At 60.1% G+C, this 56,898-nt stretch carries 50 protein-coding genes and 2 pseudogenes (1 of these 52 cut by a window edge); 23 read left to right on the plus strand and 29 right to left on the minus strand.

Annotated elements, in window-relative coordinates; translation table 11 throughout:
• Positions 1 to 137: 137 nt before the first annotated feature.
• The 3 genes from BVK86_RS29850 (at position 138) to BVK86_RS20910 (ending at position 2,656) form a co-directional block, all read left to right on the plus strand.
• Positions 138 to 488, plus strand: a complete 351-nt coding sequence (locus tag BVK86_RS29850; RefSeq protein ID WP_075948221.1) for a hypothetical protein — start codon at positions 138 to 140, stop codon at positions 486 to 488.
• Between the two features lie 191 nt (positions 489 to 679).
• Positions 680 to 1,099: a PAS domain-containing protein gene (locus tag BVK86_RS20905; RefSeq protein WP_075948222.1), complete on the plus strand. Its 420-nt coding sequence runs from the start codon at positions 680 to 682 to the stop codon at positions 1,097 to 1,099.
• Positions 1,100 to 1,105: 6 nt separating this feature from the next.
• On the plus strand, positions 1,106 to 2,656 hold the full coding sequence (locus tag BVK86_RS20910) for a flavodoxin domain-containing protein (protein WP_075948223.1): 1,551 nt from the start codon (positions 1,106 to 1,108) through the stop codon (positions 2,654 to 2,656).
• A gap of 198 nt (positions 2,657 to 2,854) precedes the next feature.
• Here BVK86_RS20910 and BVK86_RS20915 read toward each other — a convergent pair whose 3' ends face one another.
• Complete coding sequence (locus BVK86_RS20915; protein ID WP_075948224.1) at positions 2,855 to 4,036, minus strand: acetyl-CoA C-acyltransferase family protein; 1,182 nt, start codon at positions 4,034 to 4,036, stop codon at positions 2,855 to 2,857.
• On the minus strand, positions 4,033 to 4,815 hold the full coding sequence (locus BVK86_RS20920) for an enoyl-CoA hydratase-related protein (RefSeq protein ID WP_075948306.1): 783 nt from the start codon (positions 4,813 to 4,815) through the stop codon (positions 4,033 to 4,035). Before BVK86_RS20920 ends, BVK86_RS20915 begins: the two co-directional genes overlap by 4 nt.
• 217 nt (positions 4,816 to 5,032) lie before the next feature.
• Here BVK86_RS20920 and BVK86_RS20925 point away from each other — a divergent pair, with 217 nt between their 5' ends.
• From BVK86_RS20925 to BVK86_RS20935, 3 genes are read left to right on the plus strand one after another with little or no spacing between them, the layout of a single operon-like run.
• The gene (locus tag BVK86_RS20925) at positions 5,033 to 6,139 is read left to right on the plus strand and encodes a polyamine ABC transporter substrate-binding protein (protein WP_075948225.1); all 1,107 of its coding nucleotides are present in this window, start codon (positions 5,033 to 5,035) and stop codon (positions 6,137 to 6,139) included.
• Positions 6,140 to 6,178: 39 nt separating this feature from the next.
• Positions 6,179 to 7,597, plus strand: a complete 1,419-nt coding sequence (locus tag BVK86_RS20930) for an aminotransferase (protein WP_075948226.1) — start codon at positions 6,179 to 6,181, stop codon at positions 7,595 to 7,597.
• Positions 7,594 to 8,502, plus strand: coding sequence for a helix-turn-helix domain-containing protein (locus BVK86_RS20935; RefSeq protein ID WP_075948227.1), 909 nt, complete (start codon positions 7,594 to 7,596; stop codon positions 8,500 to 8,502). Before BVK86_RS20930 ends, BVK86_RS20935 begins: the two co-directional genes overlap by 4 nt.
• A gap of 53 nt (positions 8,503 to 8,555) precedes the next feature.
• Here the strand turns inward: BVK86_RS20935 and BVK86_RS20940 are convergent, their stop codons facing one another.
• From BVK86_RS20940 to paaF, 17 genes are all read right to left on the minus strand, one after another.
• A complete protein-coding gene (locus tag BVK86_RS20940) occupies positions 8,556 to 8,864 on the minus strand; it encodes an addiction module antidote protein (protein ID WP_075948228.1) in 309 nt (102 codons plus the stop codon).
• A gap of 329 nt (positions 8,865 to 9,193) precedes the next feature.
• Positions 9,194 to 11,263 (minus strand): phenylacetic acid degradation bifunctional protein PaaZ, encoded by a 2,070-nt coding sequence (gene paaZ, locus BVK86_RS20950; protein ID WP_075948229.1) that lies wholly within the window; start codon positions 11,261 to 11,263, stop codon positions 9,194 to 9,196.
• 58 nt (positions 11,264 to 11,321) lie between these two features.
• Positions 11,322 to 12,575, minus strand: a complete 1,254-nt coding sequence (locus tag BVK86_RS20955) for an OprD family porin (RefSeq protein WP_075948230.1) — start codon at positions 12,573 to 12,575, stop codon at positions 11,322 to 11,324.
• Between the two features lie 34 nt (positions 12,576 to 12,609).
• Entirely contained in the window at positions 12,610 to 14,256 is a 1,647-nt protein-coding gene (locus BVK86_RS20960) for a cation acetate symporter (RefSeq protein WP_075948231.1), read from the minus strand.
• Entirely contained in the window at positions 14,253 to 14,561 is a 309-nt protein-coding gene (locus tag BVK86_RS20965) for a DUF485 domain-containing protein (protein WP_075948232.1), read from the minus strand. The genes BVK86_RS20960 and BVK86_RS20965 overlap by 4 nt, the downstream gene beginning before the upstream one ends.
• A gap of 172 nt (positions 14,562 to 14,733) precedes the next feature.
• Positions 14,734 to 15,810, minus strand: a complete 1,077-nt coding sequence (gene paaE / locus BVK86_RS20970; RefSeq protein ID WP_075948233.1) for a 1,2-phenylacetyl-CoA epoxidase subunit PaaE — start codon at positions 15,808 to 15,810, stop codon at positions 14,734 to 14,736.
• 34 nt (positions 15,811 to 15,844) lie between these two features.
• The gene (gene paaD / locus BVK86_RS20975; RefSeq protein ID WP_075948234.1) at positions 15,845 to 16,378 is read right to left on the minus strand and encodes a 1,2-phenylacetyl-CoA epoxidase subunit PaaD; all 534 of its coding nucleotides are present in this window, start codon (positions 16,376 to 16,378) and stop codon (positions 15,845 to 15,847) included.
• Positions 16,365 to 17,126 (minus strand): 1,2-phenylacetyl-CoA epoxidase subunit PaaC, encoded by a 762-nt coding sequence (paaC, locus tag BVK86_RS20980; protein WP_075948235.1) that lies wholly within the window; start codon positions 17,124 to 17,126, stop codon positions 16,365 to 16,367. Before paaC ends, paaD begins: the two co-directional genes overlap by 14 nt.
• 8 nt (positions 17,127 to 17,134) lie before the next feature.
• A complete protein-coding gene (paaB, locus tag BVK86_RS20985) occupies positions 17,135 to 17,416 on the minus strand; it encodes a 1,2-phenylacetyl-CoA epoxidase subunit PaaB (RefSeq protein ID WP_007943393.1) in 282 nt (93 codons plus the stop codon).
• A 28-nt stretch (positions 17,417 to 17,444) separates the two neighbouring features.
• The gene (paaA, locus tag BVK86_RS20990) at positions 17,445 to 18,434 is read right to left on the minus strand and encodes a 1,2-phenylacetyl-CoA epoxidase subunit PaaA (protein WP_075948236.1); all 990 of its coding nucleotides are present in this window, start codon (positions 18,432 to 18,434) and stop codon (positions 17,445 to 17,447) included.
• A 3-nt stretch (positions 18,435 to 18,437) separates the two neighbouring features.
• Positions 18,438 to 18,734 (minus strand): hypothetical protein, encoded by a 297-nt coding sequence (locus BVK86_RS30000; RefSeq protein WP_175581352.1) that lies wholly within the window; start codon positions 18,732 to 18,734, stop codon positions 18,438 to 18,440.
• A 453-nt stretch (positions 18,735 to 19,187) separates the two neighbouring features.
• On the minus strand, positions 19,188 to 20,513 hold the full coding sequence (gene paaK / locus BVK86_RS20995; protein WP_075948237.1) for a phenylacetate--CoA ligase PaaK: 1,326 nt from the start codon (positions 20,511 to 20,513) through the stop codon (positions 19,188 to 19,190).
• Between the two features lie 99 nt (positions 20,514 to 20,612).
• The gene (gene pcaF / locus BVK86_RS21000) at positions 20,613 to 21,824 is read right to left on the minus strand and encodes a 3-oxoadipyl-CoA thiolase (protein ID WP_075948238.1); all 1,212 of its coding nucleotides are present in this window, start codon (positions 21,822 to 21,824) and stop codon (positions 20,613 to 20,615) included.
• A complete protein-coding gene (gene paaI, locus BVK86_RS21005; RefSeq protein ID WP_075948239.1) occupies positions 21,817 to 22,266 on the minus strand; it encodes a hydroxyphenylacetyl-CoA thioesterase PaaI in 450 nt (149 codons plus the stop codon). Before paaI ends, pcaF begins: the two co-directional genes overlap by 8 nt.
• Positions 22,259 to 23,776: a 3-hydroxyacyl-CoA dehydrogenase PaaH gene (gene paaH / locus BVK86_RS21010; RefSeq protein WP_075948240.1), complete on the minus strand. Its 1,518-nt coding sequence runs from the start codon at positions 23,774 to 23,776 to the stop codon at positions 22,259 to 22,261. The genes paaI and paaH overlap by 8 nt, the downstream gene beginning before the upstream one ends.
• A gap of 3 nt (positions 23,777 to 23,779) precedes the next feature.
• Positions 23,780 to 24,571 carry a 2-(1,2-epoxy-1,2-dihydrophenyl)acetyl-CoA isomerase PaaG gene (gene paaG / locus BVK86_RS21015; RefSeq protein WP_075948241.1) on the minus strand — a complete coding sequence of 264 codons (792 nt, stop codon included), beginning with the start codon at positions 24,569 to 24,571 and terminating at the stop codon, positions 23,780 to 23,782.
• A gap of 37 nt (positions 24,572 to 24,608) precedes the next feature.
• Positions 24,609 to 25,382: a 2,3-dehydroadipyl-CoA hydratase PaaF gene (paaF, locus tag BVK86_RS21020; protein WP_075948242.1), complete on the minus strand. Its 774-nt coding sequence runs from the start codon at positions 25,380 to 25,382 to the stop codon at positions 24,609 to 24,611.
• Between paaF and BVK86_RS21025 the strand changes: the two genes are divergently transcribed.
• The 4 genes from BVK86_RS21025 to feaR all read left to right on the plus strand — a co-directional run bounded on the left by BVK86_RS21025 (position 25,381) and on the right by feaR (position 28,409).
• Positions 25,381 to 25,647: a hypothetical protein gene (locus tag BVK86_RS21025; protein ID WP_075948243.1), complete on the plus strand. Its 267-nt coding sequence runs from the start codon at positions 25,381 to 25,383 to the stop codon at positions 25,645 to 25,647. The two genes, paaF and BVK86_RS21025, sit on opposite strands and share 2 nt — an antisense overlap.
• Before the next feature lie 83 nt (positions 25,648 to 25,730).
• Positions 25,731 to 26,327, plus strand: coding sequence for a phenylacetic acid degradation protein PaaY (gene paaY, locus BVK86_RS21030; protein WP_075948307.1), 597 nt, complete (start codon positions 25,731 to 25,733; stop codon positions 26,325 to 26,327).
• A 142-nt stretch (positions 26,328 to 26,469) separates the two neighbouring features.
• Positions 26,470 to 27,393, plus strand: a complete 924-nt coding sequence (gene paaX / locus BVK86_RS21035; RefSeq protein WP_075948244.1) for a phenylacetic acid degradation operon negative regulatory protein PaaX — start codon at positions 26,470 to 26,472, stop codon at positions 27,391 to 27,393.
• A gap of 101 nt (positions 27,394 to 27,494) precedes the next feature.
• A complete protein-coding gene (gene feaR / locus BVK86_RS21040; RefSeq protein WP_075948245.1) occupies positions 27,495 to 28,409 on the plus strand; it encodes a transcriptional regulator FeaR in 915 nt (304 codons plus the stop codon).
• A 70-nt stretch (positions 28,410 to 28,479) separates the two neighbouring features.
• Here feaR and tynA read toward each other — a convergent pair whose 3' ends face one another.
• Positions 28,480 to 30,768 (minus strand): primary-amine oxidase, encoded by a 2,289-nt coding sequence (tynA, locus tag BVK86_RS21045; RefSeq protein WP_075948246.1) that lies wholly within the window; start codon positions 30,766 to 30,768, stop codon positions 28,480 to 28,482.
• Between the two features lie 188 nt (positions 30,769 to 30,956).
• Here tynA and BVK86_RS21050 point away from each other — a divergent pair, with 188 nt between their 5' ends.
• From BVK86_RS21050 to BVK86_RS21060, 3 genes are all read left to right on the plus strand, one after another.
• Positions 30,957 to 31,457, plus strand: coding sequence for a sigma-70 family RNA polymerase sigma factor (locus BVK86_RS21050; protein ID WP_075948247.1), 501 nt, complete (start codon positions 30,957 to 30,959; stop codon positions 31,455 to 31,457).
• Between the two features lie 64 nt (positions 31,458 to 31,521).
• A complete protein-coding gene (locus BVK86_RS21055; protein ID WP_075948248.1) occupies positions 31,522 to 32,505 on the plus strand; it encodes a FecR family protein in 984 nt (327 codons plus the stop codon).
• A gap of 97 nt (positions 32,506 to 32,602) precedes the next feature.
• Positions 32,603 to 35,029, plus strand: a complete 2,427-nt coding sequence (locus BVK86_RS21060) for a TonB-dependent siderophore receptor (RefSeq protein ID WP_075948249.1) — start codon at positions 32,603 to 32,605, stop codon at positions 35,027 to 35,029.
• 110 nt (positions 35,030 to 35,139) lie between these two features.
• Here BVK86_RS21060 and BVK86_RS21065 read toward each other — a convergent pair whose 3' ends face one another.
• Both BVK86_RS21065 and BVK86_RS21070 read right to left on the minus strand, forming a co-directional pair.
• On the minus strand, positions 35,140 to 36,291 hold the full coding sequence (locus BVK86_RS21065; protein WP_075948250.1) for an MFS transporter: 1,152 nt from the start codon (positions 36,289 to 36,291) through the stop codon (positions 35,140 to 35,142).
• A gap of 105 nt (positions 36,292 to 36,396) precedes the next feature.
• Positions 36,397 to 37,959 (minus strand): glucan 1,4-alpha-maltotetraohydrolase domain-containing protein, encoded by a 1,563-nt coding sequence (locus tag BVK86_RS21070; RefSeq protein WP_075948251.1) that lies wholly within the window; start codon positions 37,957 to 37,959, stop codon positions 36,397 to 36,399.
• A gap of 205 nt (positions 37,960 to 38,164) precedes the next feature.
• On the opposite strand from BVK86_RS21070, the gene BVK86_RS21075 reads away from it, so the two are divergent.
• The 3 genes from BVK86_RS21075 to BVK86_RS21085 all read left to right on the plus strand — a co-directional run bounded on the left by BVK86_RS21075 (position 38,165) and on the right by BVK86_RS21085 (position 40,834).
• Positions 38,165 to 39,157, plus strand: coding sequence for a diaminopimelate epimerase (locus BVK86_RS21075; RefSeq protein ID WP_075948252.1), 993 nt, complete (start codon positions 38,165 to 38,167; stop codon positions 39,155 to 39,157).
• Positions 39,158 to 39,360: 203 nt separating this feature from the next.
• Complete coding sequence (locus tag BVK86_RS21080; protein ID WP_075948253.1) at positions 39,361 to 39,849, plus strand: Hcp family type VI secretion system effector; 489 nt, start codon at positions 39,361 to 39,363, stop codon at positions 39,847 to 39,849.
• Between the two features lie 10 nt (positions 39,850 to 39,859).
• Positions 39,860 to 40,834: a hypothetical protein gene (locus BVK86_RS21085; protein WP_075948254.1), complete on the plus strand. Its 975-nt coding sequence runs from the start codon at positions 39,860 to 39,862 to the stop codon at positions 40,832 to 40,834.
• 1,886 nt (positions 40,835 to 42,720) lie between these two features.
• Here the strand turns inward: BVK86_RS21085 and codA are convergent.
• The 4 genes from codA to BVK86_RS21120 all read right to left on the minus strand — a co-directional run bounded on the left by codA (position 42,721) and on the right by BVK86_RS21120 (position 46,528).
• Positions 42,721 to 43,965: a cytosine deaminase gene (codA, locus tag BVK86_RS21105; RefSeq protein WP_075948258.1), complete on the minus strand. Its 1,245-nt coding sequence runs from the start codon at positions 43,963 to 43,965 to the stop codon at positions 42,721 to 42,723.
• Positions 43,966 to 44,071: 106 nt separating this feature from the next.
• Entirely contained in the window at positions 44,072 to 44,902 is an 831-nt protein-coding gene (locus BVK86_RS21110) for an alpha/beta fold hydrolase (RefSeq protein WP_075948259.1), read from the minus strand.
• A gap of 114 nt (positions 44,903 to 45,016) precedes the next feature.
• Positions 45,017 to 45,373 carry a 6-carboxytetrahydropterin synthase QueD gene (gene queD / locus BVK86_RS21115; RefSeq protein ID WP_008056290.1) on the minus strand — a complete coding sequence of 119 codons (357 nt, stop codon included), beginning with the start codon at positions 45,371 to 45,373 and terminating at the stop codon, positions 45,017 to 45,019.
• A gap of 75 nt (positions 45,374 to 45,448) precedes the next feature.
• Positions 45,449 to 46,528 (minus strand): hypothetical protein, encoded by a 1,080-nt coding sequence (locus BVK86_RS21120; protein WP_075948261.1) that lies wholly within the window; start codon positions 46,526 to 46,528, stop codon positions 45,449 to 45,451.
• 135 nt (positions 46,529 to 46,663) lie between these two features.
• Between BVK86_RS21120 and BVK86_RS21125 the strand changes: the two genes are divergently transcribed.
• The 4 genes from BVK86_RS21125 to BVK86_RS21140 are packed head-to-tail and all read left to right on the plus strand — an operon-like array spanning position 46,664 to position 49,277.
• A complete protein-coding gene (locus tag BVK86_RS21125) occupies positions 46,664 to 46,972 on the plus strand; it encodes a PepSY domain-containing protein (protein ID WP_075948262.1) in 309 nt (102 codons plus the stop codon).
• Positions 46,972 to 47,295 (plus strand): PepSY domain-containing protein, encoded by a 324-nt coding sequence (locus tag BVK86_RS21130; RefSeq protein WP_075948263.1) that lies wholly within the window; start codon positions 46,972 to 46,974, stop codon positions 47,293 to 47,295. Before BVK86_RS21125 ends, BVK86_RS21130 begins: the two co-directional genes overlap by 1 nt.
• Positions 47,296 to 47,298: 3 nt before the next feature.
• Positions 47,299 to 47,967 (plus strand): response regulator transcription factor, encoded by a 669-nt coding sequence (locus tag BVK86_RS21135; RefSeq protein WP_075948264.1) that lies wholly within the window; start codon positions 47,299 to 47,301, stop codon positions 47,965 to 47,967.
• Positions 47,964 to 49,277 (plus strand): sensor histidine kinase, encoded by a 1,314-nt coding sequence (locus tag BVK86_RS21140; protein ID WP_075948265.1) that lies wholly within the window; start codon positions 47,964 to 47,966, stop codon positions 49,275 to 49,277. The genes BVK86_RS21135 and BVK86_RS21140 overlap by 4 nt, the downstream gene beginning before the upstream one ends.
• A gap of 135 nt (positions 49,278 to 49,412) precedes the next feature.
• Here the strand turns inward: BVK86_RS21140 and BVK86_RS21145 are convergent, their stop codons facing one another.
• The 3 genes and pseudogenes from BVK86_RS21145 to BVK86_RS30600 all read right to left on the minus strand — a co-directional run.
• Positions 49,413 to 51,089: an MFS transporter gene (locus tag BVK86_RS21145; RefSeq protein WP_075948266.1), complete on the minus strand. Its 1,677-nt coding sequence runs from the start codon at positions 51,087 to 51,089 to the stop codon at positions 49,413 to 49,415.
• Between the two features lie 286 nt (positions 51,090 to 51,375).
• Positions 51,376 to 52,131, minus strand: a complete 756-nt coding sequence (locus tag BVK86_RS30595; RefSeq protein WP_408002993.1) for a methyl-accepting chemotaxis protein — start codon at positions 52,129 to 52,131, stop codon at positions 51,376 to 51,378.
• 102 nt (positions 52,132 to 52,233) lie between these two features.
• Positions 52,234 to 53,799: pseudogene (locus tag BVK86_RS30600) on the minus strand (PDC sensor domain-containing protein); the annotation flags it as partial.
• Between BVK86_RS30600 and BVK86_RS21155 the strand changes: the two are divergent.
• From BVK86_RS21155 to BVK86_RS30610, 3 genes and pseudogenes are all read left to right on the plus strand, one after another.
• On the plus strand, positions 53,740 to 55,056 hold the full coding sequence (locus tag BVK86_RS21155; protein WP_075948268.1) for a Na+/H+ antiporter family protein: 1,317 nt from the start codon (positions 53,740 to 53,742) through the stop codon (positions 55,054 to 55,056). The pseudogene BVK86_RS30600 and the gene BVK86_RS21155 sit on opposite strands and share 60 nt — an antisense overlap.
• Positions 55,057 to 55,243: 187 nt before the next feature.
• Positions 55,244 to 56,062: pseudogene (locus BVK86_RS30605) on the plus strand (cache domain-containing protein); the annotation flags it as partial.
• Between the two features lie 102 nt (positions 56,063 to 56,164).
• On the plus strand, positions 56,165 to 56,898 hold the 5' portion of the coding sequence (locus BVK86_RS30610; protein ID WP_408002994.1) for a methyl-accepting chemotaxis protein. 22 nt of this gene lie beyond the right edge of the window; 734 of the gene's 756 nt are visible here — the first part of the coding sequence; its start codon is at positions 56,165 to 56,167; its stop codon lies beyond the right edge, outside the window.

Here is a 56,898-nt window from a genome sequence, read left to right on the forward strand (position 1 = left end):
GTTAGTAGTCATAATAACTATTTTTGGTTGTTGTCTTTATGACTTCGAAATATTTTAAGTCATTGAATATAAAGATATTAATATCTGGCACGATTCGTGATGTATTCCTTGCATCGAAACCGAAGCAGGAAATCGTCATGGCCCGTTCAATCGTTCTCAACTTTTCCCTCTGCCTGTTGCTCTCACCCCTGTGCATGGCCGATCAAGTGGTTCGCGAGGTTCCCGATACCACTGCGGGCAAAGGCTTTGGTGCCCTGACCGGGTTGATGGTCGGCGCAGTGGGCGGGCCGGTGGGGGCGCTGGTAGGCGCGGGTGCCGGATTCTTTGCCGGCAGCTCGGTGCAGGAAGCGGCTGGCCTTACCGAAACCGCGTATGAAGTCAAAGACACTCAGGGCGAAATCAACACCGTGCGCTCGCCCAATGCCCGTTTTGAAACGGGCCAGCAAGTGACGCGCAAAGGTGCACGCCTGGTGCCTCAGGACAGCTGAGGCTGCCATCGATTTGAAGAACACCACGCACTCCTTTTTAGGATCCGCTCATGGGTCGGATCCTCTTTTTTCTCAGCACCGCCATCAGCCAATTGACTGATTTATAACGATTAGAAACGTAGATGCTCAAGCCGTGCGTTGGCCAGATTTTGAATTCGTTTTGAAACTTCAACCAATCGAGGGGCAACACAATGCAAGCCATCAATGCCAAAGTATTGACTGCACTGGAAAAGGTCATGGTGATCTCCACCACGGACCTGCAAGGCAACATCACTTACGTCAACGAGCTGTTCTGCAAACTCACCGGATACACCCAGGAAGAACTGCTGGGCCAGCCGCACAGCGTCGTGCGCCATCCTTCTGTGCCCAAGAGCACCTACAAGCAGATGTGGGACACCATCAAACAAGGTGAAATCTGGACGGGTGTGATCCCCAACGTCGGCAAGGGCGGTGGCCTTTATGTGGTCGATACCACTGTGCAACCGCTGTTCGACGAGCAGGGCAATATCGTCGAGTACATCAGCATTCGCCGGGTGATCAACGACCTGATGAGTGACTTCGAGGCATTGGAGTTCTCCAAAGAGCAGTTCGACGAACACTACGACAGGTAAACGGCCATGCCAGCGTTAATCGAACGCATCGTGATCGGTTATGGCTCTGAGTCCGGCAATGCACGCGGGCTGACGCAGCGCTTGCTGCATCTGCTCGGTGTGCAGCCATATGAATTGGCCGTACAGGATCTCAACACACTGAACCTCGACACCCTGACCAAACAAGACCTGCTGATCATCGTTTGCAGCTCTTTTGGTGACGGCGAACCCCCGGGCAATGCCGATCGCTTCATGGATCAACTGAGCCAGCAGGAACACCTGACGGATCAGCCCTACGCGATCTTCGGCCTGGGCGATACGGCTTACCCGACCTTCTGCGGATTCACCAAAAGCCTGGATGCCATGCTGCTGCAAAAGCAGGCCAAACCGTGGATCAACCGCGTGGATGCGGACACTGACTTCGAGGGTTTTTTTGATACCTGGTGCGCCACCCTGGCAGCGGTGCTCAACGGCGACCGGCGTGCGGGCACCACGCTACAACTGCAAGTCACGGCCTATGGCGAGCATGCCGCGTGGCCGGCGCGGGTCATCTCGCGCACGCGGCTCAACGCTACGGCGCCTTACGCCTGGCAGGTGCGTCTGGACATCGAAGGCAGCGGCATCAAGTACCGCGCTGGGGACAACCTTTACGTGCTGGCGCAAAACGACGGGCAGTTGTTGGCGCAGATCGGCCAATGGTTCGGCCGCGAGGATGCCCACGCGCTGCTGGCGACGAAAGAGTTGCGCCAGTTGAGCAAAGCGCTGCTGCGTGAGGTCGCCAGGGCCAGCCAGCACGAAGTCTTGAAAAATCTGCTGAAGGTCAGCCATCGCAAGGATCTGGAAACTTATCTGTACGGCAAGGACATCCTTGATGTGCTCGATGATTTTTGCGAGCCGCAGCAATTGACTCTGGAAGCGTTGGCCGAGTGGTTGCCGGATGTGTTGCCCCGGGCCTATTCCATTGCGTCTCACGACAACTCCGGCTACGTGGACCTGTGCATTCGCGAAGTCGCGTATGAAATGGCCGGTCGTTCGCGCAGCGGTACCGCCACCGGGCATCTCGCCGGATCGCCTCCCGACGTGCGGGTGTTTGCCCGCAGCAATCCGCGTTTTCATTTGCCGCGACAGGTCGAGCACCCGTTGGTGCTGATCGGCACCGGCACCGGCATTGCGCCCTTGATCGCGTTGCTGGAGCAGGTCGAACAGCAAAACAATCCGGTGCAAACCTGCCTGATCTTCGGCGACCGTCGTCGGGCTTCAGACTTCCTGTATCAGGCGCGACTGGAAAACTGGCAGGAAAAGGGTGTGCTGGATGAGGTCATCACAGCGTTCTCTCGCGACACGGATACGCGTTACTACGTACAGGACGCCATGTTCGACCACGGCGCCTACCTGTGGACGCTGCTCGGCCAGGGTGCGCATTTGTACCTGTGTGGCAATAAAAGCAACCTGGAGCGGGCCATTGACAAGGCGATGGTTAACATTGCCATGACTTTCGGCCAGCTCAGTGAAGAGGACGCACAAACATTCGCCACCGAATTGTCGGCCAGTGATCGCGTGCACAAAGAACTGTATTGAAGCTTTCCCGTTTTGGCGGGCAAACGAGCCGCAACTCGTCTGCCCGTCTTTTTTATGGGGCCGCGGTTCAAACCTCATTTTTCAAGCACTGTTGAGACCAACGCATAGACTTGCACATTGATAGGCGTTGTTCACACAGGCACGAATGAACAAAGGCCGCAGATCCGCGCGATCAGCGACCTTGCATACCAAAATTGCTTAAGTTCGCTCAAAAATCGCCGCAATCCCCTGACCACCACCGATGCACATGGTCACCAGCGCGTAACGGCCGCCGGTGCGGTGCAGTTCGTGGATGGCTTTGGTGGCGATGATTGCGCCAGTGGCGCCGACCGGGTGACCCAGGGCGATGCCCGAGCCGTTCGGGTTGACCTTGGCCGGGTCGAGGTCCAGTTCCTGGCTGACGGCGCAAGCCTGGGCGGCGAAGGCGATGTTGGCTTCGATCACGTCCAGGTCGGCGACGGTCAGGCCGGCGCGCTTGAGTGCCAGGCGCGTGGCCGGGATCGGACCGAGGCCCATCAGTTCGGGCTCGACCCCGGCGTGGGCATAGCTCACCAGGCGGGCGAGTGGTTTCAGGTTGTTGACCTGAACCGCGGCATCGGTGGCCATGACCAGTGCGGCGGCACCGTCGTTCAGGCCCGAGGCGTTGCCGGCGGTGACCGAACCGTCTTTCTTGAACGCAGGCTTCATGCCGGCCAGTTGTTCCAGGGACGTGGCGCGCGGGTGCTCGTCGACGTTGAACAGTTTGGTGCCCTTGCGCTCCTGGATTTCCACGGTCGCGATTTGTTCGCTGAAGTAGCCGTTGGCGACCGCATGGGCGGCGCGTCTCTGGTCTTCAAAGGCCAGGGCGTCCTGCATTTCACGGGTGATGCCGTTGCGTGCGGCGACGTTCTCGGCGGTGATGCCCATGTGGATGCCATGGAACGGGTCGTGCAGGATGCCGAGCATGTAGTCGATCATTTGCGCGTTGCCCATGCGCGTACCCCAGCGGGCGGACGGCATCAGGTACGGGCCGCGGCTCATGGATTCGGCACCGGCACCGACGACGATTTCGGCGTCGCCCAGCAGCAAGGTCTGCGCAGCATTGATGATCGCTTGCAGGCCCGACCCGCACAGGCGGTTGACGTTGTAGGCCGGGGTTTCCTTGGGGATGCCGGCGTTCATCGCGGCCACCCGGGAAATATAGGCGTCACGGGTTTCCGTCGGGATCACGTTGCCCATCACCAGATGACCGACAAGTGCCGGGTCCACGGCGGCCCGCTCCAGGGCGGCTTTTACGGCGGTGGTCGCCAGGTCGGCCAGCGGCACGTCCTTGAGCGAACCGCCGAAGGTACCGATGGCGGTACGGGCGGCGCTGACTACGTAGATTTCCGGGGTGTTCATGACTGGGCTCCTTTCGGTGGATTCTTATCTGTACTGCGATTGAGCAGGGCGTTCAAGGCTGTTTTCGCCTCATCGCTGTTGAGGCGCTGGATGAACAGCGTGTTTTCTTCGCGCAGGGTGGCTTGCAGCTCTTCCATGCCCGATTGCTTCATCAATTGTCGGGATTGGCGCAGGGCTTGCTGGGGCATTGCCACAAAGCGCTGGGCGATTTTGGCGGCCGCGGCCAGGCATTGTTCGCCGTCATCGAAGGCTTCATTGGCCAGGCCCCAGGCCACCGCCTCGCTGCCATCGAGGCTGTCACCCAACAGCAGCAAGCGTGCCGCACGGGCCTGACCAAGCAGGCGAGGCAGCAGCAGACTGGCGCCAAACTCGGGACACAGGCCCAGATTGACGAACGGTGTGCGCAGCTTGGCGTTGCGGGTAACCAGCACCTGATCACAATGCAACAGCAGGGTGGTGCCGATGCCGATGGCCGCTCCGCAAACCGCTGCAATCAACGGCTTTTGCAGGTGCATCACGGCGCGCATCAGGCGGAAGGCCGGGCTGTCCAGGTGCGTCGGTGGCGCTTGCAGAAAGTCCACCAGGTCGTTGCCACTGGTAAAACAGGTCGGGCCACCGGTCACGATGATCACCCGCACGGCGTCGTCATCCTCGGCGGCAAACAACAGGTCGGCCAGCCGCGTGTACATGCAGTTGGTCAGCGCGTTGAGCTTGTCCGGGCGGTCGATGGTCAGCGTCAGCACGCCATCGCGGTGTTCTTGTTTGATCAGGTCAGTCATGGCGCGCTCTTGCCGAATCGGTTCAACGAGCACTTTAAGCGTCAGGCAAACCCCGCCGCTATGCCAAAACGGGTCAACCGGGCTGATGCTTTTTGCCATGTCGCCGGCCATTCGGGCGCTCACACCCATTCGGGGTATGGTGCCTTCCTGCGAATCCACCAATAGTAGGTACATCCGCTCATCCAGAGCCGAACTCGCTTGATAAGGTGCATTTGCTATGGGCAAGACACTGCTTACGGTGATTTCCAGTCTGTTTGTTGTACCGCTGACCCTGAACGCCTACGCCGCTGAGGTAAACGACAGCAACACGTTGCGGCTTTATAACTGGGCGGATTACATCGGCGAGAAAACCCTCGCCGATTTCGAAAAGGCCACCGGCATCAAAGTCATCTACGACACCTTTGATGCGTATGAAACCGTGCAGGCCAAATTGCTCACCGGGCACTCCGGCTACGACCTGATCGTGCTCAATGCTTCCCTCGCACCGCCGCTGATCCAGGCCAAAGTGTTCCAGCCGCTGGACAAGAAACTGCTGCCAGGCTGGACCAACCTCGATCCGAAAATCCTCCAGGACCTGCAAGGTTTCGACCCCGGCACCGCTTACTCCGCGCCCTACACCTGGGGCAGCAACGGCATCACCTACAACGTCGACAAGATCAAGGAACGCATGCCGGATGCGCCGATCGGTTCGCTGGCGATGATTTTCGATCCGAAGGTCGTGTCGCGCTTCGCCGACTGCGGCGTGACCCTGGTCGATGCGCCGACCGAAGTGATTCCGCTGGCGCTCAAGTACCTGGGCCGCGATCCTCGCAGCGCCAGGCCGGACGATCTGAAAGCCGCGCAGGAGCTGCTGTTGTCGGTGCGGCCCTACATACGCAAATTCGATTCGGTCAATTACCTGACCAGCCTGCCCAACGGCGATGTGTGCATGGCCATGACCTGGTCCGGCGATTACGCCACGGCCATGGCCCGCGCCGAAGAAGCCAGGTTGAACATCAACTTGTCGTACTTCATTCCCAAGGAAGGCTCGTTGATCTGGTTCGACAACCTGTACATCCCGGCCGATGCGCCCCACGTCGCCAACGCCCACACGTTTCTTGAATACCTGATGCAGCCGCAGGTGATGGCGGACGTCACCGACTACATCCATTACGCCAACAGCAACGCAGCGGCCACGCCTTTGTTGAATGCCGACGTGCGCAACAACCCGGCGATCTATCCCGATGCTGAAACCCGCGAACGCCTGTTTCCGCAGAAGACCCAGAACGCCAAGGAGATGCGGGCCATGACCCGGGTCTGGAGCACGGTCAAGAGCGGCATCTGATTTGTTCGAACGTTAGTCAATTCGGTTAGAGGTTTATTTATGGCGACGCCAACACGCACCGTTTTTTCCCCAGCGGACGAGTCCCGGCTGGTCAAGGCTGACAAGGCCCACCATATGCACGGCTATCACGTGTTCGACGAGCACGCCGAACACGGCTCGCTGAACATCGTCGCAGGCGACGGCGCCTACATCTACGACACCCAGGGCAACCGTTTCCTCGATGCCGTGGGCGGCATGTGGTGCACTAACATCGGGCTGGGCCGTGAGGAAATGGCCGAGGCAATCGCCGATCAAGTGCGGCAACTGGCTTACTCGAATCCGTTTTCCGACATGTCCAACAACGTGGCGATCCAGCTCTGCGAGAAGCTCGCCAGCCTGGCGCCGGGCGATCTCGATCATGTGTTCCTGACCACCGGCGGCTCCACCGCCGTGGACACCGCGTACCGGCTGATCCAGTACTACCAGAACTGCCGTGGCAAACCGGAAAAGAAACACGTCATCGCCCGCTTCAACGCGTATCACGGCTCCACCACGCTGACCATGTCGATTGGCAACAAGGCCGCCGACCGGGTACCCGAGTTCGATTATGCCAACCCGCTGATCCATCACGTCTCCAACCCCAACCCGTACCGCGCACCGGACGGCATGGACGAGGCGCAGTTCCTCGAGTTTCTGGTCAAGGAATTCGAAGACAAGATCCAGTCGATTGGCGCGGACAAGGTCGCAGGCTTTTTCGCCGAGCCGGTGATGGGTTCCGGTGGGGTGATCATTCCGCCCAAGGGTTACCTCAAGCGCATGTGGGAAGTCTGCCAGCGCTACGACATCCTGTTCGTCGCCGATGAAGTGGTGACCTCGTTCGGGCGCCTGGGCAAGTTCTTTGCCTCCCTCGACGTGTTCGACGTGCAGCCCGACATCATCACCACCGCCAAGGGCCTGACCTCGGCTTACTTGCCGCTGGGCGCGTGCATCTTTTCCGACCGCATCTGGAACGTCATCGCCGAGCCCGGCAAGGGCCGCTGCTTCACCCACGGTTTCACCTACAGCGGGCATCCGGTGTGCTGCACCGCGGCGTTGAAGAACATTGAGATCATCGAACGGGAAAACCTGTTGGCCCATGTCGATGATGTCGGCGGCTATCTGGAACAACGCCTGGCCACGCTGCGGGACTTACCGTTGGTGGGCGATGTGCGCTGCCTGAAACTGATGGCGTGCGTGGAGTTCGTGGCGGACAAACGCACCAAGGCGCTGTTTGCCGACGAGATCAACATTGGCGAGAAAATTCACCTGCGGGCACAGGCGCGGGGGCTGTTGGTACGGCCGATCATGCACCTCAACGTGATGTCGCCGCCGTTGATCCTCACCTATGCCCAGGTCGATGAGATCGTCGAGATCCTGCGGGTGTGCATCCTGGAAGTGGCGGCCGAGCTTGAAGCGAGCGGGCAGTACGCGGGCCAATGATTTCGTCAGTCAGGCTGTTACCAAGGGCGTGCTCAGCCGCTAGACTGCGGGGCATGAGCAAACCAGACGACGATACGCTGATCGCAATGCCCTTCGGGGCCTTGCACAAATGGCATGGGGGAATGCGCGAGGCATTCGCCCATATCGATGAGCCTGACGCCCTGCAACACCTGGCGTCAGCTTTGGCGCAACTGGCGTGCGTCGAGTCGATGATGATCAGCCTGGAGCGCAAGGACCGCGCGCCGCAGTTGCTGCATCAGCGCGGGATCGGGCAGCAGTATCAGGTGTCGATTCTCGAGCGCTATTTTGCCGGGGGCTATTTGCTCGACCCGTTCTGCCTGGCGGTGGAGCAGGGGTTGGCGCAAGGGTTTTATCACCTGGAGGAAATCGCCCCGGACAATTTCTTCGACAGCGATTACTACAAGACTTATTACCTGAATGCGGGCTGTTCGGAAGACAGCTATTACATCGTCGATACCGGCAACGACACGAAGATTTCGCTCAGCTTGTTTCAAGGGTTCGGTGGCGAATGCCTGTGTGCCGAGCAGTTGCATCTGCTGCGCGCCGTGGAGCCACTGGTGCGGGAGTTCATCCGTGAATTCAGTCAACGCGGGATGCTGCGCATCAGCGAGATTCAGTGCGATCAGGATCAGGGCAGGCGCGATGATCTCAAGCATCGGGTGCAGTCGGCGTTCGAGCACTTCGGCAGCGATCTGTTGACCGAGCGCGAGCGGCAAGTGGCGCACATGGTCCTGCGCGGACATTCGGTGAAATCCACGGCCAGCCAGATGAGCATCTCCCCGGAAACCGTGCGCATGCACCGCAAGAACCTGTATCTGAAGCTGGAGGTGGGCTCGCAGTCGGAGTTGTTTGCGCTGTTCATCGAGTGGTTGCGCAAGCATTGAAAGTCAAAAGCTCGCCGGAACACGCCCGAACCACATCAAACCTAGTGATTCATTCAAGGGTTCGAGTGATTGATGACATGACCCGGCTGCGCATATAGATCGATACCCAGTGCATGAATCACTTTCAAAACCGTATGGAAGCGTGGTTTTGCGCCTGGAGCGAAGGCTTTGTACAGGCTTTCGCGGCCCATTCCGGAATCTTTGGCTACCTGTGTCATGCCTCGGGCCTTTACCACGTACCCGACGGCACGAAGAAATTCCTCATCCTCACCATCCGCTAGCACTTGGGACAGGTATTCGCTGATGGCCTCATCGCTGTCGAGCAGAGACGCCATGTCGAAAGTCGTCAAAGTCTGGCTCATGGTTAAACCTCCTTTGCCATTTTTTTGCACGTTTGATATCAGCGTTTTGTGATGATTTGTTTGCGACGAGCTATGGCAATCCTTGCCCGCAAATCACGGATTGAGCTGTGCCATTCGCGGAAGATCGCTGTTTGCTGGACAAGATAATTCATTGCGCGACTGTATCCAAATGGATACGGCCGAACAGTCAGACACTTCTTCGATTACCGTTGATTTTTCCGCGAAATGAGTGGAGCTGTGCGGTACAGCGAGGAAGTTTTGTGGCAACCAGCCCGCTCACATTTTGATCTGTGGTTGACCGCAAGATCTGCGGTCAACAGATAGCCAGATCAATCCTCGCGTTTTACGACCAAGGTGAGAATGTCATAACTCGCCACCAGCTCACCGAGCTGATTGGTGACTTCCACGTCCCACGCTACCACCCCTTGCGGGATGCCTTGCGGGCTCTTCTTGCCCTGGTCGATTTTGCGTTTGCAGGTCAGGCGCGCCTGGATGGTGTCGCCGATGCCCACTGGATTGATGAAGCGCAAGGTGTCCAGGCCGTAGTTGGCCAGCACCGGGCCGACGCCGGGGGATACGAACAGCCCGGCCGCTGCCGACAGCACGAAATAACCGTGGGCGATGCGCTTGCCGAATTGCGACTCCTTGGCCGCAATGTCGTCAAAGTGCATGTAGAAGTGGTCGCCCGACAGGCAGCCGAAGTTCACCAGATCGGCCTCGGTCACGGTGCGGCGGTGAGTCAGCAGCGATTCGCCAATCTGCAGGTCCTGGAAGTAGCGACGGAACGGATGCACCTCAGTCTCGATGACCTTGGCACCGCGCACGTACTCACCGGTAACCGCCGCCAGCATGGTCGGCGAACCTTGCACCGCCGCGCGTTGCAGGTAGTGTTTCACCGCACGCAGGCCACCGAGCTCTTCACCGCCACCGGCACGACCCGGGCCGCCGTGCTTGAGTTGCGGCAGTGGCGAGCCGTGGCCGGTGGATTCGCCGGCGGATTCACGATCCAGCACCAGCAAGCGACCATGCAACGCAGCCGCCACCGGAATCGCTTTGGCGGCGATTTGCGGATCCTTGGTGATCAAACTGGCCACCAGGCTGCCTTTGCCGCGCGCGGCCAGGGCCAGTGCTTCGTCGAGGTCGTCGTAGGCCATCAGCGTGCTGACCGGACCGAACGCTTCGATATCGTGGGCGCCACCTTCGGCGTGCGGGTCGCGGGCCTGCAACAGGGTCGGGGCGAAGAACGCGCCTTTGTCGACATTATCACCACGCGGTTCGAAACCGTCGCGGGCACCGAACAGCCTGTCGCTGCTCTGCAACAGCGCTTCCAGACGCTCGGTCACGTCTTTCTGCTGGTCGTGGGAAGCCAGCGCACCCATGCGCACGCCTTCCACCGACGGGTCGCCAACCACCACTTTTGCCAGGCGATCACGCAGGCGTGTAGCCACGGCGTCGATGTGTTTGGCCGGGACAATGGCGCGGCGGATGGCGGTGCATTTCTGCCCGGCCTTGGTGGTCATTTCCCGGGCGACTTCCTTGATGAACAGCTCGAACTCTTCGTCATCCGGGGTCACGTCCGGGGCCAGGATCGCGCAGTTCAGCGAGTCGGCTTCGGCATTGAACGGCACCGAGTTGCGAATCAGGTTCGGGTTGACCCGCAGCTTGGCCGCGGTGTCGGCGGAACCGGTGAAGGTCACTACGTCCTGGCCTTGCAGGCGGTCGAGCAGGTCGCCGGTGCCGCCGATGATCAGTTGCAGGCTGCCCGCTGGCAACAGGCCGGATTCGTCCATCAGGCGCACCACGGCTTCCGTCAGGTAGCTGGTGGCGCTGGCCGGTTTGACAATGCACGGCATGCCGGCGAGGAAGCTTGGGGCGAATTTTTCCAGCATGCCCCAGATCGGGAAGTTGAACGCGTTGATATGCACCGCCAGGCCACCGCGAGGCACCAGAATGTGGGTGCCGGCGAACGTGCCCATTTTGCTCAGCTGCATGGCCGGGCCCTCGTGGACGACGTTGCCCGACGGCAGTTCTCGGGAACCGAGGCTGGCGTAGGTGAACAGCGTGCTGTTGCCGCCCTCGATGTCGATCCAGCTGTCGGCGCGGGTCGCGCCGCTGTGGTGGGAAATCGCGTAAAGCTGTTCCTTGCGCTCGCTCAGGTACAGGGCCAGGGCCTTGAGGCGTTGGGCGCGTTGCTGGAAATCCAGTGCCATCAAGCCGCTGATGCCCTGGCGACGACCGTGTTCGATGGCCTCGGCGAAGTCCGGGCGCTCCTCATGGGTGCGGGCGATTTCATGGCCGTCGATGGCACTGCGCAGGACCTGCGCGCCGTGTTGGCCGATCCAGCGACCGGCGATGAAACTTTGCAGGGTGGGTGCATGCAGTGCAGGTGAAGAGGACATCACGATTGCTCCTGATTAGGAAGGGTTGTGGCGCGGCCTCGACCGCGCCAGTTCGGAATTACCAAAGCGCCACGGTGTAACCGACGATCAGGCGGTTTTCATCGAGGGCGGTCGTCAAGCCATTGCCGGAACGGAAGGTCACGTTGCGCCAGCGCAGGCTGACGTTCTTGAACACACCGCTCTGGATGACGTAGCTGATATCGGTGTCGCGCTCCCATTCGCGCCCGTTGTCGACGGTGCCGGCCTTGACGTGGCGACCGTCGGTGTAGCGGGTCATGAAGGTCAGGCCGGGAATGCCTTGCGCCGCGAAGTCATAGTCGTAACGCAGCTGCCAGGAATCCTCGTCGGCGCGGGTGTAGGTGTTGTAGGTCACCAGGTTGACCACGTACGGGTCACCGCCATTGAGGAACGGAAAGGCGCTGTCGCCAGACAGTTGTTGGTAGGAGGCGCTGACCTTGTGGGCGCCGTGGGACACCGTGAACATGCTGTTGAAGTTGCGGTTGTCGATGCGCCCGGCCCGCTCGGCGCCGTCGCCACGGCTGTCGAAATAGCGCACATCGCTGCGCAGGTTGAAGCCGTTGCCCAGCGGTTGCGTATGAATCAGTCCGACGAATTGCTGGCGGTAAATCTGTTCGAGCTTGCCGTAGTAGTAGCTCACGTTCAGTTGCGGACTGAACGCGTAGCTGCCGCCACCGAAGTCGAAGTGATCGCTGCTGGCGGCGCCGTAGCCGATGTCATCGTTGCTGGAGGAATCGCGCAGGTTGGCCTTGGTCAGGCGTCCGGCATTCACCGTCAGGCCGTCGATCTCCTGGCTGGTCAGCAAGCCACCTTTGAAAGTCGAACCCAGCAGGCGCGTGTCGTTGTAAGTCGCCACGGGCAACAAGGGCTGCAGGGTGCCGAGTTTCAATACGCTTTTGGACACCCGCAACTTGCCGGTCAGGCCCAGTTCGCTGTAATCGTCGTCGGGTTCATGGCTCTGCGGGCCAAACGGCAGCAGCCCGGTGCCACGGCGATCCGCGCTGGAGTCGAGCTTGAGCCCCAGCTCACCCAGTGCGTCGAGACCGAAACCGAAGGTGCCGTCGGTGAACCCGGATTCGACCCGCGCAGTGAACCCCTGGGCCCATTCTTCGGCCTTCGATTGCGGTGCGTTGTCCTGACGGAAATCGCGGTTGATGTAGTGGTTACGCATTTCGATACGGGCCTTGCTGTCACCAACGAAGTCGGCCATGGCGCTGGGCGCGATCATGGGCAGACTCAAGGCAGCGGCCAGCGAAAACAGTGATTCGTAAGGTGCAGTACGTGCGGGTTTCATTATTTTTATTCCCTGCCAACGGATCGATCGTCGTTTAGTGTTTGCTGGCGCCGGAGGCACCGATGCCGGTCATCGAGCGAATGAACTGCGCCAGATAACGGCCGCGCTCAAGGGCTGCGCGGGGCGAGGCGTCGGTGACGGAAAACAGCCATGCGCTGAAAAACGCCAGGCTCATGGAAAACAGCGCCGGGTTGGAATACGGGAACAGTGCCTTGTCGTGATGCATCACGTTGACCCACACTGCCGGGCTCAGCACCAGCAGGACAATCGCCGAGACCAGTCCGGACAAACTGCCAACGACCGCACCACGGGTGGTCAGGCCTTTCCAGTACATCGAAAGGAACAGCACCGGGAAATTCACCGAGGCGGCGATGGCGAGTACCAGGCCCGAGAGGAAGGCGATGTTCTGCGACTCGAACAGCAGGCCGAGGATGATTGCCAACACGCCGATGCACAGGGTGGCGATACGCGACACGCGCATCTCTTGTTGTTCGCTGGCCTGGCCCTTGCGCATCACGCAGGCATACAGGTCGTGGGACACCGCCGAGGCGCCGGACAGCGCCAGCCCGGCCACCACTGCCAGAATGGTGGCGAAGGCCACCGCCGAGATGAAACCGAGGAACAGGTTGCCGCCCACGGCTTGGGCCAGGTGCACGGCGATCATGTTGCCACCGCCGATGATCGCGCCGCTGGCGTCACGGAATGCCGGGTCGGTGCCAACCATGACGATGGCGCCGAAGCCGACGATGATCAGCAGCAGATAGAAGTAACCGATGAAGCCGGTGGCGTAGAACACGCTTTTACGCGCTTCCTTGGCATCGCTGACGGTGAAAAAGCGCATCAGGATGTGAGGCAAACCGGCGGTGCCGAACATCATGCCCAGGCCCAGGGAAATCGCGTCGATCGGGTTGGACAGCAAGCCGCCGGGGGCCATGATCGCGCCGCCCTTGGCGTGCACGGCAGTGGCACCGGCGAACATCGCTTCGGTGCTGAAACCGAAGTGCTTGAGCACCATGAACGCCATGAAACTGGTGCCGAACAGCAGCATCACGGCCTTGATGATCTGCACCCAGGTGGTGGCGAGCATGCCGCCGAAGGTGACGTAGAACACCATCAGTACGCCGACCAGCATCACGGCGTAGAGGTAGTCGATGCCGAACAGCAATTCGATCAGCTTGCCGGCGCCAACCATCTGCGCCACCAGGTACATCAGTGCCACGGTCAGGGTGCCGAACGCCGAGGTCAGGCGCACCGGGGTTTGTTCCAGTCGATAGGAAACCACGTCGGCAAAGGTGTATTTGCCCAGATTACGCAGGCGCTCGGCAATCAGGAACAGGATGATCGGCCAACCGGCCAGCACGCCCAAGGCGTAGAGCAAACCGTCGTAGCCATTGAGGAACATCATCGCGGAAATGCCGAGGAACGAGGCCGCCGAGATCATGTCGCCGGCAATCGCCAGACCGTTCTGAAAACCGCTCATGCCGCCGCCAGCGGTATAGAAGTCGCTGGCGGAGCGGGTGCGCAGTGCCGCCCAGCGCGTCACGCCGAGGGTGAACAGCACGAACACCAGGAACATGCCGATGGCGTTCCAGTTCAGGGGGCGGGACGCGCCGTCGGCGGCCACCGCCAGATCAGTGACTGCCGCCAGCGGCAGCAGGAACAACGCGAGAAGACGGCTCATCGGGCGCACTCCTGCTTGAGTTTTTCATTCAGCGGGTCGATCACGTTGTTGGCGCGATAGACATAGAAACCGGTCAGGGCAAAGGCCAGTAGCACGATCACCACACCCACCAGCATGCCCACGGTGGTCACGCCGCCACTCAGGGATTGGCCGAGGGTAGAAGGGGAGAAAGCCACCAGCAGTACGAAGCCGTAATAGATCACCAGCATGGCCAGGCTCAATGACCAGTACAGCTTCTGTTTGCGACGAACCAGCTGGATGAAATCCGGGTGCTGGCGGATGAGTTCTATTTCCTGGGGTGTCATGAGGCGCGCTCCTTTGTTGTTTTTGTTTTGGGTGAAACGGTGTATTCAGGTCGATCGCTGGACCCCTGTGGGAGCGAGCCTGCTCGCGAAGACTGCGTATCAGGCACCATCAGTGCCGGATCTGATGGCCTCTTCGCGAGCAGGCTCGCTCCCACAGGATTTGGCTCGGATATCAGAGCTGATCGAAATCCAGCACGACCTTCTCGCTGATCGGGAAGGCCTGGCACGAGAGCACGTAACCGGCGGCCACTTCGTAGTCTTCCAGGGCGTGGTTGCTGTCCATTTCCACTTCGCCTTCGATGACCTTGCACTTGCAGGTCGAGCACACGCCGGCCTTGCACGAGTAGGGCAGTTCGGCACCCTGGGCATTGCCCGCATCGAGGATGCTCTGGCTGTTGCGCGGCAGGTCGAACGCCAGGGCGCGGCCGTCGCTGATCACGGTGATCTGGCTGACTGCTGAATCCACCTGATGCGCCGCCTCACGGGCTTCGCGTTTTTGCTGGCTGCCGGCGGCGGCGAACAGTTCGAAATGGATGCGCCCGGGCTGCATGCCCTTGGCCTTGAGGCTGTCGCGCACGGTCTCGGTCATTTCCTGCGGGCCGCAGATGAAAGCAGCGTCGAGGGCCTTGACGTCGATCCAGCGGCTGAACAGTTGCTCGCATTTCTCGGCGTTGATCCGGCCGTTGTACAGGTCGACGTCCTGCTGCTCGCGGCTGAACACGAAGATCAGGTTCAGGCGTTGCAGGTAGCGGTTTTTCAGGTCTTCCAGCTGTTCGCGGAACAGCGCGCCGGAGCTTGAACGGTTGCCGTACAGCAGGGTGACGCGGCTGTGGGGTTCGGTTTGCAGGGTGGTCTTGATGATCGACAGGATCGGCGTGATGCCGCTGCCGGCCGCCACCGCCAGGTAGTTGCCATGGCGCGCCGGGTCGAGTTCGACGCAGAAATGCCCGGCCGGCGGCATCACTTCCAGGGTGTGTCCGGCTTTCAGCTGTTCGTTGGCAAACGCTGAGAAGCGCCCACCGGCCACACGTTTGATGGCGACACGCAGTTCACCGTCGTTGACCCCGGTGCAGATCGAGTAAGAGCGGCGCACTTCTTCACCGTCCATGTGCGTGCGCATCACCAGGTGCTGGCCCTGTGTGTAGTGAAAGCTGTCTTGCAGTTCTTGCGGAATCTCGAAGGCGATGGACACCGCGTCACGGGTCTCGGCGCGCACATCCTTGATGGTCAGGCTGTGAAATTTGCTCATTGTTGTTCTCCAGCTGGGACGGCCGATTCGCCGCTCAGATGCACTTGAAATAATCGAACGGTTCCCGGCAATCGACGCAGCGGTACAGGGCCTTGCACGCAGTGGAGCCGAACTCGCTGAGCACCTCGGTGTGGGCGCTGGCGCATTGCGGGCATAAAACCAGTGGGCTTTCACCCAGCAGGCTGCGCTTGCTGTTGCTGCCTTCGGGCGGGGCGATGCCGTAGGCGCGCAGGCGTTCGCGACCGCTGTCGCTGATCCAGTCGGTGGTCCAGGCCGGGGTCAATTTGCGCTCCAGCTGCGGCGCCTTGAACCCGGCGCGTTCCAGGGCTTCGCGGATGTCGCTCTCGATCACTTCGGTGGCCGGGCAACCGGAGTAGGTCGGCGTAACCACCACGTGAAGGTGACCGGCCTGCCAGTCCAGATCGCGGACGATGCCGAGGTCGACGACACTGACCACCGGCACTTCCGGGTCCATGACTTCGGACAGGATCGCCCACGCGGCAGCCAGGTCGGTCGGTTGAGCCGGCCGGGCGCCGAGGTCGCTGGCGATCAGCTCACCAGGTTGCATCGGGGTACGCTCGTGGCAGGAACTGCATTTCGGCCAGCAGAATGCCCAGGTGTTCGGTGTGCAGACCTGTGCGTGAATTCAGGTAGAAATAGCTTGGCGTCGCGGGAACGGGCAGGGTGGCGCTGCTGAAGATCTGCTCGACTTTGGCTTGCCACTGGGCGGCGACGCTGGCGATGTCCGGGGTGATGCCGGCTGCGCACAGGCGCTGTTCGCTGTCATCGGCGGCGATCAGTTCAACGGTGAAGCGCCAGACCTCGGGAATCGCGGCGAGCATGCGCCGATTGCTTTCCTCGGTGCCGTCGCCCATACGCTCGATCCATTCGCCCGAGCGGCGCAGGTGATAGGTCACTTCCTTCACCGCCTTGGCGGCAATCCCGGCGATGCGTTCGTCGCTGGACTGGCTCAGGCCCTGCAGCACCGGCAGATGCCAGGCGTCATAGAGGAACTGCTTGAGCATGGTCACCGCGAAGTCGCCGTTGGGTTGTTCGACCAGCAGCAGGTTGCGGTAGGCACGCTCATCACGACGGAAGGCCAGGTGATCGGCATCGCGGCCGTCGTTCAGCAATTCGGCGGCGTATTCCAGCCAGTTGCGCGCCTGGCCCACCAGGTCGAGGCCGACGTTCATCAGCGCCAGTTCTTCTTCCAGCGCCGGGGCCTTGCCGCACCATTGGCACAGGCGCTGGCCCTGGATCAGGGCGCTGTCGCCGAGGCGCAGCAGGTATTCGATCAGATCGGTCTTGGTATTCATGGTCGACCTCACATGTGCCCGACTTCGGCCGGCAGCTCGTAGAAGCTGGCGTGGCGGTAGACCTTGTCGTCCGACGGATCGAACAGCGGGTCTTTTTCATCCGGCGACGAAGCGGTGATCAGTGCCGAAGGCACCACCCACAGGCTCACGCCTTCGCTGCGACGGGTGTAAAGCTCGCGCGCGTTTTCGATGGCCATGGTGGTGTCGGCGGCATGCACGCTGCCGACGTGCTTGTGGTTGAGGCCGTGCTTGCTGCGCACGAACACTTCGAAGAGGGTCCACTCGGACATTTCAGTTACTCCACATCAGGTGGCCGGATCAGGCGGCGTTCTTGTTTTGTTTTTTGCGGGCGTGGGCGACGGCGGCTTCACGCACCCAGGCACCGTCTTCAATCGCCTTGCGGCGAGTGGCGACGCGTTCCTGGTTGCACGGACCGTTGCCCTTGAGCACTTCGTAGAATTCGCTCCACTGGATTTCGCCGAAGTCGTAGTGGCCGCGTTCGGCATTCCACTTCAGGTCCGGGTCGGGGCAGGTGCAACCCAGCAACTCCAGTTGCGGGATGGTCTGGTCGATGAAACGCTGGCGCAGTTCGTCGTTGCTCTGACGCTTGATTTTCCAGGCCATGGATTGCGCGCTGTTGGGCGAGTGTTCGTCGCTTGGGCCAAACATCATCAGCGACGGCCACCACAGGCGATTGATCGCGTCCTGGACCATGTCTTTTTGCGCCTGTGTACCGTGGCGCATCATGGTCAGCAGGATTTCGTAGCCCTGGCGCTGGTGAAAGCTCTCTTCCTTGCAGATACGGATCATCGCCCGCGAATACGGGCCGTAGGAGGTGCGCTGCAGCACTACCTGGTTGACGATCGCCGCGCCATCCACCAGCCAGCCCACCGCACCCATGTCGGCCCAGTTCAGCGTCGGGTAATTGAAGATGCTCGAGTACTTGGCCTTGCCGCTGTGCAGCTTGGCGATTTCTTCATCGCGGTCGGCGCCCAGGGTTTCCATGGCGCTGTAGAGGTACAGGCCGTGGCCGGCTTCGTCCTGGATCTTGGCCATCAGTTGCAGTTTGCGTTTGAGCGATGGCGCGCGGGTGACCCAGTTGCCTTCGGGCAGCATGCCGACGATCTCGGAGTGGGCGTGCTGGGAAATCTGCCGAATCAGGGTTTGCCGGTAGGCATCTGGCATCCAGTTCTTGGCTTCGATCTTGATTTCTGAATCGATTTTTTCCTGGAAGGCGCGTTCCTGTTCGGACATCTCCGAGAGGTCCTTGATGCGCTTGACGCCGGTTTCTACGAGCTGTGCGTACATTTTTTAGTTCCCGCCTTGAATCTGTTCTGGGGCATGGAGAACTTTATAAGCGATACGGAATTTAATATCAAACACAAAATGATGTGTCGTGTTTGTTTTTTGTATCGCTTTGGGATGAATGGGGGGAGGTCGGCGTACATATCCATTTCTTTGGTAACGGCCACTGGCGGTTTCGCCCTTACGGCGACTCACTTTTTTTTCAAACGCCAAAAAAAAGTAAGCAAAAAAAGGCTCGCCCCGAGCGTCCGGCCCCTCGCTAAGGCTCGGCGTTCCTTCGCTCCGGCATTCATCCGGGGGCATTGCCCTCCGGTTTGCTTCGCTGCACCTACATGCAATGAGTTCGACTGCGTCGAACGGCGCTGAGCGCCAATCCCCGGATGAACACCTCCACTCAGCCTCCCGAGGGGGCGGGTGGATCAAGGTCAAGATCAAGAGCTGCAGGCGAGCTAACGCTCGGCCTGTTGAGTGGTGAAGAGCTCGGGTGTACTCAGATCTACTGTAGGAGCCGGCTTGCTGGCGATAGCACCCTGACAGCCAACCAATTTCTCCCAAATACACCCCACCCAAATTGTGGGAGCCAGCCTGCTGACGATGACGCCCGGACAGCCACCCAATCCCTCCCAGATGCCCCATTCAATCTGTAACCGCCAGCCAGCTCGCGAAAAACACCCAGGCCCCACCTACCTCCCAAAACCCAAAAAAAAGCCCCGCAAAAGCGGGGCCATAAGGGGTGCAGCAGTCATGCTTTAGAGGTCATGCCTTCGGACGTTTATCCAACACGTGGCAAGCCTTGCCTTCCGACCGTTTGATCGAGTGGAACGGCTGCAAGACAATCTGCGAACTGATGCCGATGTACGACTTGATGTGTTTGCTCAGCTCGCCGCAAACAGCCTTCTGCTGTTCGTCGCTCAGGTGCTGGTGCTCAGCTTTCAACTCGACATGCACATCAACGCTGTCCAGATTGCCATTGCGATACAGATGGATCTCATAGCACTCGGCAAGCTGTTTGACTTTGAGCACCTGTTCTTCGATCTGCGTCGGGAACACGTTGACCCCGCGGATGATCAGCATGTCATCGCTGCGGCCGGTGATTTTGTCGATACGGCGCATCGGCCGTGCGGTGCCCGGCAGCAGGCGCGTCAGGTCGCGGGTGCGGTAGCGGATCATCGGCAGGGCTTCTTTGCTCAGGGAGGTGAACACCAGTTCGCCCATCTGCCCGTCCGGCAGCACTTCGCCGGTGATCGGGTCGATGATTTCCGGGTAGAAGTGGTCTTCCCAGATGGTCGGGCCGTCCTTGGTCTCGGCACATTCCATGGCGACGCCCGGGCCCATGATTTCCGAGAGGCCGTAGATGTCCAGGGCGGTGATGCCCAGGCGCTCCTCGATGGCGCGGCGCAGTTCGGCGGTCCACGGCTCGGCGCCGAAGATGCCCAGGCGCAGGGCCAGTTTGTGCGGGTCGATGCCCTGGCGCTCGATTTCGTCGGCGATGTTGAGCATGTACGACGGCGTGACCATGATGATGTCCGGCTGGAAATCCTTGATCAGCTGCACTTGTTTTTCAGTCTGGCCACCGGACATCGGGATCACTGTGCAACCCAGGCGTTCGGCGCCGTAGTGCGCGCCGAGGCCACCGGTGAACAGGCCGTAACCGTAGGAAATATGCACCTTGTCGCCACGACGGCCGCCGGCAGCGCGGATCGAACGGGCGACCACATTGGCCCAGGTATCGATGTCGTTCTGGGTGTAGCCGACCACGGTCGGTTTGCCGGTGGTGCCGCTGGACGCGTGCAGGCGCACGATGTCGTGCATCGGCACGGCAAACATGCCGTAGGGGTAGTTGTCGCGCAGGTCGGACTTGGTGGTGAACGGAAACTTCGCCAGGTCGTCGAGGGATTTGATGTCGTCCGGGTGCACGCCCAGCGCATCGAAACGCTGACGGTACAGCGGCACATTGTTGTAAGCGTGGTTCAGGCTCCAGCGCAGGCGCTCCAGCTGATGCTGGCGCAGCTCGTCGATGCTGGCGGTTTCCAGCGGGTCCAGCACAGGGTTCAACACGGCTTGGGCAATTGGCATGTTCATGTGTTCACTCGAATTGTTTTTGTGTTCCAGCCCCTACGTTCAGAGGCTTTGAGTGCATGCCCCAAGGATACCTCTCGGCTCCCCGGGAATCGCGATTCTTTAGTGGGGTAGACGCTCGATGATCAGCGCGATCCCTTGGCCGACGCCGATGCACATGGTGCACAGGGCATAGCGGCCGTTACGTTCTTCAAGCTCATGCAGGGCGGTGGTCACCAGTCGCGCCCCACTCATGCCCAACGGGTGGCCGAGGGCGATGGCGCCGCCGTTGGGGTTGACCCGTGGGTCGGTGTCGCTCAGGCCGAGTTCACGCAGCACCGCCAGACCCTGTGCGGCGAAAGCTTCGTTGAGCTCGATCACGTCCATGTCCGCCAGGCTCAGGTTGGCCAGTTCCAGCACCTTGCGCGTGGCCGGCACCGGGCCGATGCCCATGATGCGTGGCTCGACACCGGCGGTGGCCATCGCCACCACCCGAGCACGTGCAATCAGGCCGTGGCGCTTGGCGATTTCCGGGCTGGCCAGCAGCAGCGCGCAGGCACCGTCGTTGACCCCGGAGGCGTTGCCGGCGGTGATGCTCCCGCCTTCGCGGAATGGCGTGCCGAGTTTGGCCAACTGCTCGAGGGTGGTGTCGCCGCGCGGATGTTCATCGTGCTCGACCACTTTGGCCGGGCCTTTGCGCTGCGGGATTTCGACCGCAACGATTTCCTTGGCCAGACGCCCATTGGCCTGGGCGGCAGCGGCGCGTTGCTGGCTGCGCAGGGCGAAGGCGTCCTGGTCGGCGCGGGAGATGTTGAACTGTTCGGCGACATTCTCTGCCGTTTCCGGCATGGAATCGATGCCGTAGGTCTTTTTCATCAGAGGATTGACGAAGCGCCAGCCGATGGTGGTGTCGAACATCTCGGCCGCACGGGAAAACGCCTGCTCGGCCTTGCCCATCACCAGCGGTGCACGGGACATGGACTCAACGCCACCGACCAGCATCAGCCCGGTTTCGCCGCTGCGAATCGCCCGGGCGGCAGTGCCGATAGCGTCCAGCCCCGAGCCGCACAGGCGATTGAGGGTGGTGCCCGGCACGCTGACCGGCAAACCGGCCAGCAGCGCCGACATGCGCGCGACGTTGCGGTTGTCTTCGCCGGCCTGGTTGGCGCAGCCGTAGATCACGTCGTCGACGCTGTTCCAGTCGACTTGCGGGTGACGGCGCAGCAGTTCACGCAGCGGCACCGCGCCAAGGTCGTCGGCGCGCACGCTGCTCAGGACGCCGGCGTAACGGCCAATCGGGGTCCGGACTGCGTCGATGATCAGGGCGTCATTCATTCGGGTTCTCCTGCGTCAGCACCGGGCCGCGCACTTTGTAGGATTTGCCATGGAACAGGGCGATCAACTGGCCCTGCTGGTTTTCGATGCGTACGTCGTAGTTGCCGGTGCGGCCGGAGCGGCTTTGCTCAATGCAATCGGCAGTCAGCGTGTCGCCCAGCCGAGCCGGGGCGATGTAGTCGATGCTGCAACCGATGGCCACCGTGGCTTCGTTGTAGCTGTTGCAGGCAAAGGCGAATGCCGAATCGGCGAGGGCGAACAGGTAGCCGCCATGGCAAGTGCCGTGGCCCTGCACCATATCCGCTCGCACGGTCATGCCGACGCGGGCGCAACCGGGCGCTGCCGAGAGCAAACGGATGCCCATCGCTTGGCTGGCGGCATCGCGCTCGAGCAGCGTTTGTGCGCAGTTGACGGCCAGGTTCATCGCTTCGTGGTTAGTCATGGAATGTCCTCCCTTCGGCAACCCGGCGGCGCAACAGCAGCGACGGGCGATAGCGTTCTTCGCCATAGGCGGCTTGCAGGTTGTCCAGCACTTTCAGAATGAGCGGCAGGCCGACGCCATCGGCCCAGGCCAACGGGCCTTGGGGATAATTGACCCCGGCGCGCATGGCCAGGTCGATGTCGCTGGCCGAGGCCACGCCTTGCAGCAGCGCATCGGCGGCTTCGTTGGCGAGCATGGCCACGGTGCGCAGCACGGCGAGGGCCGGGCTGTCGCTGAGCAGGCTGACCTTGAGGCCGGCGCGTTGCAGCAGGGCGATGCCTTGCTTGAGCGCGAGCGGATCAATGCCCGTCGCATGACTGATGGCGATGCGCCGGGCTTTGCCGTAGTCGAACGCCAGGTCCAGCAGGATCAGGTTGCGCAGCCCGTCTTCACGAGCCCGCTGACACGTCATGCGCCCGTCGCTCAGGGCCAGCACGGCGTCACCGACCCGCAGCAAACCCGGGCCGTCCCGCTGGACAATATCGACGCCTTGTTCACGCAAGCGCACGAGTAAACCCTGGGCAGGGCCGAGGTCGCCTTCGACGGTGCATACCTGGACCTGCGCTTCACTGCCGATTTCTGTGGCTTGCGGACGTTGCGCATCTGGGCTGTAGCTATAGAAACCCTGACCGCTTTTGCGTCCCAGGCGTCCACCGTCCACCAGTTCTTTCTGGATCAGTGAAGGCAGGAAGCGCGTGTCCTGGTAATAAGCATCGAAGACCGAACAGGTCACGGCGTAGTTGACGTCATGGCCGATCAGGTCGGTCAGCTCGAACGCGCCCATGGCAAAGCCGCCCGCCTCGCGCATCAACGCATCCAGTGTCGAGCAGTCTGCCGCGCCTTCCTGAAGCATTCGCAGGCTCTCGGCGTAGAGCGGCCGCGCTACACGGTTAACGATGAAACCTGGTGTGGAGCGGGTGTGTACCGGTTTTTTGCCCCAGGCTTTGGCGGTGTCGTACAGGCACTCGGCGAGTGCCGGATCGCTGGCCAGGCCGGAGACGATTTCCACCAGTGCCATCACCGGCGCCGGGTTGAAGAAGTGCAGGCCCAGCAGGCGATTGGGATGATCAAGCTGCGCGGCGATGCGGGTGATCGACAGCGACGAGGTGTTGCTGGCGAGTATGCAATGCTCGCCGCAGATGCCTTCGAGCTGGCGGAACAGTGCACGCTTGACCTCAAGGTTTTCGACGATGGCCTCGATGATCAGCTCGCAATCGGCCAGGGCTTCGATGGCTTCCACCGCGTGCAGACGGGCAATGGTTACGCTGCGCGATTCGGCCGACAGCTTGCCGTTTTCGACTCGCTTACCGAGTTGTCGGTCGATGCCTTCAATGGCTTGCGCGGCAGCGCCAGGACGATTGTCCAACAGCAGCACCGGATGCCCGGCCTGCGCCGCGACCTGGGCAATACCGGCACCCATGGCCCCGGCGCCGATCACGGCAATGCGTGCAGATGTGTTCAATGCAGTCATGACTCAGCGTCCCTTGAAGCTTGGGGTACGTTTTTCCATGAAGGCGCCGACGCCTTCGCGGTAATCCTCGCTGCGCCCGGCCAGACGTTGCAGATCGCGCTCCAATTCCAGTTGTTCGTCGAAGCTGTTGCTCAGGCTGGCGTTCAGGCTGCGCTTGATCAGTGCCAGGCCGTAGGTTGGCTGGGTGGCCAGGTGGCGGGCCAGTTTCAAGGCTTCGTCACGCAAGTCGGCGTCGTCCACACACTGATAAATCAAGCCCCATTGCTCGGCTTGCTCGGCGCTCAGGCGATTGCCGAGCAGGGCCAAAGCCTTGGCCCGAGCCATACCGACAAGGCGCGGCAGGGTCCAGGTGCCACCGGAGTCGGGGATCAGACCGATCTTGCAGAACGCCTGGATAAAACTCGCCGAACGCGCCGCCAGCACCAGATCGCAGGCCAGCGGAATGTTGGCGCCGGCCCCGGCGGCGACACCGTTGACCGCGCAGATCACCGGCATCGGCAGGTCGCGCAACTGGCGGATCAGCGGGTTGTAGAACTTCTCGATGGACTCCCCCAGATCCGGCACAGCGCTGCCTGGTGCGACATTGCGGTCACTCAGATCCTGTCCGGCGCAGAAGCCGCGACCTTCGCCGGTCAGCAGCAACACACGCACATCCGGGTTCTGCCGCACTTGCTTGAGCGCTTCCTTCACTTCGCCATGCATCTGCGTATTGAAGCTGTTGAGCTGTTCCGGACGGTTGAGGCTGAGCAGGGCGACGCCGGCCTCGATGGAAAACAGGATGTGTTCGAAGTTCATGGTCTTGGCGCTCTCTTGGCGATCTCGAATTCGGGGATTACTGGCCGGTGAAGGTCGGCAGGCGTTTTTCCTGGAAGGCGGCGATGCCTTCGTTGCGGTCGCGGGTACCTGCCAGCACGGTGAAGGCATGGCGCTCGAAACGCAGGCCGCTGGCCAGGTCGGTGTCCATGGCCTTGAGCAATGCTTCCTTGGCCAGGCGGACCGCCAGCGGGGCTTTGGCGGCGATAGTGCGGGCGATGTGCAAGGCGCGTTCGACGGTCAATTCCGGTTGGGTGACTTCGCTGACCAGCCCGGCACGCTGGGCCTGACGGGCGTCAATCGGCTCGCCGGTCAGGACCATTTGCATGGCCATGGATTTGCCGACGGCGCGAAGCAGGCGCTGGGTGCCACCGGCGCCGGGCATGATCCCGAGGTTGATTTCCGGTTGGCCGAAACGGGCGTCTTCGCCGGCAATGATGATGTCGGCGTGCATCGCCAGCTCGCAGCCACCGCCGAGGGCGAAGCCGTTGACGGCAGCGATCAGCGGCTTGCTGAAACGGGTGATGGCCTGCCATGAAGCCTGGCGCGGGTCGTCGAGGATGCCGACCAGATCGCGCTCGGCCATTTCCTTGATGTCGGCACCGGCGGCGAAGGCTTTGCGGCTGCCGGTGAGCACGACGACACGGGTGTCCGGATCGGCTTGGGCGGCGCTCAGTTCGTCCGCCAGCTCCCCCAGTAATTGGGTGTTGAGGGCATTCAATGCTTGCGCACGCTGCAGGGTAATCAGGCGGACGCCAGGCTCGATCAACTCGACGGCAAGGGTTAGAGGCATGGCGGATGCCCTCACGGTGCACGCTCGGCGCGGTGCCGGCTCGTTATTGGATCGGCCGCAGGGGCCGGTTTTGCCCAAGTATAGCTATAACGTGATACGTAAATGCAATACAAAAATAGAATTAATGTGTCTTATTGGTCGGGTTTTTAGTGTGTTCTATCGCCGATTGAGCGACACTGATGGTGCGTTTTATCCCGTTTTCATTGAGCTAAATGCTGATTTCAGGGCCCTGCAGGCCTTCGTCGGAAAGGCCGGTTTCAAGTGATACGGTTTTTAGTCTTTGTGCTGGTAAAAATGATGTGATACAAAATGAATCATTATTTGCATCGCTTTGTGAAGGACGCCCCCATGACCTGCTACAGCCTTGATGGCCTGACCCCGGTGGTAGACCCGACTGCTTATGTGCACCCGTCCGCCGTGCTGATCGGTGACGTGATCATCGGCCCGCATTGCTATGTCGGTCCGCTGGCCAGCCTGCGCGGCGATTTCGGACGGATCGTGCTGGAGGAGGGCGCCAATCTGCAGGACACCTGTGTGATGCACGGCTTCCCGGACAGCGACACCGTGGTTGAACGCAACGGCCACATCGGCCACGGCGCGGTGCTGCACGGTTGCCGCATTGGTGCCGATGCGCTGGTAGGCATGAATGCGGTGGTGATGGACAACGCCCGGATCGGCCCGCGTTCTTTCGTTGCGGCGGCGGCGTTCGTCAAGGCGGGTTTCGAATGCCCGGAGCAGTCGCTGATCATGGGCGCCCCGGCCAGCGTCAAGCGCACCCTCAGTGATCAGGAAGTGACGTGGAAGCAGGCGGGAACGCGTGAGTATCAGCAACTGGCCAAGCGCTGTCTGGAGCAGATGCAGGTCTGCGAACCGCTTAGCGAACCGGAGCCGGATCGCCCGCGCATCAATGACCGTGGGTTACGGCCCAAGGGCAGTACTGTGTGAACATGGCCCTTGCTCGAGAAGGTGTGTCAGTCGACATCCGGGTGGCTGAAACACCTTTGCGAGCGGGCTCGCTCCCACAGGTGTATGCGATTAACTTACAGACATTCGGTATATTCCTTTTCTTTTTTCGCTCGGTACGCCCATGTCGTCCCTGACACCTTTGAACCATCTGATTACGCGCTTCCAGGAGCAGACGCCGATTCGCGCCAGTTCCTTGATCATCACGTTGTACGGTGATGCCATCGAACCCCACGGTGGCACCGTGTGGCTGGGCAGCCTGATTCAATTGCTCGAGCCGATCGGCATCAACGAACGGCTGATCCGCACCTCGATTTTTCGGTTGACCAAGGAAGGCTGGCTGACCGCCGAGAAGGTCGGTCGCCGTAGCTATTACAGCCTGACCGGCACCGGCCGCCGACGTTTCGACAAGGCCTTCAAGCGGGTCTACAGCACCACGATGCCGGCCTGGGATGGTTCCTGGTGCCTGGTGATGCTGTCGCAACTGACCCAGGACAAGCGCAAACAAGTGCGCGAAGAACTGGAGTGGCAAGGTTTTGGTGCGATTTCGCCGGTGGTCCTGGCGTGCCCGCGCAGCGACCGAGCCGATGTCAACGCGACCTTGCTCGACCTCGGCGCCCAGGAAGACACCATCGTCTTCGAGACCACCGCCCAGGATGTGCTGGCCTCCAAAGCGCTGCGCCTGCAAGTGCGCGAGAGCTGGAACATTGAGGAGCTGGCGACTCACTATAGCGAGTTCATCCAGTTGTTCCGACCGCTCTGGCAAGCGCTTCGCGAGCAGGAAAACCTGCAACCGGCCGACTGCTTTCTGGCGCGGATCCTGCTTATTCACGAGTACCGCAAATTGCTGCTGCGGGACCCGCAACTGCCGGACGAATTGTTGCCCGGTGATTGGGAAGGGCGTGCGGCCCGGCAGTTGTGCCGCAATATTTACCGTTTGATTTACGCCAAGGCCGAAGAGTGGCTCAACAGCGCACTGGAAACGGCCGATGGTCCGTTGCCGGATGTCGGTGAAAGCTTTTATCGGCGTTTTGGCGGACTGAAATAGCACGTCATTGTTCAGGAAGTGGTGCGGTTCAGGAGACTTGAAGCATCCGATGTCGTGTGGATTGGCGTAGACAATAAAAATAAGCCTGCGTGAGGCCTGACATGATTTCTACAACCGCACAGCGCCAGGATGGGTTCGATCAGTGGATCCATCAGATCAACCAGATCTGCGGCGCATTCAACGCACAACCCCTGGGCAGCGACTTTGCCGGGCAGATTCGCGAATACCGCAGCGATGCCCTCAAGCTCAGCTTCGTCGATGCGTGCCAGGCGCGGCTTTACCGCACGCCGCAGCAAGTGGCGGCGGGCGAGGGCGGCAAGTACTTTGCGGTGTTCCAGCTCGATGGCAGCGCGGGCATGGCCCAGGGTGACGACAAGGTGCTGTTGTCCGCTGGCGACATCACGCTCATTGATGCCTCGCGACCCAGTGACTTCACCTACAGCGAAAACTCCCGGCAGTTGTCGCTGATCCTGCCTTATCAACTGGTCGAGCAAACCTTGCGCTTCAACCCGGTCAAATGCGGCCAGCGGATTGCAGCAACCTCACCGATCGCCATGTTGTCGCACCGGCTGATCCTTGATGTCACGCGTCAACAACACCTGACCCGGCAAGAAAGCGAAGCGACCCTGGAAGCCATTGTCAGCTTGCTGCGGCCCGCCATCAGCCACACCGAGGATTGCACGGACCCGCACGAGCGCACCTTCCGCAAGACCCTGAGTGTTATCGATCAGCACATCCGCTCGGAAGAGCTGTGCCCGGAATGGCTGGCGCGGGAGGTCGGCATGTCGACTCGTGGCCTGTACCGCATGTTTGCCAAGAAAGGCCTGGTGGTGGCGCGCTATATCAAGAACCGACGCCTTGACCTGTGCGCCGAATCGCTGCGGCAATCGGGCAAGGATCAGAAGTTGTCGGTGCTGGGTTACTCGTGGGGGTTTTCTGATTCGAGTTATTTTTCGACGGCGTTCAAGTCGCGCTTTGGCATTGCGCCGGGGGAATATCGCAAGCAGTACGCCTGAGGCATTTTCATGAGCACCGAATAATCCTGTAGGCGCTGGCAAGCCAGCTCCTACAGGGGTCATTGCATGGTTACTTCGGTGAATTGAGGTTCAGCGTCGGCGTTTCATCGAAGAAATTCCACGGCTTGAGCAGCACATGCACCCACTCGGTCGGCATGATCGGCCATTCCTCGGCGCGGGCGATGTGGGTGGTGCCGGTGGTCAGCCAGACCACGTCATCGGTGTTCTCGATGGACTGGTTATCCTGGGTGAATTGCCCCAAGCCCGAGTCTTTGTCCGACCGATTCGGGTACTTGCCTTCCGGGTACTTTTCCTCCGGGTTGTATTGCGTTACCCACAGTTGTCTGTCCATGAAACTCAGGCGGTGATAGAGCCATTCGTCCTTGCCGAAATTGGCACCCTTGGCCACCGGGTGCGTGCCGCCGGCATACGGAATCAACTGATAGGAAACCGGGTTGCCGACTTTGTTTTCCTTGCTGAAGTTGGTCAGCAGGCGCACGGTCGACGGGTCGAATTTCTGCGCCGCCTGTTGTTCGCTGGTGACCACTTTGGTCTCGGTCTGCATGGTACTGGTGCGCGGTCCGCCACGGTCGTTGGGCAGCACCACCGGGTTCACTTCCACCAGTGAGTTCTGCTCGCCGTCGACGTCCATATCGAGACGGAAGTTGTAGATGTGCTGGTGCGTGGTGCCGACGATGTTGTGGTCGAGCAGGGTGCCGTAGCGCGTGTCTTCCTTGGCGGTGTCTTCGTGCATGGTCCTGGTTTTCACACCCTTGACCGCTTCGATCCCGGTGGCGCCGGCGTCGATGCCGAGGGTGCCGTTCTGCTGGAAGACCCAGTCGAAGATGTAGTCGTAGTTGCCCACGGTACTGATCCAGCGGACCACCAGTTCACGACGCTCGGTGCTGAGGTTGGGCTGGCCCATTTCCTGGTGTTTGTACTCTGGCCCGGCGTAGCGCTCGAACACCGCAATGGCGCGGGGAATCGCGGTCGGTGCGCCGGTGTAGTCGGCGATGGTGGCGTCCAGCAACACGGCGTTTTCCGGGGCGTCTTTGCCGCGGGCAATCGGCGAGGTCAGGGTGCCCATGCCGTATTCGCCGGAATCGAGGTAGGCCTTGAAGTACCAGCCGACATCCGGGTCGCCGTAAGGCACGATCATCCCGCCCAGCGAGCCTTCGTACATGATTTTGCGTTTCTTGCCCTTGTCGTCATAAGTGACGGTGGACAGGATCGGCCCGACCCGCGAGTCGAGGCGCACGTGGAAGTCCCAGTTCTGCCAGTGAATGCTGTTACCGCTGATGGTGTAGTTCTTGCCCTCCGGCTCGATGATTTCCAGCGGCTTGACCGCCACGCCCTGGCGCCCACGCCCGTCATAAGGCGTGGGTTTCATCGGCACTGGAATCAGGGCTTCGTCTTCGATCTTGATCAGTTTTTTCTGTTCCAGATCGACAATCGCCACCAGCCCTTCGATCGGGTGCGCCCAGTAATTGCCGTCATCGACATTCAGGTAGCTGACGATTTTCAGCAGGCGCTTGTCCTGCGCCAGGCCGTCCTTGCCGTCGAAGTAGCCGACAGTCAGCGGTGTGGCTACAACCTTCTTCACATCATTGATACCGCGCTTGGCCAGGGCTTGCGCGTATTCCGGACTGGTTTCCACGGCGGTTTGCACCGTGGCGAAATCGTCCAGCAACAGCATGCCGTGGGCGCCTTGCACCGGTTTCCAGGACTTGAGTTGTTGGCTGTCCAGATCCACCAGCGCTTCGATCACATGCTTGCCGTCCAGCACCACGATTGAGGCCTGGCGCGGCTGGGTGACGTTTTGCCCGGTGTAGATGAAGTTCCACACCTGATCCTTCGGCGGTTCCTTGACCGAGACTTCGGTGAAACGAAAGCCCGGCTTGTAGTGTTCCGATTGCTTGAGGATGTCCACTGCCGCCGTGATTTCCGCAGCGCTCAACGGGTTGAGCGGGCTGGGGCGGGTTTCGACGACGAAGGTCTTGTCCAGGCCGGACTGGAACACCTGGTTGATGAAATCCTTGGACATGAACGCGGTGTGGTGCTTGAACACCACCGGCACCGTCAGCTCGATACGTTTGCCGTTGAGCATGGCCACTTTGCTGTCGGGCTTGACCTTGAGGTAGACCCCGTCCTTGGCAATGGTGAACAGGTTCGAATAATCGTCCCACTTGACCGTGGCACCAAACGCTTCCAGACCCGCTTGCAGGGGAACCATTTCTGCCTGACCGCCGTGGGCCTGGGCATTGCCGGCCCAGAAAGGCAGGCCGAGGGCGCTCAGGGAAATGGCCAGGGCGAGGCGGGCAAGCGGTGATCTTTTGGGCGATGCGTGGTTACTGGGCATGTGTGCATTCCTGGGGAAAAGCCGGTGACTGGCATTCTTGCACTTTGCTACAACCCGTCGCTGACTGCATTTGGATTTCTGCCAAATTGCTTGGGATACCTGCCTTTGCAGGCGCCAGTTCGCAAATCGTTGCCATGGGTTAATAGGAAACATTACTATTCACGCCCCCGTCTCCACAGCACACCGAAATGATCCCCAAGCTGCCCCGCAGACACGGCTTTTTCGAGCATTACGAAGAGTTGGTTGGCACCTGGACCCGTCGCCTGAGAAACCGTCAGCAGGCTGAGGATCTGGCCCACGATACCTTTGTGCGGGTGCTTGAATCGGATTCGACGGCGGTGGAACAACCTCGGGCCTACCTGCATCAGACCGCGCGCAACATCGCAGTGGACGGTTATCGGCGTGAGGATCGGCGGGGCGCCATGGAGTCAGAGGCGATTGATCTCAGTGTGTCGTCGACCGGCGACCCGGAGCACTTCATGCATGCGATCCAGTTGGCCGACTCCATCGAACGCGCGCTCACCGAGCTGCCGATCAACTGCCGCAAGGTATTTGTCTGGCAGAAAATCGAAGGCCTGACCCAGGCTGAAATCGCCGTACGCCTGGGTCTGTCCAAGAACATGGTGGAAAAGTATATGATCCGCACGCTGCGGCATCTGCGCGACCGTCTGGAAGGGTTGCAGCCATGAGGTACCGCGCCTGCATAAGGCGGGTCGGCGGCCATTTTTCATCCCCAGCCAAACAGGAACTTCCATGATGGATACTCGTGCTTGTGCGTGCGGGCAAACAACCGTTCGTGATGACGCGGCGCGTTGGTTTGTGCGTTTGCAGGACCCCGTCGTCGATACCGAAGCGCAGGTCCGGTTCGAAACCTGGCTGGACGAACATCCTCAACACCGACACGAATTCGAATTGCTCCAGGGGCTGTGGAAGGCCGCCGACCTGGTGCCTGCCGCCCGCCTGCAAGCGCTGTGTCAGGACACCCAGATGCGCCACAAGCGTCGCCCCATGGGGCGCTATGCGGTGGCCGCCAGTGTGCTGGCGGTGGCGCTCGGATTGGGACTGTTCAGTGGCCTGGACCGACCGTCGCCGTACACTGCAGAATTTTCCACGGCGCTTGGCGAGCGGCGTCATGTGGCGTTGCCCGATGGTTCGGTGATCGATCTGGACAGCCGCAGTCGCATTCAGGTGCGCTTCGAGAAGGACCGTCGCAGCATCGAGTTGGCCGAAGGCGAGGCGATGTTCAGCGTCGAGCATGACACCCGGCGGCCCTTCGTCGTCGATGCCGGCAGCGGCAAGGTCACCGTCACCGGCACTCGTTTCGATGTGCGCCGTGGCGCCACCGAAACCCGAGTCGTGGTCGAGCAGGGCACCGTCAAGGTCCAGGGGCACGATGCCGCGGACAATGATTTCGTCAGCCTCACTGCCGGGCTGGGCACCCATGTCGATGCGCACGGGAAAGTCGCGGCGGCCTATGCGGTCAATCCGGCCGAGCTGACCGCCTGGCGCAACGGCAAACTGGTGTTCAACAACGCCAGCCTGGCCGACGTTGCCGAGCAAGTCTCGCGCTATCGAGACAAGCCGCTCAAGGTTGGCAGCCCGGCAATCGGCAAGCTGCGCCTGACCAGCGTATTCAGATCCGACAACACCGATGCGTTGCTCAAGGCCCTGCCGGGCATCCTTCCGGTGGCCGTGCGTACCCTCGATGACGGCAGTCAGGAAATAATTTCAAAATAAATTCAGGTTTTTTTCGAGTTCATCGTCTTCCTGTTCAACTGCAACTGGTTTGCATTAACAAGCGCACACTTTTGCGATCCACAGGACTACGTTCGACGTGAAAAAATCCACCACTAAAAACAACAAACTTCCCTGGTTGCCGCTGGCACTCGCGCTGGCGGTCAAGGTTGCGATGCCCCAGGCTTTTGCGGCCGATGCCATTCATATTCGGGCGCAGCCATTGGGTCAGGCCTTGAGTGAGCTGGGCCAGCAAACGTCGTTGCAGGTTTTTTTCAGCCCTGAACGGGTGGCCGGCAAGCAGGCGCCAGCGGTGGACGGCAATATTTCGCCGGAGGAAGCGCTGCGCCAGTTGTTGCAAGGCAGCGGCCTGCAATACCGGATCGATGAAGGTTCGGTGACTTTGTTGCCAGCCCCGACGGCGGTGGCCAGCGGTCCGCTGGAATTGGGCGTGACCGACATCAAGGTGGTCGGCGACTGGCTCGGTGACGCCGATGCCGCCGTGGTGCAGAACCACCCGGGCGCGCGGACCGTGATCCGCCGCGAAGCGATGATCGAACAGGGCGCGATGAACGTCGGCGATGTGCTGAAGCGCATACCGGGTGTGCAAGTGCAGGAGGCCAATGGCACCGGTGGCAGCGATATTTCCCTGAACGTCGGCGTTCGCGGCCTGACGTCGCGTCTGTCACCACGCTCCACCGTGCTGATCGACGGCGTGCCTGCCGCGTTCGCGCCATACGGCCAGCCGCAGCTGTCCATGGCACCGATTTCCTCTGGCAACCTCGACAGCATCGACGTGGTGCGCGGTGCCGGTTCCGTGCGTTACGGACCACAGAACGTTGGCGGTGTGATCAACTTCGTGACCCGCGCGATCCCGGAAAAAGCCTCGGCGGAAATCGGCACTACCCTGGAAACCTCCCAGCACGGCGGCTGGAAGCACATCGACACGTTATTTGCCGGCGGCACCGCCGACAACGGCATGGGCGTGGCGCTGTTGTATTCGGGTGTCAACGGCAACGGCTACCGTGAGCGCAACAACGGCAACGACATCGACGACGTGATGCTCAAGACCCATTGGGCGCCCACTGATGTGGACGATTTCAGTCTCAATTTCCACTATTACGACGCCAGCGCCGACATGCCCGGCGGCTTGACCCAGGCGCAATACGACGCCGATCCGTTCCAGTCCGACCGCAATAACGACAACTTCAGCGGCCGCCGCAAGGACGTGTCGTTCAAGTGGATCCGCCAGCTCGACGACCGCACCCAGGCCGAAGTGCTGACCTATTACACCGACAGTTTTCGCGGCAGCAACATCGCTGCCCGCGATCAGAAAACCATCGGTTCGTTTCCGCGTACCTACTACACCTTCGGCATTGAACCACGGGTGTCCCATGTGTTTGACGTCGGCCCGACCACCCAGGAAGTCAGTGTCGGTTATCGCTATCTGAAAGAGGCCATGCACGAAGAGGCCAGCCGTCTGGCGCTGAACAGCGCCAACGAACCGGTGGCGCGTCCGGGTTCCGATGGCCATGTCTACCAGGACCGTACCGGCGGCACCGAGGCCAACTCGGTGTACGTCGATAACAAGATCGACGTTGGCAACTGGACCGTCACCCCCGGCATTCGCTTTGAACACATCAGCACCGACTGGCATGACCGCCCGGTACTCGACACCGCCGGCCGGCCTGTACCGGAAAAGAACCGCAGCATCGAAAGCAACGAGCCGTTGCCGGCGCTGAGCGTGATGTATCACATCTCCGATGCGTGGAAACTGTTCGCCAACTACGAAACCTCGTTCGGCAGCCTGCAGTATTTCCAGCTTGGTCAGGGCGGCACGGGTGACAGCACCGCCAACGGCCTGGAGCCGGAAAAAGCCAAGACCTACGAAATCGGCACGCGCTACAACGATGAGGTGTGGGGCGGCGAAGTGACGCTGTTCTACATCGACTTCGATAAAGAGTTGCAGTACATCAGCAACGATGCGGGCTGGACCAACCTTGGCGCGACCACTCACCGGGGTGTTGAAGCGTCGGTGCACTACGACATGGCCGCCTTGGACCCGCGTCTGGAGGGCCTGACCGCCAACGCTGGCTTCACCTACACCCGCGCCGTCTATGAAGGCGAGATTCCGGACTTCAAGGGCCGCGACCTGCCGTTCTACTCGCGCCAGGTGGCCACCGCTGGCCTGCGCTACGACATTGATCGCTGGACCTATAACGTCGATGCCTTCGCCCAGTCCAAACAGCGCTCGCCGGGCGTGGCTGTGAATGCCGACGGTAGCTTCACCAACAACTACATCACTGAAGGCACTGCCGATGGCCAGTACGGCGACATTCCGGGCTACGTCACCTGGAACGTGCGTGGCGGCTATGACTTCGGTCCGCAGGTGTCGAACCTGAAGGTCGGCGCGGGGGTGAAAAACATCTTCGACAAGCAGTATTTCACCCGCTCCAGCGATAACAACGCGGGCATGTACGTGGGTGCGCCGCGTACGTTCTATGTGCAGGCCAGCGTGGGGTTCTGATAGACCGGGGAGCGTTGATCGCTGGCAAGCCAGCTGCCACAGGATCGTAGTCGTACACCTAAGCTGTGTGCACCGCGAACTCTGTGGGCGCCGGCTTGCCAGCGATGCCCTCAGACTTTCAACACCTTCCCGCCAATCGCCACCGCCACCAGCAACACGGCCATCAGGCCAAAGGCAAAACTCAAACTGGCCGCATGGGCGACAAAGCCGATCACCGCAGGCCCCGCAAGAATTCCTGCATAACCCAACGTGGTAATGGCCGGCACGGCGACGCTTTCCGGCATGACGGTTTGCTTGCCCACGGCGGTGTACAGCACCGGTACGATGTTCGAGCAACCGGCGCCGAGCAGCGCATAACCGGCCAGCGCCGCTTCCCAGCTTGGGGCAAAGGTCGCCAGACACAGCCCGGCTGCTGCTGTCAGTCCACCGAACACCATCACCCGTGTGGCGCCCAACCGCCGAACGATTTTGTCACCGGTCAAACGTCCGGCCGTCATGGTCAAGGCAAACGCTGCGTAACCAAGCCCTGCATACGCCTTATCAATTCCCCGCTCTTGCGCCAGAAACACTGCGCTCCAGTCCAGCGCAGCACCCTCGGCGAGGAACACGATGAAGCACATGCCGCCGATGAACAGCACGATGCCATGGGGAACGGCGAACGCCGGCCCGGAACTGTCGCTGCCGTAGGGCAACATGTGTGGCGCAGCTTTCAGCAGTGCAGCCAGCAGCAGGACGATCACCACCAGCATCGCGCCCAGCGGCGACAATCCCAGGCCAAGCAGGCCACTGACACCCCCCGCGCCGACGATCCCGCCGAGGCTGAACAGACCGTGAAACCCCGACATCATGTTCTTGCCGCTGGCGCGTTCGACGATAACGGCTTGCAGGTTGACCGTTGAATCCACCGTGCCGAGCCCCGCGCCGAACATAAACAGCGTGCCGATCAAGGCCGGAATCGATGACACCGTGGCCAGCAGCGGAAGCGCCGCGCAGATCAGCAGCGTCCCGCCAGTCGCCACTTTGCGGCAACCGAAGCGCGTGGCGAGGATCCCGGCCATCGGCATCGCCAGAATAGAGCCCACTCCCAGGCACAGCAGCAACAGCCCCAGCGTGCCTTCATCCAGCCCGGCCCGCGCCTTGGCGTACGGCACCAACGGCGCCCACGCGGCGATGCCGACACCCGCGATAAAAAAGGCGATGCGCGTGGACATTTGTTCCAGGCGCCCGGGAACGAAGAGCGGTGGGGAGTTGATGGCGGTCATGAAAAATCCTTGTTAACGCAGCTGACGGTGTGCAGACCGTCATCCTTGCACATCAGTTCAGCTGTCGCGACCTCGAAGGCTGCCCACAACCCTTGTTGCTGCGCGCTAGAACGTTCCCCGGGTGACGCTGGCCGTGCCACTGGTGAACCTGACATTCGGGCCGGGTTGCCAGCGTACGGTGTCGTTGTTGCGCATGATGCATTTCCATTCGATGGCCTGGTTTGCGGGCAGGTCGATGACCCGCGTCCAGCGGCGCTCTTGCGGGTTGTACGTCAAGGCAATGGCATGGCGCGGGTCCCATGCGCCCAGTTCCAGCGACGAGCCCACGGCGTAAACGGTTTCGTCGAGGATGGTATCGGCATAGTCGCAATTGAAATCAACGCCAATCAGCGCTTGTGCGGCCGGCGTGCTCCAGATGCGGATTTTACCGCCGTCCCATGTCAGTACCGGTTGACCCATGCCTTCCGGCAGTTTCGTCAAATCCGAATCGAGTGCGATCACCAGGCTTTTACGGGTGCCGGTCGTCGTGGCAACCATTCCGCTGTACTGCGTATGAAAGTCGATCCCGGAGTCGGCCTTGATGCCAGCGTCCTTGCGTAATCGGATTAACTGGCGGATCAACTCGCCGCGTTGCCAGTCGTACATGTCCGACCAGAACACCGCCGGTGTGCCGGGGCTGCTGAGGATGTAGGCGTAGGCCTGGTTGCGGCGCTCCTCCGGCAATGGCCAATGATGTTGGCCCTGAAACGGCCCCGGTGAGTAACCGGTGTCGTGGTTGTCAACAAAGGTCACGGCGATTTTTCGCCATGCCGGGTTCGGGTTGCCATTGAGCCCGTGTCGCCATTGGTTGAGGTTGCCGTTTTGCATGCGTTCCTTGAGTGCAAAGTCGAACACTGTGCAGCGCGAGCGGTCCGACCAGTCCTTGAGCGCATCTTGCCAACTGGCCTTGCGGCGCCAGTCACCTTCGGGGTATTCATCGGGGCCTTTCCACATCTCGCCGACGCAAAATTGCCGTTCGCCAAATACCTGCATCCAACGGTCAACCGTTTCCGGTGCATAGCCTCGGACAAAGTCAAAGCGCAGGCCCTTGGCACCGTACTGATCGCGCAGGTTGATGAGTTCCTTTTTGAACGCGTCGAATACCTCACTGTTGGCCGTGTTCAGATCGGCCGTGCCGTCCATGAACGCATCGCCTTCATCGCATTGCGCGCAGTCGTGGCGCCATTCGTTTCGGCCCCTGGGGAACAACGCGTAAACGGCTTTATCGCTCATGTGGTTGGGCACGATGTCGTACACCACATTCACGCCGGCCTGATTCAAGGCACTGGCCGCCTGCCGCAATTGCGCATCTCCACCGTAGCGGCTGGTCTTGTCGAAACTGTGCCAGAAGTAGCCTTCGCCTCCACCTTCGGCCGTAGGTGTTTTCCACTCGGACACATCGCTCCAGGGCGGTGGCAACCACACGGACGTGAAGCCATCGCCAGCGATCTGACCTGCCATGCGCGCCAGCACGTCGTACCATGTTTGCGGCGCGTTGCGGCTGGAGTTCCAGTGAAAACCCTGCAACAGGATTTCCTCCCCGCTGCCATTGCGCACCGGTTCGTCGGCGATGACCACGCCGTGCAAGGTCAGCGTTATTAACAGGCAAGGCAGGGAAACGTGCTTCATTTTGACACCGGGCAAAAGTGACCAGTGTTCTATTCTGAGCGGGAGCGCGTGGGTTGTCTGCTGTCATAAATGACAGGTGGTGGCATTCATTCGCGATAAAAAACGGGAGCGCGGTAACCCCGGCTCTGTCTCGACAGCGTTTGCTGTGATCTCGCGTGTGGCCCTAAAGTACCGGCTCTTGGCTGGCTGACCTCAGGACCGAAACATGACGCGGCTTTACGATGCACGAGGCAACATCTACAGGGTGGTGGCGCCGCAAGCGCTGCGCAGCCAAGGCATAGACTTGCCGGATCAAGCCAGCCAGGCTGCGCAAACCCGCGAGGGCTGGGCATTGGCGGCTATCGAGGCGTGCTGTTCCTGGGCGCCGGGCGAGCAGCCTCCCGGCAGCAAGGATCATCGCAGTGATGGTTTGCTGGTTGGTCCGTTCCAGTCCTTGCCACCCTTCGACGTGTTGATCGTCAACACCGATGGCACGCTTGCCGAACGCAGTGGCAACGGCCTGACGATCTTCTCCCAAGCGCTGAGTGACCAAGGGCTATTGCCCCGGGACCAGGCGTGCGTGCTCAGGGTTCATCATGACAAGACCGATTTGGTTTCACCGGGGGAAACGTCGGTGAAGGCGGCGCAGGTCGACGGGGTGCAAGGCTTCTGGCTCGATTTGGGGCAACCGGCTTTCGGCCCGCAGGCGGTGAGTGCGCAGGGCGTTGAAAGCGTGACGTTCAAGGGTCGTGAGCTGAGCCATGTGCTGCCGTTGGCAGCGTTGAACGGCGCGTGGACGCGCAGTCAATTTGCGCGGGTGGGTAATCCGCATTGCGTGACGCTGGTGGACCGCGCGGATGCGTTACCGAGCAATGAACAAATGCGCGAGCCGGTGTTGGACGAAGGGCTGACACGCATCGCCTATGCCATGCCAACCGGTGCAGGACAACCGTGCCCGGCGGGGATCAATCTCCAATGGGCGATGCATGAGGGCGGGCAGTGTGTGACCGCGCGGGTATTCGAGCGCGGCGAAGGGCCGACAGCATCGTCGGGCACCAGCGCCACCGCGGTGGCGTGTGCGGCGTGGCGGGTGGGTTGGGTGAGTGCCGGAGAGGTGAGGGTGACGATGCCCGGTGGTACGGCGCCAATCCTGCTGGAGCAAGAGCGGGGGGAATTGAGTCGGGTCAGCCTGTTTGGTACGGCTCGGTTGGTGAGTTGACTCTGATGTCGCCGTTTTCGGATCGCCACCCAGAGTAAACCCGGCACCTGTGGACATGTCCTACAGAAATCTGACAGAGCGACATAGGAAAGGTCTTTTTCACTGTATTCAGGACGTGTAAGTCAAATCATTCTTTATAGAGAAAGTTGTAGATTTGCTCATGACGGAGTTGACTTCCAACTCCACTGCCAAGGAACGGTGGCATGGCATTTGATGCTTTTTTGAAAATCAATGGTATCCCGGGTGAAGCGCTTGATGAGCAACACAGGGATTGGATCGAAATTACCGGCTACCGCTTCGGCACCCAGCAGGGAACCTCGGCTACGGCCAGTTCTGCGGGGGGCGCTTCTTCCGGGTGTACCACCGTTTCCGATTTTACGTTTACCAAAACCCTGGATAAATCCAGTAGCAAACTCCTGGAAGCCAGTTGCGCAGGTGAACATCCGAAAGATGTTGTATTGAGGTTGCACCGCGCAGGAGGCGAAAAACTCAAGTACTTCGAGATTCAGCTGGAAGAGGTAATCATCTCCAGTTATTCGCAAGTTGCAAATGATGGAGTCCCTACTGAAACGATCAGCCTTGATTACGGGCGCATAAAAACGATCTACACCCAGCAAAAACGTACGGACGGCGCAGGCGGCGGAAACGTGGCCGGTGGGTGGGATCGTATTGCAAACAAAAAATGCTCGTGAGGTTTAGCTGATGTCAAAGGCCTACATTTTTATCAATGAGCATGTGCAGCCATATTCATATTTAAAGTCGAATTTGAATCTTGGGAAGAAATCCAGTGTCAAGTTTGATGTGCTGAATTCGCATGTAGTCAATACAGTTGTATTGCCCGGCGAAATAATCATTGTTGGTGATGATTCAGTATCGATCTGCACCGCCGAAGAAGCGTTTTATATGCGCAAAGCGTTGGAAGTCCATTTGGCGATTATGACTAATGGAATGCAGAGTGATGGTTTTTTAGTTGAAAATCACGAGCTTTTGACAAGGATTCTTGGTTATTCATCCGTAGGGATTGGCGCGGTGGGGGGCGCCTGGAGCAAGCACCTGGATGGCATCAAGAAAACCCTCGAAAATATTGAAACCGCTCATGGTGAACTTCCCAGAAGTGGTGGCGCTGGCAGTCGAGACGCTTTTTATGCAAAGCGTAAGGCGCTATTTGAGAAGCTTGATGGTCAATTAAAAAGCTTTGCCCGATTTGGGTCCGGTTTACGTAACCAAGGCTCGATCAAGGACATGCTGGGCATCTCCACCAAAAGCTACCTGCATACAGGAACCATAGCCGGCTACGCTGAAACCATTAATGGCGTGGCGAAAGCTTCGAGCCTCATGAAAAAGGGTACATATCTTGGAGTCGGTCTGAGTGTCACCGCGACAGGTGCCTCAATTTATAATGCATGCACGACTGGGCGTGAGGATCAATGCAGGAAAGCTAAATATGTAGAAGGAGGGAAGTTGTCCGGGGGCCTGTTTGGTGGATCTTTCGGAGGAATGGTTGGGGGGCTCGCAGCGTCAGCCGGATGTGCCGTTGCCATCGGAGTCGTTACCGGCGGGGCCGGCGCACTAGCTTGCTCGGTAGTAGGGAGTGGACTAGGCGGTTGGGCAGGAGGAGAGGTCGGTGGGAAAATGGGTGAGAGGGGCGGTGACTTAATCTATGAGTATTTTGAATAATGACAGTTTTTCTGGGTTTTATTTCATTGTTTTTAATATTTTCGATGTTTTTAGTCTTGGTGTGGATATTTCTGTTTTCCAGTCGATACACGGAAATTGTAGAGGGTTACTTGGATAAAAGTAAGTTTGTGGTTAATAATCGTGAAGCATTTTCGGGGTTGGGGTTGATTGGTAGCGCTATGAGGAATGGATCGATTGCATTAATGTTCCTTTGTCCCCGCGTATTCGAAAGACGTGGCTTGATAGAAAAAGACGAACTGTTGAATTTACCGCTAGACCTTAAGCGAAAGTTAATAGCGCCGTGGATTGTAGGTGGAGTGGTTTTTTTTGCAATGTTAGTCATAAGAATTTTTTTCGTTTGATTTTTTAAATTTGGTTGTCGGTGGTTTTTCATTGCGGTGTATTTCGGATGAAGCGTTTGAGTGCTGGCAGAAATGAGTGATTCAGTGCTTCTGTTAATAATACTGTTCATATACTTTATGGCATTTGTAGCTATTTTTTGGATGTTGATATTTTCTTATCGGTACACGGAGTTGATTGAGGAGTGTTTAAGTAAAAGTCGATTTGTAGCGAATAATCGTGAGGCATTCTCTGGTTTGGGTCTGATTGGAAAAGTTCTCAGGAATGGATCGGTAGCAACAATGTTTCTGATTCCTCGGTTATGCGAAAAACGGGGTCTTATAGAAAAGGATGAGTTGTTGAAATTGCCGCCAAACCTTAAGCGAATGTTGATAATTTCTTATGTCATGGGAGGGGTGTCGTTTTTTGCAATGCTCGTTATTCGATTTTTTTATGCTTGATGATTTGTTTTGTGGTCTTCAGGTTCTATGATTAATAGGGGCAAATTGATGGAGTGTTGCAGGGATTGATTTAAATATGGTGAGAGAAGCGAAAGTCGTTTGTGAGTTACTGCCAAGGTGAGTGATATTGCGTTTGCGATTATTTCGACATTAATCATGGTTGCCATGTTTGTAGTAATGTGCTGGCTGTTTTTATCTTGTTATCGATTTACGGAGATAATAGAGGGTTATCTAAGTGATAGTAAAATCGTGCAGCATAATCGAGCCGTATTTGAAAGTGTGGGATTAATTGGGACGGTTATCAGGAATTGCTCCATAGCATTAATATTTTTGATCCCTAAACTCTGCGAGAGACGTGGCCTTATAGAAAAAGACGAGTTATCCAATTTGCCTGTTTACCTTAAGCGAAGGCTGTTAGCGCCTTGGATTGCAGGAGGTGTATTGTTTTTTGCAATGTTTGTTCTTTGGCTTTTTTTTGTTTGATTTTTACTTGTCTTTGTTGATTGTGGCTGGCGGATTCGGTGCGCAAGCTTGAGTGGCTGTAGGGAGTGAAGTAGGCGGTTTGGCAGGAGGAGAGAGGGGTGGAGATATGGGTGAGAAGGGGGGACGTAGATTATGAGTATTTTCAAAGATGACGGTTGTTTTGGGTTTTATTTCATTGTTCTTAATATTCTTGATGTTTTTAGTCTTGGTGTGGATATTTCTGTTCTCCAGTCGATACACGGAAATAATAGAAAGTTACTTAGATAGAAGTAAGTTCGTGGTAAATAATCGTGAAGCATTCTCTGGTTTGGGTCTGATTGGGAAGGTACTCAGGTGTGGGTCGATTGCAACAATTTTTTTGATACCCAGGTTATGCGAAAAACGCGGTCTTATAGAAAAGGATGAGTTGTTGAATTTACCGCTAGACCTTAAGCGGAAGTTGATAGCGCCGTGGATTGTAGGTGGAGTGGTGTTTTCTGCGATGCTAGTCCTTAGATTCTTTTTCGTGTGATTTTTACATTTGGTTATCGCCAGTTTGACGCCACGGTACATAACCGATGACGAATCGACGAGCGATGACCCAAATGGATTTAAAGCCGAAGATCAATCCAGCCCGGGGAACTTCACCACCGGCATCGTTCGCTTCATCAACACCTTGCCCCCACGTACCGAATACAGCGGCAACCCCTGGCTGCGGATCACCTCGTAGTCATTTTCGGCGGAAAGAATCAGCAGGTTCGCCGGGCGGCCCGGTTCCAGTCCGTAGCGGTCACCTAGGGCGAGGGCCTTGGCGCTGTTGTCGGTCACCAGATCCAGCGCACTTTGCAGGTTGCGATAACCGAGCATGTGGCAAATGTGCAACCCCGCTTCGAGTACTCGCAAAATGTTGCCGTTACCCAGTGGATACCACGGGTCGACGATCGAGTCCTGGCCGAAACACACGTTCATGCCGGCTTCGAGCAGCTCGTTGACCCGGGTCACGCCCCGGCGTTTCGGGAAATTATCGAAGCGGCCCTGCAGGTGGATGCTCTCCGTGGGGCATGAAACGAAACTGATGCCCGAATGCCCGAGCAGACGAAACAGTTTGGCGCAGTAGGCGTTGTCGTAGGAGCCCATGGCTGTGGTGTGGCTGGCGGTGACCCGCGAGCCCATGTCGCGGCTGCGGGCTTCTTCGGCGAGCACTTCGAGAAAGCGTGAGTGCGGGTCGTCGGTTTCATCGCAGTGCACGTCCACCAGGCATCCGGTGCGTTCGGCCAGGTCCATCAGGAACTTTACCGAACTGACGCCCTGATCGCGGGTGTACTCGAAATGCGGGATGCCGCCGATCACGTCGGCGCCCATGTGGATTGCTTCCTCCATCAAGTCCCGGCCGTTGCGATAAGACTCGATGCCTTCCTGGGGGAACGCGACGATTTGCATGTCCACCAGGTGCCGGCTTTCCTCGCGCACTTCGAGCATCGCTTTGAGGGCGGTCAGCTGCGGATCGGTGACGTCGACATGGGTGCGCACGTGCTGGATGCCGTGGGCCGCCAGGTCCTGGATGGTTTTTTTCGCCCGGGTCTTGGTGTCTTCCAGGGTGATGGTCGCCTTGCGCTCGCCCCAGCATTCGATGCCCTCGAACAGCGTGCCGCTCATGTTCCAGCGCGGTTCGCCGGCGGTCAGGGTCGCGTCGAGGTGGATGTGCGGCTCGACGAAGGGCGGCACCACCAGATTGCCGCCGGCATCCAGATCGTTCGGGCCCAGGGTCGGCGCCTCGATCTGGCGGGCGACGTTGCTGATCAGGCCGTTTTCCAGGTGCAACTCATGCAGGCCTTCCTGGTTGCGCAACCGGGCGTTGATGATGTGCATCAGGAGCGTCCTTTTAGAGGTTCAATACCCTTACGTTAGCCCGGTTGATCGGCGCAGATCAAATGTGGTTGCGAGCCTGGTCGCTCCCACAGGAGATTGGCTTTGGTCAGGCGGATTTTAGCAGGGGCAAGAATCTCAATAGCGCTGCGATGATGGCCTCGGGGGCATCTTCCTGCACCAGGTGCCCGGCGTTGGGGACCGGATGGAATTGCGCGCCGGGTATCAGTTGCTGCAAGGCGCGCCCGCGTTCGATGGGAATCCACTGATCGTCCTCACCCCACAGAATCTGCACCGGGCAGCGAATGGTCGGGTACAGGCTCTCAGCCTCGCGGGTGTAGCGCTCGTCCATCTGCGCAATCTGCCGGTAGAACGCCGCTTGGCCGGGATCACCGAGCCAGGGTTGCACGTAGGGTGCGAGTTCGTTGTCGGGGATGTCGCGCTTGATTGCCCCGCGAATATAGGTCGGCACGATGGCCCGCTGGATGTAATCGGGCAGGCCGCTGAACGCCGCCTCATGCTGTCGCACATGCTGCACGAAAGGTGAGCCCCAAGGTGTCAGCGCCACCGGGTCGATCAGCGTCAGGCTGCGGTAATCCTTCCCGTTGAGCAGATGTGTGCGCAAGGCGGTCGCGCCGCCAAAGTCATGGGCGACGACGTCGGGGCTGACCAGACCCCAGTGCTCCAGCAACTGCGCGAGCAATTCGTTCTGAACGCCCAGGGATACGTCGCCATCGATTTTTTCCGACTGCCCATAGCCCAGCAGATCGAAATAGTGCACCCGGTGGGTGGTGATGAAGTGCGGCGCAATCCGGTGCCAGACATAGGAAGAGAAGGGCGTGCCATGCACGAACACCAGTGGCGGGCCATCGCCACGCACGGCGTAGCGAACGGAGTGCCCTTTGAAGCGATAGGTTTGAGCCAGTGGCCATTCAGTCATGTGCGTGTCCTCTTGGCGGGTGCGAGCCAAAAAGCATAGGCATAAAAAAACAGCCAATGAAGGCTGTTTTCCGGTTCTCGGACAAAACGCATTTCCCCTTGCAGGGAAGTCGCTTTATTCGCCGCGGTAGATGCAACCGCTGGTGCACGTCTCGTGAATGCGAATCGCGCTGAGTTCCGGCAGCAGGGGTTTGAGTTCAGCCCAGATGAATTTGGCCAACACTTCACTGGTCGGGTTTTCCAGGCCAGGAATGTCGTTCAGGTAGTTGTGGTCCAGACGCTCATACAACGGCTTGAAGATCGCCTTGATCTCCGAGAAGTCGCGGATCCAGCCCGTATGCGGATCGAGGTCGCCGCTCAGGTGAATCGCCACTTTGAACGAGTGGCCGTGCAGGCGTCCGCACTTGTGGCCGTCCGGGACGTGGGGCAAGCGGTGGGCGGATTCGAAGGTAAACTCTTTGAAAATTTCCACAGTGTTTTCAGCTCTGTTCAGGTGACGTTCGCCGTAGCGATTCGGGCAGGCGGCGAGTTTACCAGCTTGTCTTGACTAAAGGGTCAGCAAGCGCTCGCCAAGGCGACCGTTGGCCGCCAGTTCGAGAAACTCATCGCCCAGCCGACGGCTTTCATCCATCGCCGTACGCCAGTATTTCTGCCGGCTCGGGGCGTCACCCATGAAGCGTTTGAAGTCGTTGCGGTCCGGCAGTTTGCCGTAGGGCAGGCGCGCCAGGTATTCCCTGGACGGCGCCAGCAACAACACATTCTGCAGGCGTGCCGGGCAGGCGCGCCGCCAGGGCAGGGTCTTGTCGAACCAGCCGGGAATCACCCGGTCGGTGAAATGCGGATAGAGCACGATGTCATCGCCGCTGTAGGGCAGGTCGAGGTGGTAGTCGAGCAGGCCGCCGTCGCGAAACATGCCGGCGCCAGCCCCCGGCAGATCACGAACGCCTTCCATCACCATCGGGATCGACCCGGACGCGAGCAGGGCCTGGCGCAGATTGCCGGCATCCAGGGCAACGAATCGCGACGGGAAATCGTGCAGCGCATCGAGCGGTGGCGCCAGGCGCGGGTCGTGGATGATCAGTCGCTCGAAATGCCGCGATAGCCGGGCACGGCCGCGCAGGTTATCGGCAATCACCGATGACAGGCCCAAGCCCAGGCGACCGCGGTGATCGTCCGCGAGCAGGCCGTGGCTTTTGACCACCATGATGTTCAGGCGGTAATGGGGGTTGTCGAGCAGGGCGGCATCGCGGCCGTCGAGCAAGTCATCAAGCATGCGCCGCGAGCTCTGGCTAATCTGCGCCATGGTCACGCCCTTGGCGAAATTTTGCTCGGTGTAGAGGTGACCGAGGCGGCGAATACCTTCGGCCGCGTCCGGCAGGCAGGCACTGGCGAAGCGCCAGGACCCCACCGACGCCCCGATCAGCGAGCGCTCCCGTGGCGCCGACGGCAACCACTGGCCGAACAACGCCAGGTCCAGCCCCTGAATCCCCAACGCCTTCGGGCCACCGGCAGCGCCCGGTAATGTGCCGACATCCGCAGCTTTCAAGCCGTTTTCACGAATGCGCGCCAGGGCACGCGGCCCGGCCTTGAGCGTCAGGGAGGGGAACTTGATGTGGATGGCGGTCATACCGGTCTCTATGTCTGGCAAGCAGTTAATTATGTGACAGCTTGCTGTGGCCAATGATGGCAATTCAGTTTCAATTAAGTTCTTATCGCTAAGGTGGCCCCCGTAGGCAACACATAAAAGAATACGGAGACACCCATGAAAACCCTGACTGCCCTGTTCACCGCGTCCATCCTCACGCTTACCACCAGCATCGCCCACGCGCGCGATCTGGGGCCGGATGAAGCCTTGAGACTGCGCGACGCTGGTACCATTGTGTCGTTCGAAAAGCTCAACGCCACCGCATTGGCCAAACATCCGGGTTCCACCGTCACCGAAACCGAGCTGGAAGAAGAGTACGGCAAGTACATCTACCAGATTGAACTGCGCGACCCGCAGGGCATCGATTGGGATCTGGAATTAGACGCTGTCAGTGGGCAAGTACTCAAGGATCATCAGGATTCGTAATGACGCTGTTTTCTTTTACACGGTGGCGCATCGGCAGCCGATGGGCGCTGGCGCTGCTGGTTGTTGGCTCAGTGGCGATGGCCCGCGACCTCGACCAGGACGAGGCCCTGCGCCTGCGCCAACAGGGCGTGATCTTGCCGCTCGAGCAACTGTTGCAGCAGGCGCTGGACCGCTATCCCGGAGCGAAACTGCTGGAAGCCGAGCTCGAAGAGAAGCACGAGATCTATATTTATGAAGTCGAGTTGCTCACCACCGAAGGCGTCGTCCGCGAGCTCGACCTCGATGCCGCCACGGGCCGTTTATTGAAAGACAAGGAAGATTGATCGATGCGTTTGCTTCTGGTGGAAGATCACGTGCCCCTGGCCGACGAAGTGTTGGCTGGCCTGAATCGCCAAGGGTATGCGGTGGACTGGCTGGCCGATGGTCGCGACGCAGTGCATCAGGGCAGTACCGAGCCCTATGACCTGATCATTCTCGACCTCGGTTTGCCGGGGGTGCCGGGCCTCGACGTGCTGGCCCAATGGCGCGCCGGCGGTCTGGCGACGCCGGTGTTGATCCTCACCGCGCGCGGTTCCTGGTCCGAACGCATCGAGGGCCTGAAGGCCGGTGCCGACGATTACCTGACCAAACCGTTCCATCCCGAAGAACTGCATTTACGCATCCAGGCCTTGTTGCGCCGCTCCCACGGTCAGGTCAATCAACCAACGTTAAAAGCCGCAGGGCTGCATCTGGATGAGGGCCGTCAATGCGTGGTTCGCGATGGCGCGGACATTCAGCTCACCGCTGCCGAGTTTCGCTTGCTGCGGTATTTCATGCTGCACCCCGAACAAATCCTTTCCAAAAGCCACCTCGCCGAACACCTCTACGACGGTGAAACCGAGCGCGATTCCAACGTGCTGGAAGTCCACGTCAATCACCTGCGGCGCAAACTCGGCAAAAGTGTGATCGAAACCCGTCGCGGCCAGGGTTACCTCTTTGGCGGGCAAGCGCGTTGAGGTCGATCCAGCGGCGCTTGAGCCTGGGCCTGATCAGCGTGATGGTGATTGTCGGCCTGATACTGGCGCAAACCAGTTTGTGGCTGTTTGAAATGGGCTTGCAGCGCTACCTCGAGGCCGGGTTGCGCAACGACAGCGAGAACCTGCTGGTGGCACTGGCGCGCGGCCCGCAGGGATTGCAGCTGGATGAACGACGCTTGTCACCGGCCTATCAACGGCCGTTTTCCGGCCACTACTTCCGTATCGATTTTGCCGACAGCCACTGGCGTTCCCGTTCGTTGTGGGACCAGGAGCTGCCGCGACTCGAGCATCCCGGCCTGCACAGCAACCTGCAACTGGGGCCGGAGGGGCAGCAGTTGCTGGTGTTGCGCTCGGACTATCGACGCCTCGGCCAGTCGATTTCCATCAGCGTGGCGCAGGATTACACGCCGGTGCGCGAGAGCTTCCAGCGGATGCGGCAGGTGGGGTTGGGATTGGGCCTGGCGGGGTTGCTGCTGATTCTGCTGTTGCAACGGGTCACCGTGCGCCGCGCCTTGCGCCCCCTGGAAAAGGCCCGCGAGCAGATCGCGCAACTGCAACAGGGCCAGCGCTCGCAACTGGATGAGCAAGTGCCGGTGGAACTGGAACCGCTGGTGGCGCAGATCAACCACCTGCTGGCCCACACGGAAGACAGTCTCAAGCGCTCGCGCAATGCGCTGGGCAACCTCGGCCACGCTTTGAAAACTCCGCTGGCGGTGCTGTTGAGCCTGGCCTCGAGCGAGCAACTCGACGCGCACCCGCAACTGCGCAAGGTGCTCAAGGCGCAGTTGGAGCAGGTGCAGCAGCGGCTCAATCGCGAACTCAATCGCGCTCGCTTGTCCGGCGATGCACTGCCGGGTGCGCTGTTTGACTGCGACGCCGAGCTGCCGGGGTTATTGGCGACACTGAACATGATTCACGGTGAACACCTGAACCTGAGCTGCCGCGCCCCGGCCGGGCTGCAACTGCCGTGGGATCGCGAGGATCTGCTGGAGCTGCTGGGCAACCTGTTGGACAACGCCTGCAAATGGGCGGACGCCGAGGTCCGGCTGAGTGTGGTCGAGACGGCGAACGGCTTTGAGCTGAGTGTGGAAGATGACGGGCCGGGGATTCCCGAAGACCAGCGCGATCAGGTGTTCAGCCGCGGTACACGGCTGGATGAACAGACTGACGGGCATGGTTTGGGATTGGGCATCGTGCGCGACATCGTCGACACCTGGGGCGGTTTTTTGCGCTTGGAAGAAAGCGAGTGGGGCGGGTTGAAAGTGCTGATCGAACTGCCAAAACGCTGAAATCAAGAATGTTGCACAACCTGTGGCGAGGGAGCTTGCTCCCGCTGGACTGCGCAGCAGTCCCCTTTTTTGGGGCTGCTTCACAGCCCGGCGGGAGCAAGCTCCCTCGCCACAAGGTCAGTGTCAGGTTTGACGCTATGTGTGATGAATCTCCCGATCCTTGGTTTCCGGCATGAAGAAAATCCCCAGAACTGCCGTCATCACCGCGATCACAATGGGATACCACAACCCGTAATAGATATCCCCGGTGGCCGCCACCATGGCGAATGCCACCGTCGGCAGGAAACCGCCGAACCAGCCATTGCCGATGTGATAGGGCAGGGACATCGAGGTGTAGCGGATGCGCGCCGGGAACAGCTCCACCAGCCATGCGGCGATCGGGCCGTACACCATGGTCACGTAGATCACCAGGATGGTCAGGAGCAACAGCACCATTGGATTGTTGGTCTTGGCCGGGTCCGCCTTCTCGGGGTAACCGGCTTCCTTGAGGGCGGACGCGAGGGTGGCGGTGAAGGCATCGTTGCGGGCCTTGAAATCGGCGGCCGGCATGCCGGTGCCCTCGAAGCTCTGGATCACTTTGTCACCAATGCGCACCTGCGCCACGGCCCCAGGCTCGGCTTTCTCATTCTTGTAAGGGATCGCCCGTTTGGCCAGTACGGTCTTGGCCAGGTCACAGGAACTGGTGAATTTGGCCTTGCCCACCGGGTCGAACTGGAACGAACACTGGTCGGGATTGGCGACCACCGTGACCGGGTTTTTCTCCTGTGCGATGAAGACATCGGGGTTACCGTATTGGGTCAGCGCATGGAAGATCGGGAAGTACGTGAGCGCAGCGAGGATGCAGCCGGCCATGATGATCCCTTTGCGGCCGATGCGATCGGACAGGCTGCCGAAGATCACGAAGAACGGTGTGCCGATCAGCAGTGAACCGGCGATCAGCAAGTTGGCGGTCTGCGCGTCGATCTTCAGCGTTTGCAGAAGGAAGAACAGCGCATAGAACTGCCCGGTGTACCAGACCACGGCCTGGCCGGCCGTGCCGCCGAGCAGGGCCATGATGACAATCTTGAGGTTGTCCCAGCGGGCGAAGGACTCTGTCAGCGGCGCTTTGGACGCCTTGCCCTCGGCCTTCATTTTCATGAACACCGGCGACTCGCTCAGTTGCAGTCGGATGTACACCGAAACGGCCAGCAGCAGGATCGACAGCAGGAACGGAATCCGCCAGCCCCAGGCCTCGAAGGCTTCATTGCCCAGGATGGTGCGGCAGGCAAGGATCACCAGCAGCGAAAGAAACAGGCCGAGCGTTGCGGTGGTCTGGATCCATGAGGTGAAATAACCGCGTTTGCCCTTGGGGGCATGTTCGGCCACGTAGGTCGCCGCACCGCCATACTCGCCGCCCAGCGCCAGGCCTTGCAGCAGGCGCAGGGTGATGAGAATGATCGGCGCTGCCACGCCGATGGTCGCGTAGCCCGGCAGGAAGCCCACAATCGCCGTGGAGACACCCATGATCACGATGGTGATGAGGAAGGTGTGTTTGCGCCCGATCATGTCACCCAACCGGCCGAACACAATCGCGCCGAATGGCCGCACGGCAAAACCGGCAGCGAAGGCGAGCAGGGCGAAGATGAAGGATGTGGTCTCGTTGACGCCGGCGAAGAAGTGCTTGGCGATGATCGCGGCGAGGGAGCCGTAAAGGTAAAAGTCGTACCACTCGAAGACGGTGCCCAAGGACGAGGCGAAGATGACCTTGCGTTCCTCCTTGGTGACGCTGTGGTTGGATGAGCTGCCCGTGCTTGTATCGTCGATTGCCGCCATGAGATTTCTCCGTTTTTCTTGTTGTAGGCCGGAGCACCTCTCATTTATTACCGTACCCGGGCCTTGGGACACAGACTGACGGCCTCGCATCGCTGCAAGGTATCCTGAAGCATAATCGGCTTTGGGTAGATATCCACTCGCCATCATTGAGCACGGCAGCGATGGACTTTTCAGAACTGTAGAAGCGAGCCTGCTTGCGATAACGGTGTATCAGACACATTTGATACTAAATGTGTCGCCACCATCGCCAGCAGGCGGGCTGGCCCTCACAGCGGATCACTGGGGCTTAAACGCGGAACTGATCCATCAACCCCTGCTGATGATTGGCCAGGCAATTAAGCGACTGGCTCACCCGCGCCGATTCACTGGCCTGCCCCGACAGCGACTCAGTCACATCGCGGATGGTCGCGACGTTGTTGTTGATCTCCTCGGCGACCGCGCTTTGCTCTTCAGCGGCACTGGCGATTTGCAGGTTCATGTCGCTGATCACGGTCACTGCCTCGCCAATCTGCCGCAATGCCGTCACGGCCTGGCCGACCTGCTCGACACTGCTCTGGGCCTGCCGATGGCTGTTGCCCATCGACCCCACCACGTTCTGGGTGCCGCTTTGCAATTGCTCGATCACCAGCCGGGTTTCCTCGACGGATTCCTGGGTGCGCCGCGCCAGGTTGCGCACTTCATCGGCCACCACGGCAAACCCGCGCCCGGCCTCACCGGCACGGGCCGCTTCGATGGCGGCGTTGAGGGCCAGCAGGTTGGTCTGTTCGGCGATGGCGCGGATCACTTCGAGCACCGAACCGATCTTTTCGCTATTGGCCGCCAGACCTTCGACCTGCACCATCGCCGCGCTCATGTCGGCGGCGAGGTTGTCGATGCTGGCGGTGGTGCGGTCGATCACGGTCAGGCCCTGGCGGGTCGCCTGATCAGCATCCCGGGCGGCTTGCGCCGCCTGGGCCGCGCTGCGGGCCACGTCCTGGGCAGTGGCGCTCATTTCGTGGGACGCGGTGGCGACCTGATCCACCTGACGGAATTGCTGCTCCATGCCGGCGCTGGTCTGGGTGGCGATGGCGGACGACTGGTCCGCCGTGCTGCGCGCGTCCTGTACCGAGCGTTTGACCTCGGCGATGATCGGTTGCAGCTTGTCGAGGAAGCGGTTGAACCAGCCCGCCAATTGGCCCAGTTCATCCTGCTTGCCGTAGGCCAGGCGGCGGGTCAGGTCACCTTCGCCGCTGGCGATGTCCTCGAGCATGTGCGCCACGCCCAGAATCGGTCTGGTCACGCTGCGGGCCATCAGCCACACCAGTACGAGTCCGATCAAAGCGGCGAGCACACCCAGCCCCAACTCGGTCAGCGTGCCGGCGGTGTTGCTGTCATCCAGTTGCTTTTTCAGGGCTTCGGCGGGGCCGACCAGCACTTTCTCCGGGACGTCGAGCAACACGCCCCAGGATTTGCCGCCGGGGATCGGCTGAAACGGCGACAACACTTTAAGCTGTTGATTGCTGTGCAGGCTGGCGGTCTGGCTGCTGGTCGCGAGGGTGCGTATCAACTCGGCACCGTTGGTGGGATCGATGGCTTCCAGACGCTGACTGAGTTTGCCGGCGTCCGGGCTGTGGCCGGCGAGCAGGCCGGCAGGGCTGACAATGCTGACGGTGGTCTGGCCATCGTAGAGTTTCTGGCTGGCGCCCTGACTGAGGGTTTGCAAGCGGTTGAGGTTGATGTCCACCGATAACGAAGCGATCACCTTGCCATTGACCATCAGCGGGAAAACGATGCTGGTCATCAGCACTTTCTGGCCGCCGATCATATAAAAGTAGGGTTCGATCACGCAGGGCTTGAGGCTGGTGCGCGGGCAGGTGAACCAGGCATTGGCCGGGTCGCCGCTGGGGCCGGTGCTGGTATCGGTCATGTCGCTTTCCGGCAGCGCCATCGACGTTACCTTGCCCGGCGAAGGCTGCGACCAGTACAGGGCGAAGCGGCCTTTGTCGTTGCTGCCCAATTCGTCCTGGCCGCTGAACAGTTCGTCCTTGCCGTCCAGCCCGTTGGGCTCAAACACCAGGGACAAACCCAGCAGTTCCGGGTTGGCTTGCAGGGCCGATTTGACTTGACGGGTCAGGTCTTCGCGCAAGTCGAAGGCATCGAGGAAGCGCTTCTCGGCCTGATCCCGCAGAAACAGCACCTGACGGGAGAACCCATGCCCGTATTGATAGGCGTCCATGAACTGCTGGCGAATGACCAGCGCCTGGTTTTCACCCTGGGACTCGATCCGCGCCTGGGCCGCTACAGTCAGCATCTCCATGCTGGAGGCTTTCACCAACGCGGAGCTGTGCTCCATGCGATACAGCGAAAGACCCACCAGCAGGGTCACGATGCCCGCCAGGCACAGCCCGGCCAGCAGGGTGATTTTCCATTGAATGGAAAGTTGTCTGAGCGACATGGAGGCGTCCTTATTCGATAAATATCTGAGACTTTGCACTTTAACGGCCGGGCTCCGTGTTTCTTTATCTCCTCCTGCAAAAGCACACGCTCGGCTTTGACAAGACGGTAGCGGTCCGGCACAGTGCGCGCCCTCTAATAAAACCCATACTTCAATCCGCTGGCGGCCCATGCGAGCTGCCGACCGGACTCTTTCCGTTTGTGTCGAGGTAATGAAATGAATGCAGTAATTGCCGCGGTTGGCGTCATGCTGGTACTCAGTCTGTCCCGCGTGCATGTGGTGATTGCGCTGATCGTGGGTGCGCTGGTGGGCGGTTTGACCGGTGGCCTGGGCATCGACGCGACCCTCAAAGCCTTCAACAGCGGCCTCGGCGGCGGGGCGACCGTGGCGTTGTCCTACGCGCTGCTCGGTGCTTTCGCGGTGGCGATTGCCAAGTCCGGCATGGCCCATGCGCTGGCCGACAAGGTGCTGGCGATGGTCGATCGCCAGCACGCCACGGGCGGTGGCCAGGTCAAATGGTTGTTGATCGGTCTGCTCTGGGTCGTGGCCATTGCCTCGCAGAATATCTTGCCGATACATATCGCCTTCATTCCATTGCTGGTGCCGCCGCTTCTCTACGTGCTGACCAAGCTGCAACTGGATCGCCGGTTGATCGCCTGTGTGATTACCTTCGGCCTGATCACCCCGTACATGTTCCTGCCGGTGGGCTTCGGCAACATTTTCCTCAATGAAATCCTGCTGGCCAACGTCGCCCGCAGTGGCGTGGACATCAGCGGCATCAACGTCACCCACGCCATGGGTATTCCGGCGCTGGGCATGGTGGCGGGCTTGCTGATCGCGTTCATCAGTTACCGCAAGAAGCGTGTCTACGACCTGAAAAAGATCGAGCAAGTCGAGCAGGTTGCGGTGCGGTACAACCCGATGAGCCTGATGGTGGCGGGTGCGGCGATTGCCGCAGCCTTCATTGTCCAGTTGCTGCTGGATTCGATGATTATTGGCGCGCTGGCCGGTTTCCTGATTTTCTCGGTCTCGGGCATCGTCAAATGGCGCGACACCGACGACCTGTTCACCGAAGGCATGAAGATGATGGCGATGATCGGCTTCATCATGATCGCCGCCTCGGGCTTCGCCGAAGTGATGAAGGCCACCGGCGAGGTGCAGACGCTGGTCGAATCGTCGGCCGCGTACATCGATCACAGCAAAGGCATCGGTGCCTTGCTCATGTTGCTGGTGGGCTTGCTGGTGACCATGGGCATCGGCTCGTCGTTCTCCACGGTGCCGATCCTGGCGGCGATTTTTGTGCCGTTGTGCGTGCAACTTGGCTTCAGCCCGATTGCCATCGTGTGCATCGTCGGCACCGCCGGCGCCCTCGGTGACGCCGGTTCGCCGGCTTCGGACTCGACCCTCGGCCCGACCTCCGGCCTGAACATCGACGGCCAGCACCACCACATCTGGGACACCGTGGTCCCGACCTTCCTGCACTACAACCTGCCGCTGCTGGCGTTTGGCTGGGTGGCCGCGATGGTGCTGTAACCCCGCAATCCATCCTGTGGGCGCGAGCCTGCTCGCGAAAGCGTCGGCACTTTCAGCATCTATGTGACTGACAGGCCGTCATCGCGAGCAGGCTCGCTCCCACAGCGACCGCGTTCAACTTTTGAATTGGCCTGCCGTTAAAGCTTTTAACCACGCCAACAAAATCAAAAGAGTGAACGTCATGCGCATGAGCCTGAAGGCTAAAGTCCTGTCCCTTGCCGTCCTCCCTGTGTTGCTCTTCGCGCTGATTATCAGCCTGACCACCTTGTTCATCCTGCAAGGCCAGGCCCGCCAAGAGGTCGAGGTCACCCGCGAGCGCCTGCTCAGCGATGCCAAGTCGACCCTGCAAAGTTATGTTGCCGTGGCGATGACCACGATCAAGCCGCTGTACGACGCTGCCGCGCAGGGCGATGACGCGGCGCGGGCGCAGGCCATCAAGTTGCTGTCGAACATCACCTACGGCAAGGACGGTTACTTCTTCGGCTACGACTCCAACACCGTGCGTCTGTTCAAGGCCAAAGATCCTGAGGGTGTGGGCAAAAGTTTCAAGGAAAACCGCGATCCCAACGGTGTTTACGTCAACCGCGACCTGGTGAAAGTCGCCCAGGACGGTACGCACTACCTGCAATACAGCTCGCCGTTGCCGGGCAATAACAAGGTGCTGGTGCCCAAGCTCGGTTACACCGAATACCTGCCGAAGTGGGACATGGCGGTGGGTACGTCGGTCAACCTTGACGGTATCGAAGCGCAAGTTGCCGTGGTCGAGGCCAAGGTTCAGGAGCGCATGCAAGGCGTGGTGCTGAGCATCGTCGGCGTGGCCGTGGTGGTGCTGGTGCTGCTCGCCGCAGCCGGGATGCTGTTGGCCAACACCATTCTGCGCCCGCTTAACGAGATGAAAGCCAACCTCGACGACATCGCGGCGGGCGAGGGTGACCTGACCCGTCGCCTGAACATCACCAGCCAGGATGAGCTGGGCCAACTGGCCGGCTCGTTCAACCGCTTCGTCGACAAGATCCATGGCCTGGTGCGCCAGATCACCGAAATGACTTCACAGCTGACCGGGCTGGTGACCCAGGTGTCCGACCAGGCCAACCGTTCCGACCAGGCCATGGAGCGTCAGCGTCACGAGACCGATCAGGTCGCCACGGCGATCAACCAGATGTCCGCCGCCGCCCAGGAAGTGGCCAAGAGTGCACAAAATGCCGCGGTTGCCGCGCAGCAGACCGATGAAGAAGGACAGGCCGCCAAGCGTGTGGTGGCGGGCAGCATCGTCAAGATTCATGCGTTGGTGGATGACATTCGCAGCAGCGGCGTGTCGTTGGACAGCCTGCAAAAAGACGTGTCGTCGATTGTCAGCGTGCTCGGGGTGATCCGCTCGATCGCCGAGCAGACTAACCTGCTGGCACTCAACGCGGCCATCGAAGCGGCTCGCGCCGGTGAGGCCGGGCGCGGCTTTGCGGTGGTGGCCGATGAAGTACGGGCGCTGGCCAGCCGTACGCAGATCAGCACTCAGGAAATCCAGGGCATGATCGATCGCTTGCAGGCCGGCACCCAATCGGCGGTGGAAGCCATGCGCCGTTCCAGCGAGGCCGGTGACGGCACGTCCGCGCAAGCCAACGAGGCGGGTGCCTCGCTCGATACCATGGCGCAGTTGATCGCTACCATCAATTCGATGAACGCTCAGATCGCCAGCGCCGCCGAGGAGCAGACGGCCGTGGCCGAAGAGATCAACCGCAGCGTCCACCAGATTGCGGTGGCGGTCGACAACGTCGCGGATGAAACCCAACTGGGCGCGCAAACCTCGCGCAGCCTGGCGGACCTTGGGCAGCGGCTGGGCAGTCT

Source organism: Pseudomonas reinekei (assembly GCF_001945365.1).
Classification (GTDB): Bacteria; Pseudomonadota; Gammaproteobacteria; order Pseudomonadales; family Pseudomonadaceae; genus Aquipseudomonas; species Aquipseudomonas reinekei.

Bases quoted from the DNA above. Each gene is read 5' to 3' on its own strand.
- paaZ (WP_075948229.1), bottom strand. From the start codon at position 11,263: ATGTCCTCTTCACCTGCACTGCATGCACCCACCCTGCAAAGTTTCATC.
- paaI (WP_075948239.1), bottom strand. From the start codon at position 22,266: ATGACTAACCACGAAGCGATGAACCTGGCCGTCAACTGCGCACAAACG.
- tynA (WP_075948246.1), bottom strand. From the start codon at position 30,768: ATGCCCAGTAACCACGCATCGCCCAAAAGATCACCGCTTGCCCGCCTC.
- BVK86_RS21130 (WP_075948263.1), top strand. From the start codon at position 46,972: ATGACGCTGTTTTCTTTTACACGGTGGCGCATCGGCAGCCGATGGGCG.
- BVK86_RS30000 (WP_175581352.1), bottom strand. From the start codon at position 18,734: ATGCCCCCGGATGAATGCCGGAGCGAAGGAACGCCGAGCCTTAGCGAG.
- BVK86_RS21155 (WP_075948268.1), top strand. From the start codon at position 53,740: ATGAATGCAGTAATTGCCGCGGTTGGCGTCATGCTGGTACTCAGTCTG.
- BVK86_RS20935 (WP_075948227.1), top strand. From the start codon at position 7,594: ATGATTTCGTCAGTCAGGCTGTTACCAAGGGCGTGCTCAGCCGCTAGA.
- BVK86_RS29850 (WP_075948221.1), top strand. From the start codon at position 138: ATGGCCCGTTCAATCGTTCTCAACTTTTCCCTCTGCCTGTTGCTCTCA.
- BVK86_RS20910 (WP_075948223.1), top strand. From the start codon at position 1,106: ATGCCAGCGTTAATCGAACGCATCGTGATCGGTTATGGCTCTGAGTCC.
- BVK86_RS20915 (WP_075948224.1), bottom strand. From the start codon at position 4,036: ATGAACACCCCGGAAATCTACGTAGTCAGCGCCGCCCGTACCGCCATC.
- paaG (WP_075948241.1), bottom strand. From the start codon at position 24,571: ATGAACTTCGAACACATCCTGTTTTCCATCGAGGCCGGCGTCGCCCTG.
- pcaF (WP_075948238.1), bottom strand. From the start codon at position 21,824: ATGAATGACGCCCTGATCATCGACGCAGTCCGGACCCCGATTGGCCGT.
- BVK86_RS21070 (WP_075948251.1), bottom strand. From the start codon at position 37,959: ATGAAGCACGTTTCCCTGCCTTGCCTGTTAATAACGCTGACCTTGCAC.
- paaE (WP_075948233.1), bottom strand. From the start codon at position 15,810: ATGAGCAAATTTCACAGCCTGACCATCAAGGATGTGCGCGCCGAGACC.
- BVK86_RS21055 (WP_075948248.1), top strand. From the start codon at position 31,522: ATGATGGATACTCGTGCTTGTGCGTGCGGGCAAACAACCGTTCGTGAT.
- paaY (WP_075948307.1), top strand. From the start codon at position 25,731: ATGACCTGCTACAGCCTTGATGGCCTGACCCCGGTGGTAGACCCGACT.
- BVK86_RS21085 (WP_075948254.1), top strand. From the start codon at position 39,860: ATGTCAAAGGCCTACATTTTTATCAATGAGCATGTGCAGCCATATTCA.
- feaR (WP_075948245.1), top strand. From the start codon at position 27,495: ATGATTTCTACAACCGCACAGCGCCAGGATGGGTTCGATCAGTGGATC.
- paaC (WP_075948235.1), bottom strand. From the start codon at position 17,126: ATGAATACCAAGACCGATCTGATCGAATACCTGCTGCGCCTCGGCGAC.
- BVK86_RS21125 (WP_075948262.1), top strand. From the start codon at position 46,664: ATGAAAACCCTGACTGCCCTGTTCACCGCGTCCATCCTCACGCTTACC.
- paaA (WP_075948236.1), bottom strand. From the start codon at position 18,434: ATGTACGCACAGCTCGTAGAAACCGGCGTCAAGCGCATCAAGGACCTC.
- BVK86_RS20960 (WP_075948231.1), bottom strand. From the start codon at position 14,256: ATGAGCCGTCTTCTCGCGTTGTTCCTGCTGCCGCTGGCGGCAGTCACT.
- BVK86_RS20930 (WP_075948226.1), top strand. From the start codon at position 6,179: ATGGCGACGCCAACACGCACCGTTTTTTCCCCAGCGGACGAGTCCCGG.
- paaX (WP_075948244.1), top strand. From the start codon at position 26,470: ATGTCGTCCCTGACACCTTTGAACCATCTGATTACGCGCTTCCAGGAG.
- codA (WP_075948258.1), bottom strand. From the start codon at position 43,965: ATGCACATCATCAACGCCCGGTTGCGCAACCAGGAAGGCCTGCATGAG.
- BVK86_RS21025 (WP_075948243.1), top strand. From the start codon at position 25,381: ATGGCGGATGCCCTCACGGTGCACGCTCGGCGCGGTGCCGGCTCGTTA.
- BVK86_RS21145 (WP_075948266.1), bottom strand. From the start codon at position 51,089: ATGGCGGCAATCGACGATACAAGCACGGGCAGCTCATCCAACCACAGC.
- BVK86_RS21080 (WP_075948253.1), top strand. From the start codon at position 39,361: ATGGCATTTGATGCTTTTTTGAAAATCAATGGTATCCCGGGTGAAGCG.
- BVK86_RS20965 (WP_075948232.1), bottom strand. From the start codon at position 14,561: ATGACACCCCAGGAAATAGAACTCATCCGCCAGCACCCGGATTTCATC.
- BVK86_RS20905 (WP_075948222.1), top strand. From the start codon at position 680: ATGCAAGCCATCAATGCCAAAGTATTGACTGCACTGGAAAAGGTCATG.
- BVK86_RS20920 (WP_075948306.1), bottom strand. From the start codon at position 4,815: ATGACTGACCTGATCAAACAAGAACACCGCGATGGCGTGCTGACGCTG.
- BVK86_RS21135 (WP_075948264.1), top strand. From the start codon at position 47,299: ATGCGTTTGCTTCTGGTGGAAGATCACGTGCCCCTGGCCGACGAAGTG.
- BVK86_RS20955 (WP_075948230.1), bottom strand. From the start codon at position 12,575: ATGAAACCCGCACGTACTGCACCTTACGAATCACTGTTTTCGCTGGCC.
- BVK86_RS21110 (WP_075948259.1), bottom strand. From the start codon at position 44,902: ATGACTGAATGGCCACTGGCTCAAACCTATCGCTTCAAAGGGCACTCC.
- BVK86_RS20925 (WP_075948225.1), top strand. From the start codon at position 5,033: ATGGGCAAGACACTGCTTACGGTGATTTCCAGTCTGTTTGTTGTACCG.
- BVK86_RS21050 (WP_075948247.1), top strand. From the start codon at position 30,957: ATGATCCCCAAGCTGCCCCGCAGACACGGCTTTTTCGAGCATTACGAA.
- BVK86_RS21075 (WP_075948252.1), top strand. From the start codon at position 38,165: ATGACGCGGCTTTACGATGCACGAGGCAACATCTACAGGGTGGTGGCG.
- BVK86_RS21065 (WP_075948250.1), bottom strand. From the start codon at position 36,291: ATGACCGCCATCAACTCCCCACCGCTCTTCGTTCCCGGGCGCCTGGAA.
- paaK (WP_075948237.1), bottom strand. From the start codon at position 20,513: ATGAACATGCCAATTGCCCAAGCCGTGTTGAACCCTGTGCTGGACCCG.
- paaH (WP_075948240.1), bottom strand. From the start codon at position 23,776: ATGACTGCATTGAACACATCTGCACGCATTGCCGTGATCGGCGCCGGG.
- BVK86_RS21120 (WP_075948261.1), bottom strand. From the start codon at position 46,528: ATGACCGCCATCCACATCAAGTTCCCCTCCCTGACGCTCAAGGCCGGG.
- paaD (WP_075948234.1), bottom strand. From the start codon at position 16,378: ATGCAACCTGGTGAGCTGATCGCCAGCGACCTCGGCGCCCGGCCGGCT.
- BVK86_RS30595 (WP_408002993.1), bottom strand. From the start codon at position 52,131: ATGGAGCAGCAATTCCGTCAGGTGGATCAGGTCGCCACCGCGTCCCAC.
- paaB (WP_007943393.1), bottom strand. From the start codon at position 17,416: ATGTCCGAGTGGACCCTCTTCGAAGTGTTCGTGCGCAGCAAGCACGGC.
- BVK86_RS20940 (WP_075948228.1), bottom strand. From the start codon at position 8,864: ATGAGCCAGACTTTGACGACTTTCGACATGGCGTCTCTGCTCGACAGC.
- paaF (WP_075948242.1), bottom strand. From the start codon at position 25,382: ATGCCTCTAACCCTTGCCGTCGAGTTGATCGAGCCTGGCGTCCGCCTG.